The sequence below is a fragment of the Bradyrhizobium sp. 33ap4 genome (assembly GCF_032654765.1).
In the GTDB taxonomy this organism is placed as follows: Bacteria; Pseudomonadota; Alphaproteobacteria; order Rhizobiales; family Xanthobacteraceae; genus Bradyrhizobium; species Bradyrhizobium australafricanum.
In genome coordinates this window covers 169,809-219,377 of record NZ_JAUMTJ010000004.1, presented here as the reverse complement: position 1 = coordinate 219,377, position 49,569 = coordinate 169,809, and the positions used below count along the sequence as shown (strand labels likewise).

The following is a 49,569-nucleotide window of genomic DNA, read 5'->3' as shown; positions in this document are numbered from 1 at the left end:
CGTAGCCATGTCGTTCTGTGAGCCAAGGAGTTGAGTGTTATAGTTGTCTTCCTAAGACCGCTTGGCCTCCGACTTGTTCGCAGAATCGATCGTGTTCCTGACCATGTCGCTGCTCGGCGGCGTGGCCTCGCCGATTGGCTCGGTGATCGGTACGGGCCTCCTGATCCTGATCCCGGAATGGCTGCGCTTCCTCAAGAGCGTGCCGGGACTTTATCTGGCGATCTACGGCCTGTTCGTGATCCTGATCATTCGCTTCATGCCCGACGGTATCTGGGGTTTTGTGTCGGACGCATTCACGCGCTGGCGTGCGCACACCAAGGCGCCGCCGGCCGCGGCGGCCTTGCAGCTCAAGCCGGCGACGTCAGGCGGCGACATCGTGCTCGAAGTGACCGGGCTCTCGAAGCACTTTGGCGGCCTCAAGGCGGTCGACGGCGTCGATATCGCGGTGAAGCGCGGCAGCGTGCATGCGCTGATTGGGCCGAACGGCTCCGGCAAGACCACGACGCTGAACGTGCTGTCCGGGCTCTACAAGGCGACCGCGGGCAGGATCGTGCTCGACGGCACCGACATCACCAACATGGCGCCGCATCAGCGCACGGCGGCCGGCCTCGGACGCACCTTCCAGAACATCCGCCTGTTCCGCTCGATGACCGCGCTGGAGAATGTCGAGATCGGCGCCGAACGGCCCGGCAACACCATGATCGGGAAGGGCGAGGACGCGCTGACCGAGCGCGCGATGGAGGCGCTGACCTTCGTCGGGCTCGGTAACCGCGCCAACGAATTGATCTCGAGCTTCTCCTACGGCCACCAGCGCCTGATCGAGATCGCGCGGGCGCTGGCGTCGAACCCGACGCTGCTGCTGCTCGACGAGCCGGCGGCCGGTCTCAACTCGACCGAGAAGCTGGAGCTGCATGAGCTGCTGAAGCGCATCGCTGCCCAGGGCCTCACCATCCTGATCATCGATCACGACATGACGCTGGTGTCGGAGGCCGCCCAGCACATCACCGTGCTGAACTTCGGACGCCGCATCGCGGACGGCGAGTCGATGGCGGTGCTGCGCCATCCCGACGTCGTCTCCGCCTATCTCGGGAGCGAATGATGCCGCTGCTCGAAATCCGCAATCTCGTGGTCCGCTACGGCGAGATCGAAGCGCTGCGCGGCGTCACCATCGCCGTGGAGCAGGGCCAGGTGGTCACGCTGCTCGGCGCCAACGGCGCCGGCAAGTCGACCACGCTGCGCGCGATCTCAGGCCTCGCCAAGCCCGCCTCCGGCGACATTATGTTCGACGGCCACTCGATCGCGGGCCTCGGGCCCGAAGCGATCGTCCGGCTCGGCATCTCGCACGTGCCGGAAGGCCGCCGCGTGTTTCCGGGCCTCACCGTGAAAGAGAACATCATGCTCGGCGCATCGAACCGGAAGGTGCCGGCGTCGCAGATCTCGCGCGAGGCCGACGCGATGTTCGATCTGTTCCCGGACATCCGCGCCTTTTCCAACGCGCTCGGCTGGACGCTGTCCGGCGGCCAGCTGCAGATGGTCGCGGTGGCGCGCGGCCTGATGGCCAAGCCGCGGCTGCTGCTGCTCGACGAACCGTCGCTCGGGCTGGCGCCTGTGATCGTGCAGGCGGTGTTCCGCATCATTTCGCAGATCAGGAAGGACACCACGGTCTTGCTCGTCGAGCAAAATGCGCGCATGGGACTTTCGGTCGCCGATCATGGCTTTGTCCTGGAAACGGGGCGGATCGTGCTGGGCGGCAAGCCCGACGAATTGTGGGGCAATGAGGCTATCGCCGCGGCCTATCTCGGCGGCCACGCCAAAACCCACGCCTGACAACGTCCCGTGCTTTACTGAGCGAGCTGGTTTTTCATGGTCACCATCAAGGTCGATAACCTCATCAACTTCGTGTCCGAGGTGTTTTCCCATTCGGAGTCCTCTCCGGAAGAGGCGAAGCGCATCGCGACCTATCTGACGACCGCGAATCTTACAGGTCATGACAGCCACGGCGTGATCCGCGTGCCGGTTTATGTCAGGTGGAAGAAGATGGGCTCGATCGTGCCGAACCAGTCTCCCGAGGTGGTGGTCGACACGCCATCGCTCGCGGTGGTCGACGGCAAGTTCGGCTATGGCCAGACCGTCACGCCGGTTGCGGTCAGACTCGGCATCGAGAAGTGCAAGAAGGCGGGGCTCGCCGCGGTCGCGCTGCGCAACTCCGGTCATCTCGGCCGCGTCGGCGACTGGGCCGAGATGGCCGCCGCCGAAGGTCTTGTTTCAATTCATTTCGTGACCGCGGCCGGCTCGCTGCTGGTTGCGCCTTACGGCGGCGTCGAGAAGCGCCTGTCCACGGCGCCGTATTGCGTCGGCATTCCGCGTCAGGGCCAGGATCCGATCGTGCTCGATTTTGCGACCTCGGTTGTCGCCGAGGGCAAGTGCCTGGTGGCAAGCCGCGGCGGCAAGAAGCTGCCGATCGGCGCGCTCGTCGATGCCGACGGCACGCTGAGCGAGGATCCCCACGTGCTGTATGGGCCGTACACGCCGGACGGACCGCGCGACCACACCAAGGGAACTGGCGCGATCCGCGCCTTCGGCGATCACAAGGGCTCGGGTCTCGCCTTCATCTGCGAACTGCTGGGCGGCGCGCTGACCGGCACCGGCGCGACGTCGTCGGACCGGCGCTTCGCCAACGGCATGATGGCGTTCTACATCGACCCCAAGGTGATCGACACCAGCAATTTCTTCGATGGAGAAATCACCCGCTACACCGATTTCATCCGCGCCACCAAGCCGATCGCGGGCACGGATTCCGTGCTGGTTCCAGGCGATCCGGAGCGGAAAACCCGTGCCGATCGCACCAGGAATGGCATCCCCTTGCCTGACGACACGTGGGCGGCGATAGTGAATACCGCGCGCGAAGTCGGCGTCAGCGAAGTTTCTATCCAGCGGGCGACCAGCTGAAGGCTCGTCCCCCAATAAACCGCAAAGGGAAACGCGATCAATGGCAAACAAGGTCAAGCAAGTCTGGGCATCGGGCAAAGCGGTGGTGAACGCGTGGCTCGCGATCCCCTCGGGATTCTCGGCCGAAGTGATCGCGCAATGCGGCTTCGACAGCGTCACCGTCGACATGCAGCACGGTGTGCAGGATTATCAGTCGATGGTGCAGTGCTTTCAGTCGATGCACGCCCATCCGGTGACGCCGATGGTCCGCGTGCCCTGGAATGAGCCCGGCATCATCGGCAAGGTGCTGGACGGCGGCGCCTATGGCGTGATCTGCCCGATGGTCAACACACCGCAGGAAGCCAGAAACCTCGTCTCCTACGCCAAATATCCGCCGAAGGGCGTGCGCTCCAACGGCCCGATCCGCGCCGGCATGTACGGCTCGGCCGGCACCTATCAGCAGACCGCCAACGACGAGATCGTGCTGCTGCCGATGATGGAGACCAAGACCGCGGTCGAGAACATGGAAGCGATCCTCGATGTCGAAGGCATCGATGGCGTCTATATCGGCCCGTCCGATCTCGGCTTCTCCTACGGCCTGGTGCCGAAGCTCGATCGCGACGAGCCGGAGATCCTCAAGATCTACGAGAAGATCATCAAGGAATGCGGCAAGCGCGGCCTCAATCCGGGCATCCACTGCTCGGGCGCCGAAGGCGCGGTGCGCGCGATCAACATGGGCTTCAAGCTCGTGACGCTGTCGAACGAGGTCGGCCTGATGCAGGTCTACGCCAAGATGCAGGTCAACGCGACCCGCGAGAAGTCCGGCGGCAAGGCGTAAGCTCTGTCCGCGATGTTAGCTCTGCTCCCTCGCCCTGCTTTTGCGGGAAGAGGGTTGGGGTGAGGGGCTCTATCCGGCTAGCACCGTCTTTGTAATTGGCAACGTGCGTCGCCCCTCACCCGAATTGTCGCTGTGCGAGAATTCGACCTCTCCCCGTAAAGGACGGGGAGAGGTGACTAACTCCAAAGGAGAACTCCGATGGCCTCGGCACAAGTGATCCGCCTGCACGCCGACGACAGCGTCCTGATCGCGCGCGCGAGCCTGCCGCCGGGGCTTGAGGTGACTGAGGGCATCACGACGGTCGATCGGATCCCCGCGGGCCACAAGGTCGCGATCAAGCCGATCGCGCAAGGCGAGCCGATCCGGCGCTACGGCCAGATCATCGGCTTTGCGACCCAGCCGATCGCGCCCGGCCAGCACGTACATACGCAGAACTGCGGCATGGGTGATTTCGCCAAGGATTATGCCTATGGCGTCGACGTCAAGCCGGTGCCGAACTTCGATCTGCCGGCGACCTTCGAAGGCATCCGCCGCGCCGACGGCCGCGTCGCGACCCGCAACTATATCGGCATCCTCACCTCGGTGAATTGCAGCGCCCATGTCGCCGGCATCGTGGCCGACATGTTCAAGAAGAATCCGTTCACCGGCGACAATCCGCTCGCCGATTACCCGAGTGTCGACGGCGTCGTCGCGCTGACCCACAAGACCGGCTGCGGCATGACCCAGGACGAGCCCTTGGCGCTGCTCCGCCGCACGCTCGGCGGCTATGCGCGGCACGTCAATTTCTCCAACGTCATTGTGCTCGGCCTCGGCTGCGAGGTGAACCAGATCGGCGGCCTGATGCAGGAGCAGAAGCTCGCCGGTCGTCTGCGCGCGATGGACATCCAGGAGGTCGGCGGCACCCGCAAGACGGTGGAAGCCGGCGTTGCCTTCGTCAAGGAAGCGCTCGCCGACGCCAACAAGGTCAAGCGCGAGGCGGTGCCGGCGAGCGAGCTCACCGTGGCGCTGCAATGCGGCGGCTCGGATGGTTACTCCGGCGTATCCGCCAATCCGGCGCTCGGCGCGGCGAGCGATCTGCTGGTCCGTCACGGCGGCACCGTGATCCTCTCGGAGACGCCCGAGACCTATGGCGCGGAGCATCTGCTGACTCGCCGCGCCGTCAGCCGCGAGGTCGGCGAGAAGCTGGTCGGCCTGATGCGCTGGTGGGAGGAGTACACCCAGCGTGAGGGCGCCGAAATGAACGCCAATCCGAGCCCGGGCAACAAGGCCGGCGGTCTCACCACCATCCTTGAGAAGTCGCTGGGCGCGATGGCCAAGGCCGGCAGCACCAACCTCGTCGACGTCCTCAACTACGCCGAGCCCGTCACCAAGAAGGGCTTTGTGTTCATGGACACGCCGGGCTACGACCCGGTCGCCGCGACCGGGCAGGTCGCCGGCGGCGCCAACCTCGTCTGCTTCACCACCGGCCGCGGCAGCGTGTTCGGCTGCAAGCCGGCGCCGTCGATCAAGCTCGCGACCAACACGCCGATGTACAAGCGGATGGAAGACGACATGGACGTCAATTGCGGCACCATCCTCGACGGCGAGGAGAGCGTGCAGGAATGCGGCCAGCGCATCTTCGACCTCATCCTCAAGACCGCCTCGGGCCAGCCGACCAAGAGCGAGAGCTTTGACTTCGGCGGCGCTGAATTCGCGCCGTGGGTGCTGGGCGCGACGATGTAGTTTAGAGCCACGATCTAGCCTTTCACTCCGCCGTCGTCCCTGCGAAAGCTATGCGAAAGCTGGGACCCATAACCACCGGCCGTAGTGATGTGCGAGGCGTCTGCCATCGTCTTTCATCATTAGGACCACGCGGTCTGGGTCCCTGCTTTCGCATTGCTTTCGCAGGGACGACAAGGAAGTACGTTGGCGAATGAAGCTTCCCGGACTACGCTGCGCTCCATCCGGGCTACGGAGGGGACGGAGGAAGCATGCGCGCGCGTTGGTTGGGAATTGTTGGATGCATTGCATTTCTCGCCGCTTTGAGCCTCGGCGCCGCTTCGGCTGACGCCGCAACCATAGTCGCGCTTGGCGCGAGCAATACCTACGGCAAGGGCGTGGCGCGCAACCAGGCCTATCCCGCGCAGCTCGAAGCGATCTTGCGGGCGAAGGGATTGAGCGTCCGCATCGTGAACGCCGGCATCAACGGCGAGACCACGGAAGGGATGCTGCAACGCCTCGACCGCGCCGTCCCGAACGGGACCCGTGCGGTTATTTTGCAGCCAGGCGGCAATGACCGGCGCAAGGGCAGCCCTGACCGGACCGCGGATATCCAAAGTCGTCTCAGCGCCCGTGGCATCGCGGTGATCATGCTCCCTAACGGGATGCTGGGTGGACTCCCCCATCAGCCCGATGGTGTGCATTTGACCCCCGAGGGCTATCATATGCTCGCCGAGCAGCTTGCTTCGCAGGTATCCGGCGCAATCGGCCGCTAGCAATCGCGTAGCCCGGATGAAGCCAACGGGTCGCGCGAATGCGCGCCCGATGACAGGCTCCGCGCAATCCGGGACTCTTCCTGCGGATGAAGGCCCCGGATTTCGCTTTCGCTCCATCAGGGCTACGGATCGCGCCCTTACCTTGGGCACCCCGTGCCCGTTGTTAGTGCTTGATGTCGACCGGCAGCAGTGTTCTGCTCAAAAAAGCTGCTGGAGCCCTCGGTCCGTGTCGATATCAGTCGCACTGCATCACGTCACGCACTACAAATACGACCGGCCGATCGATCTCGGGCCTCAGACCATTCGGCTTCGGCCCGCGCCGCATACGCGCATGCCGATCACGAGCTATTCGCTCAAGGTCACGCCCGCCAATCACTTCGTGAACTGGCAGCAAGACCCGCAGGGCAACTGGCTGGCGCGCTACGTCTTTCCAGAGAAGACCACCGAGCTCAAGGTCGAGGTCGATTTCACCGCTGACATGACGGTGGTCAATCCGTTCGACTTCTTCGTAGAGCCCTTTGCCAACAGCTTTCCGTTCGAATATCCCGGCGATCTCAAGACCGAGCTCGCGCCCTATCTCGAGACCGATGAGGCCGAGCCGCTGCTCGCGGCTTACCTGAAGGAGATTCCGCGCCAGGCCGACAGCACCGTCAACTTCCTGGTCGAGCTGAACGCGCAGCTGCAAAAGAAGATCAGCTACGTCATCCGCATGGAGGCCGGCATCCAGACGCCGGAGGAGACCTTGGCCGCGGGCTCCGGCTCCTGCCGCGACTCGGCGTGGCTCTTGATCCAGACGCTGCGCCACCTCGGGCTCGCCGCGCGTTTCGTCTCCGGATATCTCATTCAGCTGCGGCCGGACATCGATCCGCTCGAGGGGCCGCGCGAGGTCGAGAGCGATTTCACCGACCTGCACGCCTGGGCCGAGGTCTATCTGCCGGGCGCGGGCTGGATCGGTTTCGACGTCACCTCCGGCATGCTGACGGGCGAGGGCCACATCCCGGTGTGCGCCACGCCACATTATCGCTCGGCCGCGCCGGTGACCGGTACCGCGGGCGTTGCCAATGTCGAGTTCGGCTTCGAGATGAGCGTCAAGCGCATCGGCGAGGCGCCGCGCATCACCAAACCATTCTCCGATGAATCCTGGGCGCGGCTCGACCAGCTCGGCGAGCAGGTCGATGCCGACCTGAGGAAAGACGATGTGCGCCTGACCATGGGCGGCGAGCCGACCTTCGTTTCTGTCGACGATCTGGAATCGCCGGAGTGGAATGTCGCCGCGGTCGGCCCGACCAAGCGCGCGCTCGCCGACGAATTGATCCGCAAGCTGCGCACGCGGTTCGCGCCGGGCGGCCTGCTGCATTACGGCCAGGGCAAATGGTATCCCGGCGAGAGCCTGCCGCGCTGGGCGTTCGGTCTCTACTGGCGCAAGGACGGCAAGCCGATCTGGAAGAATGCCGAGCTGATCGCCGGCATTGAGAATTCGCGCAGGGCCGAGATCGCGGAGGCCCAGCGTTTCGTCAAAGTAACAGCAACCAAGCTTGGTCTCGGCGTCGACTATGCCATGCCGGCTTATGAAGATCCCGCCTTCTGGCTGCAGCGTGAAGCCAGCCTGCCGGCCAATGTCAGCCCGGCGAATTCCAAGCTGACCGATCCGGAAGAGCGCGCCCGGATGGCGCGGGTGTTCGACGAGGGGTTGACCACGCCGAAAGGTTACGTGCTGCCGATCCAGCGCTGGAGCCCGCTCGGTGATCGCGTGCCGGCACGCTGGCGCAGCGAGCGCTGGAAGATCCGGCGTAGCCATCTGTTCCTGTCACCCGGCGACTCGCCGCTGGGCTTGCGGCTTCCGATCGCCTCGCTCGAATATGTGCCGCCGGACGATTATCCCTACGTCGTCGAACGCGATCCGATGGCGACGCGCGACGTGCTTTCCGACGAGCTGCAGCAAGCCTTGAAGGAGATTCCCGAGCCGCTGCCGGTGCGCACCGCGATGTCGATCGAGGTTCGCGACGGCGTGCTGTGCGCCTTCATGCCGCCGGTCGAGAAGGTCGAGGATTATCTCGACCTGATCGCAGCGATCGAAGCCGCGGCCGAAGAGTTGCAGCTGCAGGTGCACGTCGAGGGTTATGCACCGCCCTTCGATCCGCGCATCGAGGTGATCAAGGTGACGCCGGATCCCGGCGTGATCGAGATCAACGTGCAGCCGGCGCAGAGTTGGCGCGAGGCCGTCGACATCACGCTCGGCCTCTATGAGGACTCCGCCAAGACGCGGTTAGGGGCCAACCGTTTCCTGATCGACGGCCGCCACACGGGCACCGGCGGTGGCAACCACATCGTGGTCGGCGGCAGCAGGCCGGAGGATTCACCGTTCCTGCGCCGGCCCGATCTGTTGAAGAGCCTCGTGCTGTACTGGCAGCGGCATCCGTCGCTGTCCTACCTGTTTTCCGGCATGTTCATCGGCCCGACCAGCCAGGCGCCGCGCATCGACGAGGCGCGGCATGACGGGCTCTATGAGCTGGAGATTGCGCTGTCGCACGTGCCGCCGCCGGGCATGGATGCGCCGCTGTGGCTGGTCGATCGCCTGTTCCGGCATATCCTGGTCGACATCACCGGCAACACCCACCGCGCCGAGATCTGCATCGACAAGCTGTATTCGCCCGACGGCCCGACCGGCCGGCTTGGCCTGGTCGAATTCCGCGCGCTCGAAATGCCGCCCGACCCGCGGATGTCGCTGGCGCAGCAACTGTTGATCCGCGCGCTGATCGCAAAGCTGTGGCGTGAGCCGCAGCAGGGCAGGTTCGTGCGCTGGGGCACCGCGCTGCATGACCGGTTCATGCTACCGCATTTCCTCTGGGAGGATTTCCTCGGCGTGCTCGCCGAGCTCAAGCAATCCGGTTACGACGTCGAGCCGGAATGGTACCAGGCACAGCTCGAATTCCGCTTCCCCGCCTTCGGCCGCGTTCATCACGGCGGCGTCGGTCTCGAACTGCGGCAGGCGCTCGAGCCCTGGCATGTGCTGGGCGAGGAGGGCACCTCGGGCGGCACCGTGCGCTACGTCGATTCGTCGGTCGAGCGTCTCCAGGTGAAGGCGACCGGATTCGTCGATGGGCGCCATGTCATCACCTGCAACGGCAGACGGATGCCGATGACCGAGACCGGCCGTGCCGGCGAGGCGGTCGCTGGTGTCCGCTTCAAGGCCTGGCAGCCGGCCTCCGGCCTGCATCCGACCATTCCCGTGCATGCGCCGCTGACGTTTGACCTGATCGACACCTGGAACGGACGCTCGCTCGGCGGCTGCGTCTATCATGTCGCCCATCCCGGCGGCCGCAACTACGAGACCAAGCCGGTCAATTCCTACGAGGCCGAGGCGCGGCGGCTGGCGCGCTTCCAGGAGCACGGCCATACTCCCGGCAAGATCGAGACGCCGCCGGAGGAACGCACAATTGAGTTTCCCTTGACCCTCGACTTGCGGACGCCGCTCCTGCACTAATTGTGTCAAGGGGAAGTGGAATGTCCGCATCGGGTGGCAATAGTCCAGGCAGCAGTCAGGAGAGCAGGGCCCGTCCCGGTCAGCGCCGGATGGCGCAGTGGACCCGCGACTATGTCCGGCTGCCCGGCATTCCCGACGAGTATATTGCAGACAACGGCGCGCCGCGGCCGGTCTGGGCCCGCTTCTTCGACGCCTTTGCCGCGCTGTCGCCGGCCGATATCGAGCGCCGCTTCGCCTCCGCCGATCGCCATCTGCATGAGGCCGGCGTCACCTATCGCGCGCCGGGCGACACTTCCGACCGGATCTGGCCGCTCAGCCATCTGCCGCTGATCATCGACGCGGCGGACTGGCGCCAGCTCGCCGCCGGTGTCGCGCAACGCGCGCAGCTGCTGGAGATGGTGCTGGCCGACCTCTACGGCGAAGGCCGCCTCGTTGCGGACGGCGCCATCCCTGCCGCGGCGATCGCCGGCAGCAGCGAGTATCTGCGCGCGGTCAGCGGCATCAAGCCGCCGGGGGGCCGCTATCTGCATCTCTATGCCGCCGACATCGGCCGCGGGCCTGACGGCCGCTGGTGGGTGCTCGGCGATCGCACGCAGGCACCGTCGGGCGCGGGCTATGCGCTGGAAAACCGCCTGGTGCTGTCGCGCGCCTTTTCCAATCTCTACAAGTCGATGAATGTCGAGCGCGTCGCGCCGTTCTTCGAGGCGTTCCGCGATTCGCTGCGCGCCAGCGCCGATCGCGACGAGCCGCGGATCGGCCTGCTGACGCCCGGCGCGTTCAGCGAGACCTACTTCGAGCACGCCACGCTGGCGCGCTATCTCGGTTTCCTGCTGGTCGAGGGCGACGATCTCGCGGTCTCAGGCGATCGCGTCCACATCCGCACCGTCGCCGGGCTGAAGCGGCTCGACGTGCTGCTGCGCCGGGTCGATTCCAACATGCTCGATCCGCTCGAGCTCGACGCGTCCTCCTATCTCGGCGTGCCCGGGCTTGTCGAGGTTCTGCGCAAGGGCGGCGTCGTGGTCGCCAACATGCCGGGCTCCGGCGTGATGGAGGCGAGGGCGCTGCTCGGCTTCCTGCCCAATCTGTGCCGGCGCCTGCTCTCTGAAGACCTGATGATGCCGCACATCGCGACCTGGTGGTGCGGCCAGAAATCCGCCCGCGAAGAGGTGCTGTCGCGGCTCGACGAGTTCGCGATCGAAGGCGCCTATGGCCGCGGCGTTGCGGATTTTCCCGGCAACGGACCGGTGCTCCCGGGCGAATTGTCGGCAGCGGACCGCGACCGCCTGAAGGATGCCATCAGCCATCGCGGCATCGATTATGTCGGTCAGGAGCTCGTGCGGCTGTCGACCACGCCGGTATGGGAGAACGGTCGCATCGCGCCGCGTCCGTTCGTGTTGCGGGTGTTCGCGGCGGCGACGCCGAGCGGCTGGACTGTGCTGCCCGGCGGCTTCTGCCGGATTGCCGATCGGGCCGATGCGCGCGCGGTGTCGATGGGCGATGGCGCGGTGTCCGCCGATGTCTGGGTGGTCTCCGACAAGGCGGTTGAGACCTCGACCCTGCTGCCGGCGGTCGACACCGTCCGCATCCGCCGCATCGCCGGCGTGCTGCCGAGCCGCGCCGCCGACAATCTGTTCTGGCTCGGCCGCTATCTGGAGCGCGCCGAGGCCACCATCCGGCTGATCCGCGCGCTGTGCACGCCGTTGCGCGATCCTGCGCGCGCGAATTCGAACGGCTCGGCGCCGGCGATGCATTCGGCCGAGCGCATCCAGCGCATGCTGGTCGCCTGGGGCGCGGCCTCGCAGACCGCGCGCGCCAATCTCGCCAAGGTCGCGCTCGAAGCGCTGCAGAGCGAGGAGAAATTCGGCTCGGCGCTGTCGCTGGTGCGATCCGCGCAGCGCACGGCGACCTCGCTCCGCGAGCGGCTGTCGCCGGACGCTTGGCAGGTCATCACCGAGATGGCTGATCGGCTGGCCATCGAGGTTCATGACGATGACGGCGTCGTCAGCGCCGCCGAATTGACCTTGCAGGAGCTCGCAAGCTTCGCCGGCCTCGCGCAGGAAAACATGAACCGCGCCGCCGGCTGGCGTTTCCTCGAGATGGGCCGCCGCGCCGAGCGCGCCGTCAACACCACGCGCTTTGCCCGTCAGTTCGCCTATGACGAAGCCGGTGACGAGGACCTCGACGTTCTGCTCACGCTGGTCGACTGCCAGATCACTTATCGCTCGCGCTATCTGGTGCAGCCGCTGCTCGCACCGGTGCGCGATCTGGCGGTGCTCGACCCCTACAATCCGCGCTCGGTCGCATTCCAGGTCGCGGCGCTGAACGAGCATATTGCCGCGCTGCCGAGCCTGAAGGAGCATGGCCTGATCGAGCGGCCGCAGCGTCTTGCCGTCGCGGTCGAGGCAATGCTCACAACGGCTGAAGCCTCGAGCCTCGACGTCAAGACGCTGTTCGCGCTAGAGCAGGATCTGCTCAACCTCGCCGACGCGATCGGGCTGCATTATTTCCCGCACGGACCGAATGCCAGCCGGCCGGAGAAGCTCACGGGGCTGGCGTGATCTACGACATCCGTCACGTCACGACCTACAGCTACGAGACCCAGGTCAGCTTCGCGCGCTGCTCGCTGCGGCTGGAGCCGGTCACTGGCGATGGGCAGCAGCTGATCTCGCATTCGGTCGAGATCCGTCCGAGGCCCGCGGAACGCACCGCAAGGCGCGACTTCTTCGGCACGCTCACTGAAAGCGTCCTGATCGAGACCGCGCATCGCAGTCTGCGCATCGATGCCCGCTCGCGGGTCTCGGTGGCGCGACAGCCGCCGGCGTGCGACGCCGCCAGTCCGCCCTGGGAGGACGTGCGTGACAACGCGTTCGAGGCATTGAGCCTCGATGCGGCCTCGCCGGTCGGCTACGTCTTTGCCAGCGCACTGGTGCCGGTGCTACGGCCCGTGACGGCCTACGCTTCCGCGAGCTTTTTGCCCGGCGGCGGCATCCTCACCGGGGCGGCCGACCTGATGCGCCGCATCCGCAACGACTTCAAATACGATCCCAAGGCGACCGTGATCTCGACACCGCTTCGCGACGTGTTCGAGAAGCGCCACGGCGTGTGCCAGGACTTTGCCCATGTGATGATCGCGGGGCTGCGCGGCCTCGGCCTGCCCGCGGCCTATGTCAGCGGCTATTTGCGCACCATTCCGCCGCCGGGCCAGCCGCGGCTGCAGGGCGCCGACGCCACCCATGCCTGGGTCTCGGTCTGGTGCGGCAGCGCGCTCGGCTGGGTCGGGTTCGACCCGACCAACGATCTGATGGTCGGGAGCGACCACATCATTCTCGCCATCGGCCGCGACTTCGCCGACGTCTCGCCGGTCGATGGCGTCATCGTCGGCGCGCGCAAGCAAAAGCTCGCCGTTGCGGTTGACGTGCTGCCGGTGGAGTGAGCGAGACGGGCGGGCGGCGCGTTCGACCGCGCCAATGCGGTCGCGATCAGGCGACGTGCCGCTTGCCCGATTTATCCCACCCGATCGGGCTGACGATGACGCGGTCGCGGCCTTCACGCTTGGCTTGATAGAGCGCAAGGTCCGCGGCCTTGAGCAGATCGCGCGACGTGCGCTCGTGGTCCGGGACGAGGCAGGACAATCCGATGCTGACGGTCGGCAACTCAGGCTCGGATTCCCGCGCGGCCGCCAGCTTGGCGCGGATCCGTTCGGCAATTTCCAGGGCGCCCGCCTTGCCGATGCCGGGCAGCAACACCGAAAATTCCTCGCCGCCATAGCGGGCGCCGAGATCAGTTGCACGCTTGGCGCTGCCTGCGATGCACCGTCCCACGGTGGTGAGCACGGCGTCGCCGGCCTGATGCCCGTACGTGTCGTTGTAGATCTTGAAATGATCGACGTCGATCATCAGAAGCGAGACCGGCGCCTTTGCACGCATGCCACGGCGCCATTCGACGTCAAGGGTATCGTCGAGGCGGCGACGATTGGCGAGGCCCGTCAGTGCATCCGTGCTCGCGAGGTGCGCGAGCCGGTCTTCCGCGGCGGCCCGCCGTTTGAGAGCGGCCACCAGGTAGAACATCAGCACGATCGAGAAGCCGCAGAGCGCTGCCACCACGCTGCCGATCAGCCAGAGCTGCTGCCACCAGTCGGCATAGATGCCGTCGAGCGCAAGACCCTCGGCGATGAGCAGGCGATTGTGTCCGACCGCCTGGAAAACATAGAGCCGGCTGACATGATCGACGATCGATTTCGTGATGTAGGAGCCGGATTGTCGTGCCGGAAATTGCTTGAAGACCAGAGAGTCCTTGATGCTTTGCCCGATCTTGCTGATGTCGAACGGGGCGCGCATCAGTATGACGCCATCGCTGTTGAACAGCGCCATGCTGTCGCCGAAGCCGAAATTCAGCTTGCGAAACAGATTGTGGAAATAGCTGAGCCGCATGCTGCCCGCGACCACGCCGGCAAAGGAACCGTCGTCATTGTTGATGCGGCGGCTGAGGCTGATCAGATATTCGCCGTCAGAGGTAATCCACGGAGCGCTGATGAACAGCCCGCCGTCCGCTCGCGTCTGATGTGCCCGGAAGAAGTCTCGATCGGCGAAATTTGCGGCCCGCGGCGTCAACGTCCTGGAATCGAGCGTGACGTCCCCCGCCGCATTCAGCACAAGGATCGAGCCGAGATCCTTGGCCGTGGCGGCGCGGTCGAACAGCACGACTTGGCGAAGCTCCGGGCTGATCTTGCCGAGTTCCTGCAGCTTGACGCCGTCGGCGACCGCCTGGAGCGAGAGGTCGTAGAGGTCGATGTTGCGGTCGATCTCGCTGGCGATGGAGGCGACGAGGTTGGTCGCACCTTGCTTCGCATGCTGATAGTCCTTGCCCGCCATCTCCCAGAGGATGGATGCGCAGATCGCCGAAAAGCAGAGAACGAGGCCGATCCCGAGCGCAAGGAGCCGTTTGGTCGGCACTGCCTTCGGCTTTGGCAAAAGCCCGTTCATTGCTCGGTTCCACTTCCCCGCGCCCTCGCGCAGCGACGCTTTTCTATGGAGGCATCAAATTGAGAAATGCGACCCGAAGCGGAGGCAATTTGTGTCCGTGCGTTGGGAGAGTCTTAACCATCCGGATTGCCGGGGCCCTGTCGCAGGGCCCCGCCAGATCGCCGCTCAGGTTCCGGTCCGCTGCAGGCCGTCGGCCGCGTCGCTGCGCAGGTTGCGGAAGAACTGCTCGACCTCGCGCGACAGCGTCTCGGCAGTTGTGGTCAGATCGTTCGAGGCCGCGAGCACCGATTCCGCCGCCTTGCTGGTTTGGTCCATGTCATCGCGGAGCGAGCCGACATTAGTGACCAGGGTCTCGTTGCCCTGGGCGGCCATCTGGGCATTGGCGGAGATTTCGCGCGTCGCCGCGTCCTGCTGGCCGACCGCGCTCGCGATGTTCGCGGTGACGTTGCTGATCTCGCGCACCGCCTGACCGATCTCGCGCACGGCGGCCACGGAGTTGCGGGTCGAGGCCTGGATCAGGCCCACATTCTCGCTGATCTCGGCGGTTGCCTTCGCGGTCTGGCCGGCCAGCGCCTTGACCTCATGCGCGACGACGGCGAAGCCACGGCCGGCATCGCCGGCGCGGGCGGCTTCGATGGTGGCGTTGAGGGCGAGCAGGTTAGTCTGCTCGGCGATCGCCTGGATCAGGCTCAGCACCCCGTCGATGCGCTGGGTGGTGGCGGCAAGGCCCTCGATCTCGGTGATCGAGCGGTCGGTGCGCGCACCGGCCTGATCGACTGCGCCGGACGACTGCTTGACCTGGCGGCCGATCTCCTCGACCGAGGCGGAGAGTTCTTCGGCTGCGCCCGCCACCGCGGAGACGTTGCTCGAGGCCTGTTCGGTGGCGCCTGCCGCCGCCACCGCGCGGTCGCTGGCGTCCGACGCGACGGTTGCGATGGTCCGCGCGGTTTGACGCATCGTCGCGGCGTTGTCGTGCACCGCGCGGAGCACCTCGCCGATCGTGCCACGGAACGCTTCGACGAAGGTCTCGATATGCCGGCCGCGCGCGTCGCGCGCCTCGGAATCCTGTACGACCTGCGCGTTGAGGCTGCGATTGCGGTCCATCGCCTCCTGGAAGACCTTGATGGCGCGTGCCAGTGCGCCGATCTCGTCGCTGCGCCCGACATGCGGTACTTCGACATGGTCGGTGCCCTCGGCGACGCGCTTGATCGTCATGGTGATCTGCGACAGCGGCCGGGCCACCGAGCGGGCGATGATCAGCACGCCGAGTACCACCACAATCAAGGCCGCGGCGCCGAGGCCGGTCAGCACCAGCGCCATCGTGCGGTTGGTGTCGGTCTCCCGCGCCAGCTTCTTGCTGCGGTCGGCATAGACCTTGGAGAGCGCCTCGAGATCCTTGTTCAGTGCGGTGCGCACGTCGCGGTTGGCGTCGTTGTCGCCCCATTCCCGCCCGGCTGCGGCGCCGATCTCGATGCCGCGGCGTACCAGCTCTTTGCGGAAATCGATGAACTGCTCGATGCGCTTCTTGAACACCGCGAACTGGGCGGCGTCGTCGGCCTGCACCAGCGTTTCCCAGTTCTTGACCACGCCGAGAATGCGTTCGTTGAACGCCAGCAGCCCGTCGCCGTATTTCTTCACCGCTGCCGGATCGGTCGACATGTAGATGCCGCGGGATTCCATCACCACGGCGTAGACCAGTGAATTGACCCGCTCGACATTGAGTGCGGCACGGCTTGCGAGGTCGACGGCCTCGGTCAGCTCGGCATTACGCCGCGCATTGTATTCGGACAGGAAGGTGATGGCCGCGGTCAGCGCCGCAATCAGCGCAAACGTCGAGTACAGCCTGGCAGCAAGCGAGAATCGGGATGCCATTGGAGGCCGGGACATGGAGATGGGGGATGTGACGGGGGCGGGCATTGCGGGGCACTCCAAGAGGCCGGGGAGTACCTTCGGCCGATTAAAGCTTATGCAAAATTTTCATGGACAATTTCTTAAACGCGAGATTTGTGCAGCCGCAACCGTTAAAATCTGTAAATAATCCCAATGCCTTATGGGCCGCTTTGAGTCTGCCGGGTGCTCGCGGCTTGCGGTCGTGCCGAGGCTGCGCCGCCGTTACCGGCAAAGGCGCCAGCACGCGGGGCGAAGCCGATGGCACGCCTTTCGCAAAGAGGTGCTAGATTGCGCTGCCCCAGCCCGCGACGAACCCCTCATGCTCTATCGTCACACCATCGACGCCACCAATTACGCATTCGACGATCTGCGCATCCTGCTTGCCAAGGCCTCGCCGCCGCGTTCAGGCGACCGCCTAGCCGGCATCGCCGCCGACAGCGCGGAGGAGATGATCGCAGCGCGGCTTGCGCTGGCCAATGTTCCGCTCAAACAATTCCTCGATGAGCCTGTCATCCCCTATGAGGCTGACGAAGTCACCCGCCTGATCCTCGACAGCCACGACGTTGCCGGCTTTCTGCCGGTGTCGTCGCTCACCGTCGGCGGATTCCGCGACTGGCTGCTGTCGGATGCCGCCAGCGGGGAAGCGATCAAGAAGATCTCGCGCGGCATCACGCCAGAGATGGTTGCGGCGGTGTCGAAGCTGATGCGCAACCAGGATCTGATCCTGGTCGCGAAGAAATGCGAGGTGACGACCCGCTTCCGCAACACCATCGGGTTGCGCGGGCGAATGAGCACGCGGCTGCAGCCGAACCATCCTTTCGACGACCCCAAGGGCATCACCGCCTCGATTCTCGACGGGCTGCTGCTGGGAGCGGGCGATGCCTGCATCGGCATCAATCCGGCGAGCGACGACCCGAACGTCATCGGCACCCTGCTGCGGCTCCTGGACGACATCATCACGCGATTCGAGATTCCGACGCAGGGCTGCGTGCTGACCCATGTCACGACCACGCTCGGACTGATCGGGCAGGGGCTGCCGGTCGATCTCGTGTTCCAGTCGATCGCCGGCACCGAGGCGGCCAATCGCAGTTTCGGCGTCGACCTCTCGCTGCTGCGGGAAGCCCGGGAAGCGGGGCTGTCGCTGCGCCGCGGCACGGTCGGTGACAATGTGATGTATTTCGAGACCGGGCAGGGCTCAGCGCTGTCCGCCAATGCCCATCACCAGGTCGACCAGCAGACCTGCGAGGCGCGGGCCTATGCGGTGGCGCGTGCGTTCGATCCACTGCTCGTCAACAGCGTGGTCGGCTTCATCGGTCCTGAGTACCTCTATGACGGCAAGGAAATCATCCGCGCCGGGCTCGAGGACCACTTCTGCGGCAAGCTGCTCGGCCTGCCGCTCGGGATCGACGTCTGCTACACCAACCACGCCGAGGCGGATCAGGACGACATGGACAATCTCCTGACGCTGCTCGCGGCCGCCGGCGTGAACTTCATCATGGGCGTGCCGGGCGCGGATGACGTCATGCTGAACTATCAGTCGACATCGTTTCACGATGCGCTCTATGTCCGCGACTTGTTCGGCTTGAAGCGGGCTCCCGAATTCGACGACTGGCTCGCGCGCGTCGGCCTTGCCGGGCAGGACTTCCGCCTCGTGGCCGGTGCGGAGCGGCTGCCCGACCTCGCAACCAGGCTGCTGACCTGAGGGGGATAGCGAAATTCTGCAGAGCAACTATCTCGTCGTTATGACGTTAAGTAGTGCCACAATGTTGAAGAATTTCTGGCCCAGCGTTCCGCGCCGTGGTTAGATTTGCCGGTGCTTCGGGGTCGCTTGATGAGAGCTGAGGGCATAGAGACAGTACGACGTATCCTCTGCGTTTTTCCGCGCTATACGTCGTCGTTTGGGACCTTCGAGCACGCCTACCCCCTCACTGACGGCGTCAGGGCGTTCATGCCGCCGCAGGGCCTGCTGCTGATCGCCGCATACCTTCCCGAGAACTGGCCGGTCCGTTTCGTCGACGAGAATCTGCGTCCGGCGACGACGGAGGATTTCGAGTGGGCGGATGCCGTGTTCGTCAGCGGTATGCATATCCAGCGCCAGCAGATGAACGACATCTGCCATCGCGCGCATGACCATGACCTGGTGGTCGCGATCGGCGGCCCGTCGGTCAGTGCTTGCCCGGACTACTATCCCTCATTCGACTACCTCCACGTCGGCGAGCTCGGCGATGCGACCAATGAGCTGATCAAGCGTCTGGCTGATGATACCAGCCGTCCCGACGAGCAGGTGGTGCTTAAAACCATCGACCGGCTGCCGATGACGGAATTCCCGCTGCCGGCCTATGAGCTCGCCGAAACCAAGAAGTATTTCCTCGGCAGCATCCAGTTCTCCTCGGGCTGCCCCTATCAGTGCGAGTTCTGCGACATCCCCGGGCTCTATGGCCGCAATCCGCGCCTGAAGTCGCCCCAGCAGATCATCGCCGAGCTCGACAAGCTGCGCGCCTGTGGTGCCACCGACACCGTGTATTTCGTCGACGACAATTTCATCGGTAACCGTAAGGCCGCGAGCGAGCTGTTGCCGCACCTGATCGAGTGGCAGAAGCGGACCGGATATGTCACGCGCCTCGCTTGCGAGGCGACGCTCAACATCGCCAAGCGTCCCGAGATCCTGGAGAAGATGCGCGAAGCCTACTTCGTGACGATCTTCGTCGGCATCGAGACGCCCGATCCCGACGCGCTGAAGGCCATGCACAAGGATCAGAACATGATGGTTCCGATCCTCGAGGGCGTGCGCACCATCAACTCGTTCGGCATGGAGGTCGTCTCCGGCATCATCATGGGGCTCGATACCGACAAGCCCCAGACCGGCGACGCGTTGCTCTCCTTTGTCGAGGAGTCGCGGATTCCGCTGCTCACCATCAACCTGCTGCAGGCGCTGCCGAAGACGCCATTGTGGGATCGGCTCGAAAAAGCCGGGCGGCTGATCGATGACGAGGGCCGCGACTCCAATGTCGAGTTCCTGCTGCCCTACGAGGACGTGGTCAGTTCCTGGCGCAAATGCATGGAAGTTGCCTACGAGCCGAAGAAGCTGTTCGCGCGCTATTTGCATCAATGCAACTACACCTATGCCAATCGCATCAAGGTGCCGGTTAGCCCGGAGATGAAGAGCTGGGCCAACATCCGGCGCGGCCTGATCATGCTCCGCAACATCTTCTGGAAGGTCGGCGTGCTCGGCGACTACAAGCGCGTGTTCTGGAAGTTTGCGCTTGGCCGGCTCAAGCGCGGCGACATCGAGGGATTGATCTCGGCGACGTTGGTTGCGCATCATTTGATCACCTTTGCGCGTGCAGCCTCCAGCGGCCGGCAGAACGCCTCGAACTACTCGATTCGGCTGCGCGAGGCTTCCGTCCCCGCCGAATAACAGCATGACGACACCGCCGGCGCCCACGTCCCCTTCGCTTGCCGATCTGCGCGAGCTCACGCCGGCGCGCGTCGGCCTTGGCCGGTCCGGGGCCAGCCTGCCGACCGATGCGCTGCTGTCGTTCACGCTCGACCATGCCCGCGCCCGCGACGCCGTCCACGCCGCCTTCGATGTCAGCGGGATCGCGGCCGGTCTTGCCGGCCTCGGCATCACGCCGCTTGAGGTGTCGAGCCAGGCGCACAGCCGGCGCGACTATCTGCGGCGGCCCGATCTCGGGCGCATGCTGGATTCTGCGTCGCGGCGGTCGCTGGAGAACTGTGGCATCACCGCATGCCCCTGCGCCATCGTGATCGGCGACGGCCTGTCGCCGACGGCGGTCAATGTGCATGCCGTCGAATTGATCCGGCATCTCGTGCCGCGCCTTGCGGCCGACAAGATCGAGGCCGGCGCGGTGATCGCAGCGTCCGGGGCGCGGGTCGCGCTCGGTGACGAGATCGGCGCCATCGTCGGCGCGCGCATGCTGGTGATGCTGATCGGCGAACGGCCGGGCCTGTCCGCTCCCGACAGTCTCGGCGCCTATCTCACCTTCGCGCCGCGAATCGGTCTCACCGACGCCGACCGCAACTGCATCTCCAACATCCACCATGCCGGGCTGAGCTATGCGGAGGCCGCATTCAGGATTTCGTGGCTTGTGCGCGAGGGCCTGGCACGCCAGATCACAGGGGTCGCCTTGAAAGATGAAAGCGGCGGTGGATCGTCGAGGAATGCGCTACCAGGGTGTGACAAATCAGATACTTAATGGCGGGGATCGGCGGTTCCCTGTCGATTTGCCTCGCCCCTCGCGCTTGCGAGCAAAGGGTCGGGCAGGTAAAACCGGCGCCGGTCAATATTCGCGTGTTTTCAAGGACTAGCGCCGATCAGTTGCGCTCACCCGCCTCATTCGCGCCCCTAGACCCAAGCTAGACAGATTGAGCCGTTTTCAGAACTGGACAGGGCATGCTCGAAAAGAATTCCGAAAGTCAGGTCCACGTCGAGAAGATCGAAGAGCCGCGGTCGGGCCTCAGCATCGCGTTCGGGATCGAGCGTCTCGGCCTGATCCCGATGCGGGCGCCGATCCTGTCCTGCATCGTCCTCGTTCTGTTGCTGATCGGCGCCGTGTTCGGCGTGCACCGGATCAAGATCGACGACTCGCTGTCGCAGCTGTTCCGTTCCGAATCCAAGGACTACAAGCAGTATGAGGCGGTGACCAAGCGCTTCCCGGCGACCGAGTTCGACGTGCTCGTCGTGGTCGAAGGCAAGACGCTGCTCGAGCGCGACAATCTCGGCAAGCTGCGTGACATGGTCACGGATCTGCAACTCGTCGAGGGCGTGCGCGGCCTGGTGTCGCTGTTCTCCGCGCGCCAGGCGCCGGAGCGAGGCAAGCTGCCGGCGGCGTTGTTCCCGAACGAGCTGCCCGAGGGCGTGGCCTACGACAAATTCGTCGAGACCGTCAAAAGCAACGAGATCATCCGCGGCAAGCTGCTGTCGGAGGACGGAACGCTCGCGCTGATCGTGCTATCGCTCGAGCCCGAGGTGGTCGGCAGCAACAAGCTCAGCAAGGTGGTCGGCGACATCAGGAAGATTATGGCCGACGACCTCGGCGGCAGCGGGCTCAATGCGCAATTGTCCGGTGTGCCGGTCATGCAGCTCGAGATCCGCAACGCGGTCGAGCGCGACGGCCTGACCTACAACATCCTCGGCATTCTCGCCGGCTGCATCATCGCGATCATCTTCTTCCGCAAGATATCCTTCATGGTGGCGGCGGCATTCCCGCCGATGATTGCGATCCTGCTCGCGCTCGGCGGCCTCGGCTGGGCCAATTTCAATCTCAACATGTTCCTCAACGTGATGACGCCGCTCATCATGGTGATCAGCTTCTCCGACTCGATGCAGCTGACATTCGCGGCGCGCGACCGGCTGATCGCCGGGCAGGACAAGTTCACCGCGTTCAAGAATGCGGTGCTGGTGGTCGGCCCGGCCTGCGTGCTGACGCACGGCACGGCCGGAATTTCCTTCATCGCGCTGCAGTTTTCGGATTCCGACCTGATCCGCAAGTTCGGCGAGGCCGGGCTTGCGGCGACCATCATCGCGCTGATCGCGGTGCTGTCGCTGGTGCCGGTGTTCGGCGTCCTGTTCGTGCGCAACGAGAAGATCTTTGCGGTCAAGTTCCAGAGCGCGGATGCCGGCGTACAGGCGCTGCGCAATTTCTGCTACTGGATCGCGGTGCGCATGGTCGGCCGTCCCGGGCTGTTCAGCCTGCTTGCGCTGATCGTGGTCGGCGGCCTCGGCATCATCTACGCCAATCTCGAGCCGCGCTACCGGCTCGCCGATCAGGTGCCGGACAAGCGGCAGGCGGTGGCGGCGTCGAGCCGGCTCGACGCCAAGCTGACCGGCGCCAATCCGGTCGATGTGCTGATCGAATTCCCCAAGGGGCAATCGCTGTACTCGCCGGAGACCTTGAAGACGATTGCCGATGTCCATGCAATGGTCGAGGACTCTGCCGGCGTCGGCAACGTCTGGTCGCTGGAGACCTTGCGGCGCTGGCTCGCCGAAAAGGCCGGCAGCAATGATGTCGCGACGCTGAAGGAATATGTCGACCTGATCCCCGAACACCTGGTGCGCCGGTTCATCGACAAGAATCAGGATGCTGTCGTGGTGTCGGGCCGCGTCCCGGATGTGGACTCGAGCCAGTTGCTTCCGGTGGTGAACAAACTCGATCATTCGCTGGACAAGGTGCGCGCCGAGCATCCCGGCTACGAGATCGCGGTCACGGGTCTGTCGGTGATTGCCGCACGCAACAGCGCCAGCATGATCGAAAAGCTCAACCACGGCCTCACCATCGAATTCCTGCTGGTCGCGATCTTCATCGGGCTCGCATTCCGCTCGATCGTGGTGATGTTCTCCTGCATCCTGCCGGGCATCTTCCCGGTGGTGCTGTCGGGCACGGTGCTGTGGCTGCTCGGGGAGGGGCTGCAATTCGCCAGCGTCGTGGCACTTACCGTCTCGTTCGGCCTCGGCCTCAGCGCCACCATCCACTTCCTCAATCGCCTGCGGCTCGAGACCAAGCCGGGCGTCACGCCGGAACTTGCGGTGGAGCGCGCCACCGTCCTGGTCGGTCCTGCGCTGATCCTGACCACGGTGGTGCTGGCCTGCGGTCTCGTCGTCACCGTGTTCTCCGACCTGCCGTCGCTGCGCCTGTTCGGCTGGCTCAGCGCGTTCTCGATGGTCGCAGCCCTGGTCGCGGACCTCTTCATCCTGCGGCCGACCTCGATGTTCCTGATCAACCTGTCGCAAAAGCTCCGCGGCAGGGGCGGCCAGCCCGCGCCGATCGAAAAGGCCTGATCGACGAGCGATCAAAAAGCTGCAGCAAAAAGGCCCGGTTCCGAAGCGTTCGGAACCGGGCCTTTGTGTCTTGTGGGCGCAATCGGCCGGGAGCGTCAGCTCTTCGTCATCGTGATCGAGACGCCGCGGATCTCGCCCTTGGAGTCGATCTGCACGACCTGCTTGGAGCCGTTGGTCTGCAGGTTCAGGTTCGCGGCAAAGCCGGACGCCTCGACGAACACGTCGATCCGCCCGCCGCCGGCGGTGCCCTGCAGATTGCCGAAGATGTTGCGGCTCGCCTCGCTCCAGTTGCCGGAGATCCGGTCGCCTTGGCTGGTGACGTCGCTGGAGAGGTCGAACTTGTAGCTGTCGCTGGCGCAATGCAGGGACTGTTTCAGGCTCATGCCCGAGGGTGCGACCTTGTAATCCGCCTTGCAACGAATCCGTTCAGTCGTGCCGTTGGACAGCGCCACCGTGCCCGTTCCGGTCCACGAGCCGGCAAAACCGGCAAACGGCCCGCTGGCCTGGGCGTGGACGGCGGAGGCAGAGAGCATCAGTGCGGCGCCGACGCCCACAGCCCTGAGAGCCTGACCATAAAGGCTGGAACCAAACCGTTTCATCGTGAATTTTCCCATCAAAATCAACGCTTCCTACGCAAGAAAGCGTCTCGCCGCATCGAAGGTTTAGTGTCACCGAAGAATGTTAGGTTCAAACGACAGAAACGGCGCGCGGCGCCCATATTGTCATCGAACAGAATCAGAAACCGTCGGCTTCGTGACGGCATGTAGCTTTGCGCAACTGGTATCCGCAATAGCCGAACGCGACAAAGTGATGGCACAAATCGTCATTGCGAATCAATAACTTATGTAGGGGTTTACAGCGCCGCAAATTTAGCCGCATTTAGCGGTGCTTGTCGTCAATCCGTTGCCGCGTTACGTGGCGTCTGCAAATCCCCAAAATCCGTCCCGGCCATGCCGAAGCGCTTTTCGGGAACAGATTTTCTGCTGTCGGAAATGAAGGAATACGATGCGTAAATTTCTCTTGGCTCTTGCCCTGTTATCGATCCCGCTCTCCTCCAGCGCCTTCGCCCAGCAGCAGACGCGCGGGACACCCGATGAGCAGAAGGCCTGCACGCGCGACGTGCAGCGTCACTGCCGCGCCGTGATCGATCAGGGCGATTTCACCATTCTCGCCTGCCTGCAGCAGAACCGCAGCAAGATCAGCTCCGCCTGCGACCAGGTGCTGAAGACCCACGGCCAGTAAGGCCGGTTCGGGCCCCATGGATCGCCGCAAAGCCCGTGCTCGGCATGTGTGCCGGCCACGGGCTTCGTATGCTGGCGGTCACGGACAGCATTGGTTTTGGTGGCGTATTCCCCTATATGGGGCTCGCAAATCCCCCGCATGCGCTGACCTTTCGCGCCTGCGTCGTGCCATGACCAGTGTAGCCCAAATTTCCCATGACCACCGCGAGCGACCTGCGATCCGGAAAGACCCACCGCGACGAGAATTTCCCGGTCGCGTCGTGGATCATTCATCCGCGGCATCGTGCCCTGATCCTGGCCTTCTATAATTTCGTCCGCACCGCCGACGATATCGCCGATCACGCCACGCTGCCCGCCGAGGAGAAGCTGCGCTACCTCGACCTCATGGAGGCCGAGCTGCTTGGCAATGGCGACACCCAGAAGGAAGCGGTCAATCTGCGCCGCGCGTTCGCCGAGCGCAGCATGCCGCCGCGGCACGCGCTCGACGTGCTGGTGGCGTTCCGCCTCGACGTCACCAAGCTGCGTTACGAGAACTGGGACGATGTGATCGATTATTGCCGGTACTCGGCAATGCCGGTCGGGCGGTTCATGCTCGACGTGCACGGCGAGGATACCTCGACCTGGGCGGCGTCGGACGCGCTCTGCGTCGGGCTGCAGATCAACAACCATCTGCAGGACTGCGGCAAGGACTACCGCAACCTGAACCGTGTCTATTTGCCGCGCGATGCCCTGGCCGCCGCGGGCGCGACCGTCGAGATGCTCGGCGAGGCGAAATCGCAGCCGGCCCTGCTCAAATGCCTGCAGGCGCTCGCCGTGCGCACCGAGGCGCTGCTCGACCAGAGCAAGTCGCTCGCCGCCGAGGTGAAGGATTTCAGGCTGGGGCTCGAGATCTCCGTGATCCAGGCGTTCGCCGACAAGATCGTCAACATGCTGAAGGTGCGCGATCCGCTCAGCGAGCGCGTGCATCTGAGCCCGCTCGAACTGCTGCTGCAGAGCCTTGGCGGCGTGGCCGGCGAGACGGCGCGGCGTGCGACCGGACGGCGTGCGGTCTCCAAATCGGCGGCTGGCGCATGAGCGTGGAGGCGGCGGCCAACGCAAATTACGGAAGCACCGCGTCGGGCAGCTCGTTCTACGCCGCGATGCGCATTCTGCCGCGCGCGCAGCGCGAGGCGATGTTCCAGATCTACAGCTTCTGCCGGCAGGTCGACGACATCGCCGATTCCGACGGCCCGCGGCCGGAGCGGCTGGCCGCGCTGCAGCAGTGGCGCGACGATATCGACGCGCTCTATGCGGGGCATCCGCCGGAGCGGCTGAAGGACTATGTCGCCTCGGTGAAGACCTTCGGCCTGAAGCGCGAGGATTTTGTCGCGATCGTCGACGGCATGGAGATGGACGTGCCGCAGGACATCCGCGCGCCGGATCTCGCGACGCTCGATTTGTATTGCGATCGCGTCGCGAGCGCGGTCGGCCGGCTGTCGGTGCGCGTGTTCGGCCTGCCCGAGGACGACGGCATCCAGCTCGCCTATCACCTCGGCCGCGCGCTGCAGCTCACCAACATCCTGCGCGACATCGACGAGGATGCCGGCCTCGGCCGGCTCTATCTGCCGCGCGAATGGCTCTGGCACGCCGGCATCACCAATAACGATCCGGCCCGCGTCACCGCCGACCGCGCGCTGCCGAAGGTGTGCGCGCCGCTGGCCGAGCGGGCCAAGATGCATTTCCAGAAATCCGACGAGATCATGAAGCGCAATTCGCGCCGCGCCGTGCGCGCGCCGCGGATCATGTCGAAATACTACCGCGCGATTCTCGATCTTCTGATCGCGCGCGGCTTCACCGCGCCGCGCGCGCCGGTACGTGTGTCCAAGGCCGCCAAGATCGGCATCCTTCTTCGTTACGCGATCATCTGATGCAAAAGACCGTTCATATCATCGGCGCCGGCATTTCCGGCCTCTCCGCGGCCGTGCGCCTCGCCAATGGCGGCTACAAGGTGTTTGTCCATGAGGCGACGCAGCAGGCCGGCGGCCGCTGCCGCTCCTATTTCGACGCCGCCACCAGTCTCACCATCGACAATGGCAACCATCTGTTGCTGTCGGGGAATCGCCATGCGCTGAGCTACGCGCGCTCGATCGGCACCGAGGCCGGCCTCGTCGGGCCCCCGCGCGCGCAGTTTCCGTTCGTCGATCTTGCCAGCGGCCGGCGCTGGCAGCTCGACCTCGGCGATTCCCGCCTGCCGCTGTGGGTGTTCGACGAGGCGCGCCGCGTTCCGGATACGACCCTGCGCGACTATCTCGCCTTGGCACCGCTGGCCTGGGCCGGCACCGGTGCGCTGGTCGGCAACACCATTCCCTGCAAGGGCACGCTGTATGACCGCCTGGTGCAGCCGCTGCTGCTCGCCGCATTGAACGTCGATCCGCCGGAGGGCTCGGCCGGGCTCGCGGGCGCCATCGTGCGCGAGACGCTGCTCGCGGGCGGGCAGGCCTGCCGTCCGTTGATCGCGCGCGACGGCCTGAGCTCGGTCCTGATCGAGCCGGCCGTGAAGCTGCTGCAGGAGGGCGGCCACAGCGTCCAGTTCAGTCACGAATTGCGTGCGCTCGGCATGTCGGGTGATCGCATCAGTGAGCTCGATTTTGGCAATGGCGACAAGGTCGCGCTGGGAGCCGACGACGCCGTCGTGCTTGCGGTGCCGCCGCGGGCCGCGGCCGCGCTGCTGCCCGGCCTGAAAACCCCGACCAAATTCCGCGCCATCGTGAACGCGCATTTCCGCGTCGATCCGCCGCGCGACGCTGCGCCCATTCTCGGCGTGGTCGGCGGCCTCGTGGAGTGGCTGTTCGCGTTCCCGCAACGGCTGTCGGTGACGATCAGCAACGGCGACCGCCTAGTCGATATGCCGCGCGAGGAGCTCGCGCTGGCGATCTGGCAGGACATCTGCGAGGCCTCGGGCGTTTCCGGCGACCTGCCGCCCTGGCAGATCGTGCGTGAGCGCCGTGCCACATTTGAGGCGACGCCGGAACAGAATGCCCTGCGTCCGGGGCCCGCGACGGCGCAAAAAAACCTGTTCCTTGCCGGCGACTGGACTGCTACCGGGTTGCCGGCAACCATCGAGGGATCGGTGCGATCGGGGGATCGCGCCGCCGATCTGGTTCTGGCCAGACGTTAGATTCGACCTGTTGGCGCGTTTTCGAGCGAAGTGGCTACCGGTTCGCGTGAAGAAAACGCGACCAAACAGAAGGACAAGAACGTGATCCGAAGCAATCGGATCATGCTCTGGAGCGGCCGCGGCTTTCGATCAGCCGGCCCGCGATGAAGAGGATATCGAGCGAAATGCTTGCGAGAGATCACAGCGTTGCAGTCGACCCGGTCGCGCTGGAGAAGAGCATCTCCAAGGCAACCGAAGCGCTGCTCGGCTACCGTCAATCCGACGGGCACTGGGTGTTCGAGCTCGAGGCCGACAGCACCATTCCGGCCGAGTACATCCTGCTGCGTCACTACCTGGCCGAGCCGATCGATGCCGGGCTCGAGGCCAAGATCGGCAACTATCTGCGCCGCGTCCAGGGCGCCCATGGCGGCTGGCCGCTGGTGCATGACGGCCCGTTCGACATGAGCGCCAGCGTGAAGTCGTACTTCGCGCTGAAGATGATCGGCGATTCCGTCGACGCGCCGCACATGGCGCGGGCGCGCGAGGCGATCCGTTCGCGCGGCGGCGCTTCGGGCAGCAACGTGTTCACGCGATTCCTGCTCGCGCTCTATGGCGTCGTGACCTGGCGCGCGACGCCGGTGCTGCCGATCGAGATCATGCTGCTGCCGATGTGGTCGCCGTTCCACATCAACAAGATCTCCTACTGGGCGCGCACCACCATGGTGCCGCTGATGGTGCTTGCCGCGCTGAAGCCGCGTGCGAAGAATCCGAAGGGCGTCGGCATCGACGAACTGTTCCTGGAGGATCCGAAATCGGTCCGCATGGCGCCGAAGGCGCCGCATCAGAGCGCGAGCTGGTTCTATCTGTTCCGCTCGCTCGACGCCGTGCTGCGGGTAATCGAGCCGATGTTTCCGAAGAGCCTGCGCCAGCGCGCGATCGATGCCGCGCTCGCCTTCACCGAAGAGCGGCTGAACGGCGAAGACGGCATGGGCGCGATTTATCCGCCGATGGCCAACATCGTCATGATGTACGAGGCGCTCGGCAAGGACGAGAATTTCCCGCCGCGCGCCACCACCCGCCGCGGCATCGACAAGCTGCTCGTGATTAGCGAACACGAGGCCTATTGCCAGCCCTGCGTTTCGCCGGTGTGGGACACCGCGCTGGCCTGTCATGCGCTGCAGGAAGCGGGCGGCGACGACACCCTGGCCAAGGCCAGGCAGGGCCTCGACTGGCTGAAGCCGCGCCAGGTGCTGGACCTGAAGGGCGATTGGGCGGTCAAGGCGCCGGACGTCCGCCCGGGCGGCTGGGCGTTCCAGTACAACAACGACCATTATCCCGATCTCGACGACACCGCAGTGGTCGTGATGGCGATGGATCGCGTGCGGCGTCATACCGGAACCAGGGAATATGATGAGTCCATCGCGCGCGGCCGCGAGTGGATCGAGGGGCTGCAGAGCCGCGATGGCGGCTGGGCCGCATTCGACGTCAACAACCTCGAATATTACCTCAACAACATCCCGTTCTCCGATCATGGGGCATTGTTGGATCCGCCGACCGAGGATGTCACCGCGCGCTGCATCTCGATGCTGGGCCAGCTCGGCGAGACCGCCGAGAGCAACAAGGCGATGGCTGACGGCGTCGCTTATTTGCGCCGCACCCAGCTTGCCGAGGGCTCCTGGTACGGCCGCTGGGGCCTGAACTACATCTACGGCACCTGGTCGGTGCTCTCGGCGCTAAATGTCGCAGGGGTCGATCGCAACGACCCGATGATTCGGAAGGCGGTCGACTGGCTGGCGTCAGTCCAGAATCAGGACGGCGGCTGGGGCGAGGACGCCGTCAGTTACCGCCTGGATTACAAGGGTTATGAAGTTGCGCCTTCGACCTCCTCGCAAACGGCATGGGCTTTGCTTGGATTGATGGCGGCCGGAGAGGTCGAAAATCCCGCTGTTACGCGCGGGGTGGAGTACCTAAAGGCAACACAGACGGAAAAAGGGCTGTGGGACGAGCCGCGATACACAGCTACGGGGTTTCCGCGGGTATTTTACTTGCGATATCATGGCTACTCGAAGTTCTTTCCGCTCTGGGCGCTGGCGCGGTATCGAAATTTGAGAAGCACCAATAGCAGGGTGGTAGGGGTCGGGATGTGATTGTTGAGGCGGGGGCCGCCGAGACCGTGGGCAGTAGAATTGATCCTCGGCCGGTATTGATTGTGACTGGATTGGTGCAGGAGGCTCGCATCGCGGCAGGCCCCGGCATGATCGTAATCTGCAGTTCGAGCGATCCGCAGCAGCTGCGTGAGTTGCTGGCGACGCTGGATCCGAGCACCTTCCGTGGCGTGATTTCGTTCGGCGTGGCCGGCGGGCTCGATCCGTCGCTCAAGTCAGGCGACGTCGTGGTTGCGACCGAGGTGATGTCGGGCGATACCCGTTTCCTGGCCGCATCCGCGCTGAACGAAGAGATGATCGCCAGCGCCGCGCTGAAGCGCCGCAGGATCGTCCGCGGCAGTCTCGCCGGCGTGGAAGAGGTGATCGCGGCAAAGGCCTGCAAGGCCGCTCTGCGCTCGATGACGGGCGCAGCCGCGGTTGATATGGAGAGCCATATCGCGGCGGCCTATGCCGCCAAGGCCCGCATTCCGTTTGCCGCATTGCGCGTAATCAGCGATCCCGCGCACCGGGCGCTACCGGAACTTGCGAAATCCGCGGTGAAGCCGAACGGCGACATCGACCTGCGCAAGGTGCTGCGCGGCATCGCCCGCAATCCACGGACGCTGCGCGCGCTGGTGTCGACCGGAATTGACTTCAACCGCGCGCTGCGCTCGCTGCGCAGCTGCCGCGGCTTCCTGCTCGGCAACGAGGTGTTGATGCCGGTAGAAGACGTTCTGATCACAGCGAAGGCGGCCTGATCCGCTGCGCCGGGCAGGGACCGGGTTTCTCACCGCATCAAGCTCAACTCACAGGCCCGGTCGCATCGCGATCGGGCCTTTTGCTTTGATGCCCAAAGGTTTCGCTCGATGCCACGCTGTTCCGGTTCCACGCGGTCAGCGGGACTTGCGCGTCGGCTGTGCGGTGAGAGACCCCGCATATCCGTGTCCCTCGGGCCGGCGGGTCGCGCGGTCAGCCTATGACGACTTGCCAGCAGCGCGCCGGCGCCCCGGGAAGGGGCCCTGCGCGGACCGCGCTGGGTCAATGCTTGACCTCTACGGCTATTCATCCGAGAATGAACTATGATCCTTTATTCATGAATTAAGGTTCACTATGGCAATCGCTGCCGTTCGCCTCAACCAACTGGTCGAAACCAAAGCGCGTATTCTCGATGCCGCCAGGGAGGCCGTGGCGCTGAGTGGCTGGAAGGACGCCCAGATCGCCCTGATCGCCTCACGGGCCGGCGTGGCCACGGGCAGCGTGTATCGCTACTTCGACTCCAAGGCGGACCTGTACGCGCAGGTGCTCGCCCTGGTGTCCGAGCGCGAGGTGGCTGTCGTCGCCGCGATCGTCGAGGCGGAAGGCTCGGCGTCCCAGTGCCTGGTCGACGCGATCTACACTTTCGCGGTCCGGGCGATGCGCGGCCGCCGCCTGGCGTACGCGTTGATCGCCGAACCCTGTGAACCCGAGATCGACGCGGCGCGCCTGAAATACCGGGCGGCCCTGGCCGATCAGATCGCAAGGCTGGTTCGGCGCGGTATCGCCGGCGGTGAGTTCGTCGAGATCGACGCGAACGTCGCGGCATCCTGCGTGACCGGCGCCTTCATGGAGGCGCTGGTCGGTCCCCTTGCGCCCGAAGCGGCCCCCGATTCCGACGCGGCGAAGGCGATCGCACAGTCGATCGCAGGGCTTTCCGCGCGCATGCTGTTTCGCCACGCCACGCCTGAACTCATCCCTGTATCGCGAGTCTCCGCATGAACGCGCGCGTCCAGCCGGTTGCCGTCGCTGAAGCGAAAGCCGCTCCGTTTGCGACCCATGAAGTACGCAATCAGGCGCGGCCGGCGCTCGGCTTCAATGCGTTCGATGACGACCGCGCGCTGAGTGGCCTGATCGCGACGATCGCGCCGTGGGCGAAAGACAAGCTTTCCGCGCTCGGAGCTCATGCCGGCAGCGAATCCGTGCAGGAGGCGGCACGGCTGGCCAACGAGCACGAACCGAAGCTCCTGACCCATGACCGGTATGGCAACCGCAATGATTGGGTCGAATTTCATCCGGCCTGGCATCAATTGATGGCGCTGGCGTTCCGGAGCGAGGTGCATAGCCTCGCCTGGTCGACGCGCGAACCACACGGCCATCTGGCGCGTGCGGCGCTGAGCTATCTCTGGAACCAGATCGAGAACGGCGTCGGTTGCCCCACCGGGATGGCGTACGCCGCGATCGCCGGGTTCTCCGGCAAGCCGCAATTCAATTTGTGGCGGGAGCGAACGCTGGCGGCGGACTACGATCCGCGGCGGCTTCCGATCGAGGCCAAGCGCTCCGCGGTCATCGGTTACGCCATGACCGAAAAGCAGGGCGGCTCCGATCTGCGTGAGACCCAGACCACCGCGCGCTTTGTCGAGCGCGGCGCGCATGGCGAGATCTATGCGCTCACCGGCCACAAATGGTTCTTCTCGGTGCCGGTGGCCGACGGATTCTACACGCTGGCGCGCACCCAGTCCGGCGTCAGCTGCCTGTTCGTGCCGCGCCTGCTGCCCGATGGCAGTGCCAACCGCATCCACATTCAGCGTCTGAAGGACAAGTGCGGCAACCGGTCGAACGCGTCGAGCGAGATCGAGTACCACGATACGTGGTCGATCCTGGTTGGCGAAGAGGGCCGCGGCATCGCGGAAATCCTTTCGCATGCCCATCTGACGCGGCTGGATTTCGCGGTCGGCTCCGCCGGGCTGATGCGCCAGGCGCTGAGCCTCGCCCTCAACCACGCGCAAACGCGAACGGCGTTCGGCAAGCCGATGTCCGAGCTTCCGATGCAGCGCAACGTGCTCGCCGACCTCGCGCTCGAGAGCGAGGCGGCGATGCTCGGCGCGTTTCGGGTCGCGCGCGCGACCGACGGCCTGCAGACAAGCGAACACGAGCGATTGCTGGCGCGGGTCGCGACACCCGTGATGAAGTTCTGGAACTGCCAGCGCGCGCCGGCCTTCACCTATGAATGCCTGCAGGTGCATGGCGGCAACGGCTTCATCATGGAGAATCCGATGGCCCGGCTCTATCGCGAGGCGCCGTTGAATTCGATCTGGGAAGGTACCTCGAACATGATGTGCATGGACGTTTTGCGCGCCATACAACGCGATGCGAATTGCCGGGACGCATTCGTCGACGAGTTGCGTGCGAGCAGGGGCCTCAATCCGGTCTATGACCGAAGCACGGACGATCTCGCCGATCGCTTGCGTGCTCGATACCCGGACGACGGGCATGCGAGAGCACTCGTCACCCGCATGGCGCATGCGCTGCAGGCCGCCGAGATGCTGAAGCATGGCGACGCCGCGGCCGCCGAACTGTTCGTGAAATCCAGGCTTGGCGCGGACGGGATGCAGGTATTCGGCGGGCTTCCATCGACGGAAGGTCTTGGCGCCATCGTCGAACGTGCCTCCGTCATCCATCACTGAGGGTCCAAGTCATGCGTCAGACCGAAGTTTGTGCCGTCAGCGATGTCAGGGCCGTCGTCGGAGACGAGGAGTGGGCAACCCGCGTCGACCTTGCGGCGTGCTACCGCCTGGTCGCGCTCTACGGAATGACCGACCTGATCTACAACCACATCAGTGCACAGGTCCCGGGGCATCACGATCAGTATCTGATCAATCCCTATGGCATGCTGTACGAGGAGATCACCGCGTCGAGCCTCGTCAAGATCGACATCGAGGGCCGGACCCTGCTGCAGCCCGACCATGGCTACAACGTCAACGTGGCCGGCTTCTATCTGCATGCCCCGATCCATCGCGCGCGACCCGACGTGAAGTGCGTCCTGCATACCCACACCAGGGCAGGCACCGCCGTCAGCACGCTTGCCGAAGGGCTGTTGCCGCTGTCGCAGACGGCGATGCGGTTTCACGGTCGGATCGGCTATCACGATTTCGAGGGGCCGGCGATCGATCGGGAGGAATGCGACCGGGTCGTCGCTGATCTCGGTCGCAACAATTTGCTGGTGTTGCGCAATCATGGCCTCCTGGTGTGCGGCAACACGATTCCGCAGGCGTTCAACGCGATCTACTGGCTGGAGCAGGCCTGCCGGATCCAGGTCGACGCGCTCGGCTGTGGCCGGCCGCTGCATGCGCCGACCGAGATGGCGATCGGCAACACGGTGACCTGTTTTGCCGGCACCGAGATCACGCTGGACAATGAGCGCGACACCAATCCGGTGCTGAATGAAGCGGCGCAAAATCTGCAAGCCGGGTACGGCCTGCTGGAATGGCCGGCGCTACGGCGCAGGCTCGACCGCATCGACGGGAGCTACGCGCAATGAGCACGGCGCTGGCGGCGTTGCGGATCGGCTTCATCGGCGCCGGCCGCGTGGCGCAGACGCTCGCGCCGGCCTTCGCCTGCGCGGGGCTGAACGTCGCGGCGTTCTACAACCGCGGTGCCGATGCCGCGCAGCGGCTCGGATCCCGTATCCCGTCGGCGCGGCCGATGACGGATGCGCAGCAGGTCGTCGACCGCTGCGACATGGTTTTCCTGACCGTGAGCGACGACGCGATCCTGCCGGTCTGCCGCGACTTGCGCTGGGAGCCGCGTCACCGCGTGGTTCATTGCAGCGGCGCGACCGAACTGGCCGCGCTCGATCATGCGAAATCCGCAGGCGCCGCGACCGGCGGATTTCATCCGATGCAGATGTTTGCCAATCCCGACGTCGCGCTCGAGGGGTTGCGCGGATGCACCGTCGGCATCGAGGCAGAGGGCGACTTCAGGCGTGACCTGGAATTGCTTGCGACCCGCATCGGGTGTGAACCGCTCGCGCTGCCGGCCGGTGCGCGGGCGCTCTATCATGCGTCGGCCTATTACGTCGGTCCGTTCCTGATCGCGCTGCTCAAGGAGGGCGTCGAGCTCTGGAAGAGCTTTGGCGCCAGCGAGGCCGACGCGTTGCGCGCGATGATGCCGCTGCTGCGGGGGACGGTCGCGGCTGTTCTCGACGGTGGCCTCGCCAACGGCATGGGCGGCTGCGTGGCGCGCGGCGACGTCGGAACGATCCTCAAGCATCTCCGGGCGCTGGATGAGCGCTTTCCTCCCTCCGGCGCGCTGTATCGCGAGCTCGCCCTGCGCAACGTCCCGCTCGGGATCGAGCGCGGCACACTCAGTGCACCGCGCGCGGCAGAGATCGAGAGATTGCTTCTGCGCACGAGATCGGAAGAGCATGCGGCATCCTGATCCAAAGAAAAAAGCCCCGGTTCGCTGAACCGGGGCTTTCATGTTTCTGCTTTCGCTCACATCGCGCGTCAGGCGGCGGTCGAGGCCTTCGCTTGCTGCTTGGCGGCGGCGGCCGCAGCCTCGTCGCGGCGGATCTCCGAGAGCTTCTTCTGCACCTGCTCGGCGAAGATGTACTGCGCCGGACGCTGCTTCGACATGTCGATCTCGGGCGCCATCGGGCCCGATGTCCTGATGCCGCGCAGCGCAACCCACATCGCCTTCAGCGGATTGTTGATCGCGGCGGTCGCCGCGGTCGGCTCATAGCCGCAATGGGCCATACAGTCGGCGCACTTCTCGTACTTGCCGGTGCCGTAGGTGTCCCAGTCGGTGGTGTCCATCAGCTCCTTGAAGGTCTTGGCGTAGCCTTCACCGAGCAGATAGCAGGGCTTCTGCCAGCCGAAGATGTTGCGCGCCGGCATGCCCCAGGGCGTGCACTCGTATTCCTGGTTGCCGGCGAGGAAGTCGAGGAACAGGCCGGAATGCATGAAATTCCACTTCTTGCCCTTGCCGAGCGCAAAGACGTCGCGGAACAGCTTCTTGGTCTTGGTGCGGTTGAGGAAGTGCTCCTGGTCGGGCGCACGCTCATAGGCGTAACCCGGCGACATCGAGACGCCGACGCCGAGCTCGGTGGTGAAATCGAGGAACTTGGCGATCTCCTCGGCCGGATGACCATCAAAGATTGTGGCATTGACGTTGACCGTGAAGCCGCGCGCCTTCGCCGCCTTGATCGCCGAGACGGCGCGATCGAACACGCCCTTCTGCGACACCGCCTTGTCGTGATGATCCTTCAGGCCGTCGAGATGCACCGAGAAGAACAAATAGGGCGACGGCTCGAACAGATCGAGCTTCTTCTCGAGCAGCAGCGCATTGGTGCACAGCGAGACGAACTTCTTGCGGGCCACGAGGCCGCGCACGATCTCGCCGATTTCCTTGTGGATCAGCGGCTCGCCGCCGGGGATCGCCACCATCGGCGCGCCGCACTCATCGGCCGCATCCCAGCATTCCTGCGCCGTCATGCGGCGATTGAGGATCGCATCGGGATAGTCGATCTTGCCGCAGCCGACGCAGGCGAGGTTGCAACGGAACAAAGGTTCCAGCATCAGCACGAGCGGATAGCGTTTGCGGCCAAGCAGCTTCTGCTTGATCAGATAACCGCCGATCCGCATTTCCTTGAAGAACGGTATAGCCATTAGACGATTTCTTTCTGCACTTATCAAAGGGATGTGGGTTCAGATCAGCCCGCAGTCAGTTCGGCTGGCAGCCGGAATTCGATATTCTCTTCTCGGCCCGGAACGACCGAGACCGACACCGGTCCGATCCGCCGCAGAGCCTCGATCACATCGTCGACCAAAACTTCGGGCGCAGAAGCGCCCGCGGTAATGCCGACGGCCTTCGCATCCTTGAGCCAATCCGGATTGAGTTCGCTCCCATCGGCAATGAGATAACTCGCGACGCCGACCTCGGTGCCGATTTCACGAAGCCTGTTCGAGTTGGAACTGTTGGCGGCCCCCACCACCAAAATGACGTCAACCAGTTTGCTGAGGTCCCTTACCGCAGATTGGCGGTTCTGTGTCGCATAGCAGATATCCCTGATATCCGGGCCTTGAATATCTGTAAATTTTGCCTGAAGGGCCGCGATAATGTCCCTGGTGTCGTCCACGGACAGGGTGGTCTGGGTGATGTAGGCGACCGGCGTATCGCTCGGCAGCCTCAGTTCCGCCACGTCCTGGACACTCTGGACCAGCAGGACCGGCCCCGGAACCTGGCCCATGGTTCCCTCGACCTCGGGATGGCCGGCGTGCCCGATCAGGATCAGGGCGCGGCCCTTCGAGATATAGCGCTTGCCCTGGTTGTGGACCTTGGTGACGAGCGGGCAGGTGGCATTGAGCACCGGCAGATCGCGGGCTTCCGCCTCCTCCTCGACGCTCCTAGCAACGCCATGGGCACTGAAGACGGTCACCGCCTTGGCCGGCACTTCCGAGAGGTCCTCGACGAAGATCGCGCCCTTCTTCTTCAGGCTCTCGACGACGTGTTTGTTATGCACGATCTCGTGGCGGACATAGACCGGCGGCCCATACTTCTCGAGCGCGCGTTCGACGATCTCGATCGCGCGCACAACGCCCGCGCAAAAGCCGCGCGGCTGAGCAAGAAACACTTCCATCTGACGTCCGTTACGCAAATTGCACCAATCTCGTTCAATGCCCTGCGGCCTTTTCGGCAACGCACTCCACAGGTCGGACGTCGCAACGTCAGTTGCAATGTCCGAGCCATCACAGTTCCTGGACGGGATCTGCGCCCCAAGCGCATGGAAATACAGCGATTTGTGGCAAAAAGGTAGCGGTTCGATGGGGACGTGGTCACGGACGAGGGGTTAGAGGTAATATGGTGTGGATTTCGACCCCTGCGACCGTCCGTCTCCCTCACTTGTTCGTCACTTTATCGCCCACTGATGCGGTTTATACCGGCCATTCGTGGCCGTTCTTGTGGTTTGGAACCTCCTCGCCGTCCCGTCGAGGAAGATAACCAAAACAACATTAGATCGGTCCCGGGAACTCCGCTACAGAGCGGGCGTTTTCGGCCATGCTTCCCCGAGATTAGAAAGAAACGAAGTGCTGACAAATATTGTCGTCTCCGTTGTTAGAACCTGTACGCGTTTTGCCCTTCCGGTTGTGATTATCTCTGTCCTGTTGTCGATCGGCGCCGGCTTCTACACGGCCCGCAACTTCTCGATCAACACCGACATCAACAAGCTGATCTCGCCCGATCTCGATTGGCGCAAGCGCGACAACCAGTTCGAGGAAGCATTTGATCGCGAGCGGCTGATCCTGGCGGTGGTCGAGGCAGCGACGCCGGAGCTGACCAGCTCGGCCGCGAAGGCGCTCACCGCGAAGCTGCAGGCCGATAAGAAGAACTTCGAAGCGATCACCGCGCTCGGCTCCGGCGAATTCTTCGAGAAGAATGGCCTCTTGTTCCTGCCGACCGAAGAGGTCGGCAAGGTCGCGGGCCAGCTCGAATCGGCTGCACCGTTGATCGAGATCATGGCCGGCGATCCCTCGATACGCGGCCTGACCGGCGCGCTCGAGACCGGCCTTGCCGGCGTCAAGCGCGGGCAGGTCAAGCTCGACAATGCCGCGCCGCCCTTCAACCTGATCTCCGAGACGGTCGAGACCGTCCTCGCCAAGGGCAACGCGACCTTCTCGTGGCGCGAGCTCACCAGCGACAAGCCGCTGACCGATTCGGACAAGCGCGCCTTCATCGAGATCAAGCCGATCATCGACTATTCGGCGCTGGAGCCGGGCAAGGCCGCGACCGATGCGATCCGCCAGGCGGCGGCCGATCTGAAATTCCCGACTGAATATCACGCGCGCGTTCGCCTGACCGGACCGGTGCCGATCGCCAACGAGGAATACGCCACCGTGCAGGACGGCGCGATCACCAACGGCATCGGCACCGTGGTGATCGTGCTGGTCATCCTCTGGATGGCGCTGCATTCCGGCAAGATCATCTTCGCCGTGTTCGTGAACCTGTTCATCGGGCTTGCCATCACCACGGCGGTCGGCCTGATGATGGTCGGCTCGCTGAACCTGCTCTCGATTGCCTTCGCCGTGCTGTTCATCGGCCTCGGGGTCGACTTCGGCATCCAGTTCAGCGTCCGCTACCGCTCCGAGCGCTTCAAGAACGACAATCTGACGCTGGCGCTGGAAAACGCGGCGCGCCGCTCGGCGGTGCCGTTGTCGCTCGCCGCGATGGCGACCGCTGCCGGTTTCCTCTGCTTCCTGCCGACCGACTACAAGGGCATCTCGGAGCTCGGCAAGATCGCCGGCGCCGGCATGCTGGTGGCGTTCGTCACCAGCATCACGGTGCTGCCGGCGCTGCTCGATCTGCTCAATCCGCCCGGCGAGAAGGAGCCGGTCGGCTACGCCTTCCTGGCGCCGCTCGATAACTTCCTGGAGAAGCATCGCGTTCCGATCATCGTCGGCACGCTGCTGGTCACGGTCGCGGGCCTGCCGCTGCTCCATTACATGAAGTTCGACTTCAACCCGATCAATCTGCGCAATTCCAAGGTGGAATCGATCGCGACCTTCCTCGACCTGAGGAAGGATCCGAACACCGGCGCCAATGCCATCAATGTGATGACGCGCTCGGAAGCCGACGCCAAGAAGATCGAGGCCAAGCTCGAGAAGCTGCCGGAAGTGTCGCGCGTGATGTCGCTCGACAGCTTCGTGCCCGACGACCAGCCGGCCAAGCTGAAGCTGATCGCGCAGGCGGCCAAGACGCTCGGCCCCGCGCTCAACCCGGATTCGGTCGATCCGGCGCCGTCGGATCAGGAGAATGTCGAGTCGCTGAAGAGCTCGGTCGACGGCCTGCGCAAGACCGCGGGCGACGGCAAGGGGCCGGGTGCGCTGGCCGCGCGCCGGCTCGCCGACGCGCTGCAGAAGCTCGCCGATGCGAATGAGGCGACCCGCGACAAGGCGCAGGACGTATTCGTCGCGCCGATGAAGATCGTGTTCGATCAGCTCCGCAATACGCTGCAGGCCCAGACCGTCACGCTGCAGAACCTGCCGCCGGAACTCGTCGCCAGCTGGAAGACCAAGGACGGCCTGATGCGTGTCGAGGTGGAGCCGAAGGGCGATCCGAACGACAACGACAATCTGCGCCGCTTTGCCGACGCCGTGCTCGCCGCCGAGCCGACCGCGATCGGCGGACCGGTCTCGATCCTGAAGTCGGGCGACGTCATCGTGAAGGCGTTCATCCACGCCGGCATTCTGGCGCTGGTCACGATCAGCCTGCTGCTGTGGCTCACGCTGCGCCGCGTCGTCGACGTGCTGATGACGCTGGTGCCGCTCCTCGTCGCCGGCATCGTCACGCTGGAGATTTGCGTCTTGATCGGGCTGCCGCTCAACTTCGCCAACATCGTCGCGCTGCCGCTGCTGCTCGGCGTCGGCGTGGCGTTCAAGATCTACTATGTCACGGCGTGGCGCCAGGGCAGGACGAATCTGCTGCAGTCGAGCCTGACACGCGCGATCTTTTTCAGCGCGCTGACCACGGCGACCGCGTTCGGCAGCCTGTGGCTGTCGAGCCATCCCGGCACCGCCAGCATGGGCAAGCTGCTGGCGCTCTCGCTGGTCACCACGCTCGCGGCGGTGTTGCTGTTCCAGCCGGCGCTGATGGGCAAGCCGCGCGAGGTCAAGGAGGAGGACATCGCCAACGACGTCACCTGACGCGTTGGCGATTCGCTGTCGAACCGGCTTGGCGGCAGGCGCCGCCGAGCCGCGATGTCAGCGGACGGTGTTCCCGCAGGTTTCCGCTAATGCGTCGGTCGCGCGATGTCGGGGAGCAGGCAGATATCGCCCACGGCGTCAGCCTGCGCATTGGCATTGCCCGGGGCCTGCTTTTGCCCCGGCTTGGTGGCCGGCGCCACGGCACCGGTGGTTTTCTGCGGTGCTGTTGACTTGGGCTGGGTGCCCTTCGCCGCCGGGCTGCCGGCGGCGCTCACCGGAATCGGCGGACCGACGCGGGTCCAGGTCTCGCCGCCGCACAAGAAGCCGAGCACGCAGCCCTGGATCTCGAGCTGATCGGTGCCGACGGGCTTGATGGTCGAGCTGTAGAGCTGTCCGTCCTTGGCGTTGTAGACCTGACCTTCCCACGCATCCGCGCCGGCCTTCTTCTTCATGTCGATCAGGATCGGCATGCCGAGCGTCGGCCTGCTCTGCTTCGCAGGATCAGGATTGTTCTTATCCTTGCCGCCTGGGGTTTTTTCCCAAGACACCGCACCCCACATGTTGCCATTACACTGGGCGACGCGGATGGTGGCGACACCGTCAGCGACCTTCCAGTCGCCGGTCGGGTCCGCTGCAAGTGCCGGTGATAATACGGTGGCCAAAAATAAACCTGAAAAGGCTATTGTACGCGCGAAAGTTCTTGGGCAGTGCAACATGGTCCAAACCTGTGCTTGACTGGACGATCCGAGCGGGGGTCAAAACGCCGCTAGCGAGCGTTTTAAGTTGACGAGATGGCCATCAACCGACGTATGTAACGAATGGTAAGTTCCAATTTAGACGTTTCCGAGATTTTTGTGGAGCGCGAGGGGCAGCGCGGTGCCATGCACACGCGTCACCTCAACGAGCAGCTCGTTCGCGTTCTCAAGACCATCGGCTACGACGTCGGCTTCCAGAAGGGGCAAGGCCAATACCTCTTCGATCGTCAGGGGGCTCGTTACCTTGATCTATTGAGCGGATTTGGCGTTTTTGCGATTGGCCGCAATCATCCGGCCCTGCGCCAGGCGCTGAAGAGCGTGCTCGACGCCGATCTGCCCAATCTCGTGCAGCTCGATGTCTCGACGCTCGCCGGCGTGCTCGCTGAACGTCTTCTGGAACATGTTCCATATCTGGACAAGGTGTTTTTCGCCAATTCCGGCGCCGAAACCGTCGAAGCCGCGATCAAATTCGCGCGTGGCGCGACCGGCCGCCCCGGTATCGTCTATTGCGGGCATTCGTTCCACGGCCTGTCCTACGGCGCGCTGTCGCTGACGGATGATTCGAATTTCCGCGGCGGATTCGAGCCGCTGCTGCCGGGCTGCACTCCGATTCCCTTCAACGATCTCGAAGCGCTGGAGAAGGCGCTGTCGTCGCGCCAGGTCGGCGCCTTCATCGTCGAGCCGATCCAGGGCAAGGGCGTCAACATGCCCACCGACGAGTTCCTGCCCGGCGCGCTGGCGCTGTGCCGCAAATACGGCACGCTGTTCATCGCCGACGAGATCCAGACCGGCATCGGCCGCACCGGAAAATTCCTCGCGATCGAGCATTGGGGCATCGAGCCCGACATGGTGCTGCTGGCGAAGGCGCTGTCCGGCGGTCACGTGCCGATCGGCGCGCTGCTGACGCGCAAGAACATCTTCGACAAGATCTTCAACCAGATGGACCGCGCGGTCGTGCATGGCTCGACCTTCGCCAAGAACGATCTCGCGATGGCCGCCGGCATTGCCACGCTCGACGTCATCAAGGCCGAGAAGCTCGTCGAGAACGCCGCCAAGCGCGGCGCCGAGCTCCGTCTTGCGCTGACGCGCATGGTGCCTGGCTATGAACTGATGAAGGAAGTTCGCGGCAAAGGCCTGATGATCGGCGTCGAGTTCGGCCCGCCGAAATCGCTGCGGCTCAAGGCGTCGTGGAATCTGCTGGAGACCGCCAACAAGGGCCTGTTCTGCCAGCTGATCACGGTGCCGCTGTTCAAGGATCACAAGATCCTGACCCAGGTCGCGGGCCACGGCCTCCACACCATCAAACTGCTGCCGCCGCTCATGATCACCGAAGAGGACTGCACCTGGATCGAGAAGTCGTTCGACGACGTGATCGCCGGCAGCCACAAGGTGCCCGGCGCGATCTGGTCGCTCGGCAAGACGCTGGTCGACAACGCGGTGCGCAAGTCGGCGTAGTTTCGAACCTGTAGCCCGGATGGAGCGAAGCGAAATCCGGGATTCTCGCAACTGGCAAGACCGTTCCCGGATTGCGCTTCGCTCCATCCGGGCTACAAGATTTCACCCCTCCTTGTTGGCGCGCATTGCGCCCTCGAACTTGTCGCCGAACTCGGAGAGCTCGTCGGCGCCGAGATCGCTGACCGCCCAGTAGTTCAGGCCGCGGTCGCTCCAGCGGCGGATGTTGAAGCCCTGCAGTGTCGAGATCTTCGCCGCCTTGCGTTCGGTGTTCGCTGTCTGCGCCACGAACAGGTTGATGACGTGCTGGCGCCGCTTGTAGACCACGGCGCCGATCTCGCGGGCGTTGACGTAGTCGAGCCGGCCGCCGATCAGGGTAAAGCCCTGCGCGGTGAGATCGATCACCGGCGGCGAGACGTCAAGCTTGCCGTTGAACCAGGGCTTGACCGTATGCTGATCCGTCGAGATCACGTCGGTGAGGTGGCCGGCCTGCAGCGAACGCAGATGCGCCGACACCACCTCGTTCTCGATGCGCTGCTCGTCATCGTTGCGCAGCACGATCGCGACAAGGCCGGTCGCTGCCATCGCCGACACCGCGGAGCCCAGCGCGAAGCCGCGCAGCACCGAGCGCCGGGTCGGCGCCGCCTGCGCTTGCGGTTGCGGCAGTGACTTCTCGATCTTGCGGCGCAGCTCGAGCGGCGCCTTGTAGCGCAAATCGCTCTCGGCGATCGCCTGGCGGATCTCCTGATACTCCTTCATGAGCGCGGCACAATGCGCGCACCCCTCGACATGGACTTCCACTTCGCGCGCATGGCCGGCGTCGAGTTCGCCGTCGATCAGCGCGTGGATCAGCACTTCGGCTTCCTCGCAGGTCATTTCGCTTGCTCCTGTTCCGCAAGCCAGGCCGATCGCAGCATGGCTCGGGCACGCGCGAGGCGGGACATCACGGTGCCGACCGGCACGGCGGCGACATCGGCGATCTCGCGGTATGAAAGATTCTGGATTTCCCTGAGCACGAAGGTCTCGCGGAACGGCTCGGCAAGCGCCGCGACCAGCTTGCGCACGGTTTCGCCGTCGAAGCGGCGCAGCAGCTGCTTTTCCGGGGTCTCCGGGGCTTCATTCCACAGCGGGGTCTGCTCGCCGCCTTCGGGCAACTCCTCGACCGCGGTCGGGGCGGTCTTGCGCCTTGCATATTCGGCCCGGCAGACATTGCGCAGGATCGCGAACAGCCACGGCTTCATCGCAGGTCCGCGGTAGCTGTCGAAATGCTTGTAGGCGCGCAGATAGCATTCCTGCACCGCATCCTCGGCGTCGGCGGCGTCGCGCAGCAGATAGCGGGCCAGCGTATAGGCGTCGTCAAGGTACGGCAGCGCGGCCTCGCGGAAGCGCCGCGCCTTTTCGGGATCGTCTTGCGACGCGTTGACAACCATCGTGTCCTGTCCGGCATGTCGAGAGACGGCGCGTGCCCGGCCGGGGGCGGAGGGCCACCGGCCGGGCATGGTTGTGATTGTATGGGTTGTCACGTTACCCAACCTTGACACTGCCTGTCATGTGCGGATGCAGCGAGCAGAAATACTTGTACTCGCCGGGCTCCGTGAAGGTGAACGAGAAGGTGCCGTCGGTATCCATGGTCTTGGAGCGGAATTTGCCCGCGCACACCACGGTGTGCGGGATGTCGTCGCGGTTGGTCCAGGTCACTGTCGTGCCGGCCTTCACCTCGAGCTGGGGCGGGGTGAACGAGAAGTTGTCGATGTGAACCGCGGTATCTTCGGCGCGGGCCGCCGTGACCGGCAGCAGCATGGTCGCGACCACGGCGATCCCGAAGTCGCGTCGATTGATCGAACTCATCGGTCTTGTCCCTCAGCCTTGCAGCGGCGTGTCGATGATCGCCAGCGGCTGGCTGTTCTGCTTGAAGTTGATGCTGGCGACGCCGAGCATGCTGCGCAGCTTGGCATCCTCCACCTTCATCGGGCCGGGCGAGGGGGCGGAGCCCGGCGACGGCTGCGGGAAGGCGGTCGAACGCGCGGTGTGGAAGGTGACGTTGCCCTCGACCTTCTGCATTACCTGGTGGATGTGGCCGTTGAGCACCGTGACCGAGCCGAAGCCCTTGACGTATTCCAGCGCGCGGGCGCCGTCCTCGGTGCCCCAGCCCCATTGCGGATAGACCGTCCACAGCGGGATGTGGGCGAACAGCACGATCGGCGTCGACTTCGAGCGGCCCTTGAGGTCGTTCTCCAGCCATTCGAGCTGCTCGTTGCCGAGATTGCCGAGGCCGCCGCCCTTGAGGTCGACGACGTTGACGAGGCCGATGAAATGCACGCCGCCGGCATCGAACGAATAGTAGCCCGGACCCTTGGTGCCGCGGCCGTAGCGCTCCTTGTAGAGCTTGACCTCCTCGTCGATGAAGTCGTGCTCGCCCGGCACGTAGTGCACGTCGAGCTTGGCCTGCGAGATGATGCGATCGGCGTCATCGAATTCGGACGCCTTCGACAGATGCGTGATGTCGCCGGTGTGGATCATGAAGGACGGCTTGACCGGCATCGCCCGGACCTTGTTGATGGCCTCTTCCAGCGTGCCGATGGCGTTCGGGTTGGCCGGCTTGTCGAAGCCGACATGGCTGTCGCTGATCTGCATGAAGGTCATGCCGGGCGCAGCTTCCGCAGCCGCGGCCGAGCCGACGATGCCGAGCGAATGCGGCACGCCGCCGGTGACGGTCCACAGCACGCCGGTGCCGGCCCAGGTCATGCATTCCAGCACCTTGCGTCGGCTAACGCCTTTTTCCTCATCGCGATGGTCGTGATCGTGTCCGCTCATGGCAAGTCTCCCGTGGGCCCAGGGATTGGGTTTCCGGGGAGATGATCGGCGGGGCCGGGGCTTTATTCCCGACGCTTTGGCGGGGCCGAGGGCAGGGATGACGATTTCGTGAGGTACGACGCCGGTCTGCATGATCGGTGGGCGCAGGGGACCGCGCGACAGCTCGACGCAAGGGCAAGATGCGCAATTGAAGCGTTGCTGCTTGCGGCGTTATCGACCCGGCAAACCACTGATCGAGCGGAGGAAAACATGGCTGACGTCACCGGCGGCTGTCACTGCGGCGAGATCCGTTACGAGGTGACCGGCGAACCGGTCGTCCATGCTTTGTGTCACTGCACCGATTGCCGGCGCCACGCTGGCGCGCCGATGGTTGGCTGGGTCATGGTGGCCGAGGACATGGTCAAGGTGACCAAGGGGCAGCCCAGGATCTACCGATCCTCGGAGCACGGCCGGCGGCACTTCTGCGCGAACTGCGGCAGCGGACTTTTCTATACCAACGGCAACATGCTGCCCGGGTTCATCGACATCCAGAGCGGCACCTATGACGATCCCGACGCGGTGCCGGCCACGATGCATATCCAGGTCGCGGAGCGGCTGCGCTGGATGGAGGATGCACACGAGCTGCCGACCTTCGATCGCTTTCCGCCGCCGGAATGACCGCCGGTTGATGAACGCGGCGCTGCCTCTGGCGAAGCGGCGATGCGCGCCGCGACATGGAATCGCCCCGCAACGTAGACGCCTGCGCCCGTTTGGCTTTACTCGTCCTCGTCTTCCGGACCGCCGCGCTGCTCGATCGCATTTCGCACGCTACGCATGACAGCGAACGACACGAACGCCATCCTTCTCTTCTGATCATCGCTCAATGTCTTGTAGAGCGGCTCCCAGGCATCGGCGAGCTTCTTGAGGTCGGTCCCGCGCTGAATCAGCCGATCCGCCCTGCGCTGCATGAATTCGACCGGATTGCCTTCATGCATTCCGTCCATCGGTCCGTTTTCGTGCAATTCGGCAATGCGCTCCAACCGAGCCTGCCGATTTTTCGCTCTGGTGCGGATCGCATCCTCGATGGCCGGCCAGTACTTCTCCTGATCCGGAGTCAGCTGCAAGGCGGCCTTGACGATGCCGACGCGCATGTCGGTCAGGCTCTTCAGGTCGGCGGCGCTGGGTGGCGCAACGCCGACAGTCGGGGATGTCTCTGCTGCGATGGCGAGAGACGAGGTTGTCATCAAAAGTGCAATCGCTGCGGCGGCTGCGTTCCTCGTCATTGCAAACTCCTGAGCTGCTTTTCTTGGACGTCCCGAGAAGGAAAACATAGCCGGATCGGCTGCCGGTTGATCTAGGTCAAAGGGGCAGGGAGCCGGAGGCAGGAACGCTCTTCTGACCGTTCGCAAAATACCGAGCGACGTCGGCTGTTTGCGGGTTGAGCTAGATCAAGCGCGGGCGGTCCATGGTGTTCAGAAATTGCTGTCCAACTCCCACCGACCGGGCGGTCCCATGCACCTTCTGCTCAAGGAAATTCGACATAATCCACTGCTCTGGATGCTGGTCTTCGTACCGATCGTGCTGGCGGTCGAGACGGCAGCTCCGTCCGCCCACACCGCCCTGTTTGTGCTCGCCGTCCTGGCCATCGTGCCGTTGGCCGCCCTTCTCAGCCACGCGACTGAGAGCGTCGCAGAGAAAACCGGTGACGCAGTCGGAGGCCTGCTCAACGCAACTTTGGGCAATCTGACCGAGCTGATCATCGCGATCGCTGCGCTGCATGCCGGAGAGTACATGCTGGTCAAGGCATCGATCGCTGGTGCGATCGTCACCAATTCACTCTTCATGCTCGGCGCATCGTTCCTGCTCGGTGGGCTCCGCCATCACGTTCAGGAGTATAATCGGGCCGGCGGGAGGATGTACGCAGCGCTGCTGCTGATGGCCACGATTGCGTTGCTTGCGCCCTCGGCTGTTGCCGACCTCGATCCGGCGCGCGGCGATGCCATGGCGCTGGCTCTCAGTACGGGCCTCGCTGTGCTGCTGATATGCGCCTATGGGCTCGGCTTGCTGTTCTCGCTCAAGACACACAAGGAGCTGTTCGCAAGCGAGGAGCATGGCGAAACCGGCGGCGCCGGCTGGCCGATCGGACTTGCGTTAGGCACCCTTCTCGTCGTCACGGTGCTGGTTGCACTGGTCAGCGAAATATTCGTTAGCTCGGTGCAGAAAGCGGGCGAGACGCTGGGATTGAGCCCGGCGTTCGTCGGTTTCATCATCGTCGCGCTGGTCGGCGCCGCGGCAGAAATGGCGGTCGCGTTTTCTGCGGCGCGCAAGAACCGTCTCGATATGAGCGTCAGCATCGCGCTCGGCAGCGCGTCTCAAATCGCCTTGTTTGTCGCGCCGGCACTGGTGCTTCTGAGCTACGTCGTCGGTCCGAAGCCGATGGATTTGCAGTTCTGGCCGGGCGCCGTGACGATGGTCATGATCGCCTCCGTGACGTCCTGCTTCATCACCAACAGCGGACGGTCGGCATGGTTTATCGGCGCCTTGCTCGTGCTCATCTATGTGATTTTCGCCATGACCCTGTACATGGTGCCACCTGGATCGCACGGCCCGGTTTGATCAACGGCGAGCGTTGCCGGCACCAATCCGGACGAGGGCGCGTGTTCTTCGTCGCGTTCACGCGGACCCCTGATGGCTTTAGAGCGGTAGCTCGCTCTGACCGCGCGTCCAGTCGATGATGTCGATCTGGAGCCCCCGTTTCAGAATCTCGGCCTCAAGATTGCTGGCATGCCGCTTCCATTCGGCCGTCGACCGGACCCGGAATTTTGGATCTTCACCGTTTGCCTCGAACTCATCGTCGGCTTCGAGCGCGCCGCGAACAGCCTCGTACATCATCTTAAGGCTCGCGTCGGTGAAGGCGTCGTACTCCATCGAGCCGTCTCCTTGGAAAAGCAAAATGCAAGGGACCGCCACGATGGCGATCATGGCGTCTCTTTGCGATCGATCCATTCAAAATGGACATGCCGATGCCTGACCGAAGCTCGACAGCGAGCCGGTGCGGTGCAACCGCATGTCCATCCATTGCAGCTCAGCCGGATCAATACTGCGGGCAGACCATTTGCCCGTATTCATTGTAGTAGCAGCTTTGGTTGCCGTAGTAGCCATAGGCGCCATACGCGCCGGCTGCGGCTGCAGCGCCGACGGCGGCAGCACCATAACCCCAGCCCGGCCGATAGTAGCCTCTGCCGTAGCCGGGATAGCCGGCGACCGGGCGGCCAGGGCGCCCTGCAATCGGTCGACCGGGATAGCCCGGACGCCCTGCAATCGGTCGGCCACCTGGACGGCCGGCAACGCGATATCCTCCACCGTGAACTCTTCCGCCGCTTACATGCATGCCACCGCCACGCATCCCGCCGCCGTGAAAGCCGCCTCCGCCGCCGCGGAAGCCGCCTCCTCCTCCGCGACGGGCATAGGCGTCATCAGGAATCAGGCAGACAGCGACGAGAACCAGAGCCGCCAGAGCGGCGAGGATGCAACGAAGCATGGCGTGTCCTCCCTATGGGACAATTTGCGAACGGCGACACTGCGACAATTTCGCCTCGCGAGATTGACGTAGATCAACGGAATGCAGTAGGGCGCGCATTCCAAAAGGGTCAGGCAGCTGTCATCAACCCCAGGCGCAATCTGTACTTTGCTGCCGAAGCATCTTGCCTGGAATGCGAACGTGAGTTCCATGGCATTTGCTTTCGCCTCAGTCAGGCGACAGCCATCGTTTCTTTGCCGAGTTCACCTGGTGTTTTTACGTCCTGTCGGGGGCGGGTCGCTCGCACCCTCGTCGGATGGTCTCGGTGCTTGCTTGCTCGGGCGGCCGGGGCGCCGGCTAGTTCTTGACGGCATACAGAGGCGTTCTGAACGTCAGTTGATAGGCCGGTTTCGGCACCCACATGATTTCGGCTGTGACGCCAAACAGTCGGTTGTCATTATCGTCCACGCGGTCGAGATCGATCCGCACGATCGGTTGCGCAAAGGGCTGAATGGATGCGAGGTTCAGAAGCTGCGCGCCCTCGAAGGATTGCACGCCCACGCGGCCGGTAAATTTCCAATTGTTCGGCCATTGATAGTAGCCGCCGACATAGGCAATCGTGTTCGGGTTGATCCTTCCCAGCGCACCGTCGACGTCGGTTCGCGTGTATTGGAAACCG

General features: G+C 64.4%; 40 protein-coding genes and 1 pseudogene (1 of these 41 cut by a window edge). 27 read left to right on the top strand and 14 right to left on the bottom strand.

Annotation, left to right across the window (positions count from 1 at the left end; all coding sequences use genetic code 11):
• Positions 1-76: 76 nt before the first annotated feature.
• From Q2M23_RS04995 to Q2M23_RS04955, 9 genes and pseudogenes are all read left to right on the top strand, one after another.
• Positions 77-1,099, top strand: a pseudogene (locus Q2M23_RS04995) (ATP-binding cassette domain-containing protein); the annotation flags it as partial.
• On the top strand, positions 1,099-1,827 hold the full coding sequence (locus Q2M23_RS04990; RefSeq protein WP_057015754.1) for an ABC transporter ATP-binding protein: 729 nt from the start codon (positions 1,099-1,101) through the stop codon (positions 1,825-1,827). The pseudogene Q2M23_RS04995 and the gene Q2M23_RS04990, both read left to right, overlap by 1 nt.
• A 36-nt stretch (positions 1,828-1,863) precedes the next feature.
• Complete coding sequence (locus Q2M23_RS04985; protein ID WP_057015713.1) at positions 1,864-2,949, top strand: malate/lactate/ureidoglycolate dehydrogenase; 1,086 nt, start codon at positions 1,864-1,866, stop codon at positions 2,947-2,949.
• 40 nt (positions 2,950-2,989) lie between these two features.
• Positions 2,990-3,766, top strand: coding sequence for an HpcH/HpaI aldolase family protein (locus Q2M23_RS04980; protein WP_229189433.1), 777 nt, complete (start codon positions 2,990-2,992; stop codon positions 3,764-3,766).
• Between the two features lie 198 nt (positions 3,767-3,964).
• Positions 3,965-5,488 (top strand): altronate dehydratase family protein, encoded by a 1,524-nt coding sequence (locus Q2M23_RS04975; RefSeq protein WP_316394708.1) that lies wholly within the window; start codon positions 3,965-3,967, stop codon positions 5,486-5,488.
• Positions 5,489-5,736: 248 nt separating this feature from the next.
• Positions 5,737-6,240 (top strand): GDSL-type esterase/lipase family protein, encoded by a 504-nt coding sequence (locus tag Q2M23_RS04970; protein WP_316394705.1) that lies wholly within the window; start codon positions 5,737-5,739, stop codon positions 6,238-6,240.
• A gap of 226 nt (positions 6,241-6,466) precedes the next feature.
• On the top strand, positions 6,467-9,724 hold the full coding sequence (locus Q2M23_RS04965; RefSeq protein WP_316394703.1) for a transglutaminase family protein: 3,258 nt from the start codon (positions 6,467-6,469) through the stop codon (positions 9,722-9,724).
• Positions 9,725-9,744: 20 nt separating this feature from the next.
• Positions 9,745-12,282 carry a circularly permuted type 2 ATP-grasp protein gene (locus tag Q2M23_RS04960; protein WP_253587413.1) on the top strand — a complete coding sequence of 846 codons (2,538 nt, stop codon included), beginning with the start codon at positions 9,745-9,747 and terminating at the stop codon, positions 12,280-12,282.
• Positions 12,279-13,157 (top strand): transglutaminase family protein, encoded by an 879-nt coding sequence (locus tag Q2M23_RS04955; RefSeq protein ID WP_229189438.1) that lies wholly within the window; start codon positions 12,279-12,281, stop codon positions 13,155-13,157. Before Q2M23_RS04960 ends, Q2M23_RS04955 begins: the two co-directional genes overlap by 4 nt.
• Positions 13,158-13,203: 46 nt before the next feature.
• Here Q2M23_RS04955 and Q2M23_RS04950 read toward each other — a convergent pair whose 3' ends face one another.
• Both Q2M23_RS04950 and Q2M23_RS04945 read right to left on the bottom strand, forming a co-directional pair.
• Positions 13,204-14,706, bottom strand: a complete 1,503-nt coding sequence (locus Q2M23_RS04950; RefSeq protein WP_229189439.1) for a sensor domain-containing diguanylate cyclase — start codon at positions 14,704-14,706, stop codon at positions 13,204-13,206.
• Between the two features lie 165 nt (positions 14,707-14,871).
• A complete protein-coding gene (locus tag Q2M23_RS04945) occupies positions 14,872-16,578 on the bottom strand; it encodes a methyl-accepting chemotaxis protein (protein WP_316394694.1) in 1,707 nt (568 codons plus the stop codon).
• Between the two features lie 337 nt (positions 16,579-16,915).
• On the opposite strand from Q2M23_RS04945, the gene Q2M23_RS04940 reads away from it, so the two are divergent.
• The 4 genes from Q2M23_RS04940 to Q2M23_RS04925 all read left to right on the top strand — a co-directional run bounded on the left by Q2M23_RS04940 (position 16,916) and on the right by Q2M23_RS04925 (position 23,395).
• The gene (locus tag Q2M23_RS04940) at positions 16,916-18,298 is read left to right on the top strand and encodes an ethanolamine ammonia-lyase subunit EutB (protein WP_316394692.1); all 1,383 of its coding nucleotides are present in this window, start codon (positions 16,916-16,918) and stop codon (positions 18,296-18,298) included.
• 129 nt (positions 18,299-18,427) lie between these two features.
• Positions 18,428-20,014: a B12-binding domain-containing radical SAM protein gene (locus Q2M23_RS04935; protein ID WP_316394691.1), complete on the top strand. Its 1,587-nt coding sequence runs from the start codon at positions 18,428-18,430 to the stop codon at positions 20,012-20,014.
• Positions 20,015-20,018: 4 nt separating this feature from the next.
• Complete coding sequence (gene eutC / locus Q2M23_RS04930; RefSeq protein ID WP_316394689.1) at positions 20,019-20,813, top strand: ethanolamine ammonia-lyase subunit EutC; 795 nt, start codon at positions 20,019-20,021, stop codon at positions 20,811-20,813.
• 197 nt (positions 20,814-21,010) lie between these two features.
• Positions 21,011-23,395 (top strand): efflux RND transporter permease subunit, encoded by a 2,385-nt coding sequence (locus Q2M23_RS04925; protein WP_316394687.1) that lies wholly within the window; start codon positions 21,011-21,013, stop codon positions 23,393-23,395.
• Positions 23,396-23,490: 95 nt separating this feature from the next.
• Here the strand turns inward: Q2M23_RS04925 and Q2M23_RS04920 are convergent, their stop codons facing one another.
• Positions 23,491-23,994: a hypothetical protein gene (locus Q2M23_RS04920; RefSeq protein ID WP_028331723.1), complete on the bottom strand. Its 504-nt coding sequence runs from the start codon at positions 23,992-23,994 to the stop codon at positions 23,491-23,493.
• Positions 23,995-24,400: 406 nt separating this feature from the next.
• On the opposite strand from Q2M23_RS04920, the gene Q2M23_RS04915 reads away from it, so the two are divergent.
• The 10 genes from Q2M23_RS04915 to Q2M23_RS04870 all read left to right on the top strand — a co-directional run bounded on the left by Q2M23_RS04915 (position 24,401) and on the right by Q2M23_RS04870 (position 35,109).
• A complete protein-coding gene (locus tag Q2M23_RS04915) occupies positions 24,401-24,637 on the top strand; it encodes a hypothetical protein (protein ID WP_057015701.1) in 237 nt (78 codons plus the stop codon).
• Between the two features lie 194 nt (positions 24,638-24,831).
• A complete protein-coding gene (hpnC, locus tag Q2M23_RS04910; protein WP_316394682.1) occupies positions 24,832-25,710 on the top strand; it encodes a squalene synthase HpnC in 879 nt (292 codons plus the stop codon).
• Positions 25,707-26,543, top strand: coding sequence for a presqualene diphosphate synthase HpnD (hpnD, locus tag Q2M23_RS04905; RefSeq protein WP_076833035.1), 837 nt, complete (start codon positions 25,707-25,709; stop codon positions 26,541-26,543). The genes hpnC and hpnD overlap by 4 nt, the downstream gene beginning before the upstream one ends.
• Positions 26,543-27,793, top strand: coding sequence for a hydroxysqualene dehydroxylase HpnE (hpnE, locus tag Q2M23_RS04900; protein WP_253640304.1), 1,251 nt, complete (start codon positions 26,543-26,545; stop codon positions 27,791-27,793). The genes hpnD and hpnE overlap by 1 nt, the downstream gene beginning before the upstream one ends.
• 164 nt (positions 27,794-27,957) lie before the next feature.
• Positions 27,958-29,919, top strand: a complete 1,962-nt coding sequence (gene shc, locus Q2M23_RS04895; RefSeq protein WP_253640303.1) for a squalene--hopene cyclase — start codon at positions 27,958-27,960, stop codon at positions 29,917-29,919.
• Entirely contained in the window at positions 29,916-30,674 is a 759-nt protein-coding gene (locus tag Q2M23_RS04890; protein ID WP_076833044.1) for a phosphorylase, read from the top strand. The genes shc and Q2M23_RS04890 overlap by 4 nt, the downstream gene beginning before the upstream one ends.
• 352 nt (positions 30,675-31,026) lie before the next feature.
• The gene (locus tag Q2M23_RS04885; protein ID WP_057015695.1) at positions 31,027-31,671 is read left to right on the top strand and encodes a TetR/AcrR family transcriptional regulator; all 645 of its coding nucleotides are present in this window, start codon (positions 31,027-31,029) and stop codon (positions 31,669-31,671) included.
• Positions 31,668-33,356: an acyl-CoA dehydrogenase family protein gene (locus Q2M23_RS04880; RefSeq protein WP_316394674.1), complete on the top strand. Its 1,689-nt coding sequence runs from the start codon at positions 31,668-31,670 to the stop codon at positions 33,354-33,356. Before Q2M23_RS04885 ends, Q2M23_RS04880 begins: the two co-directional genes overlap by 4 nt.
• Positions 33,357-33,367: 11 nt before the next feature.
• Positions 33,368-34,210, top strand: a complete 843-nt coding sequence (locus Q2M23_RS04875) for a class II aldolase/adducin family protein (protein WP_253640301.1) — start codon at positions 33,368-33,370, stop codon at positions 34,208-34,210.
• Entirely contained in the window at positions 34,207-35,109 is a 903-nt protein-coding gene (locus Q2M23_RS04870) for a Rossmann-like and DUF2520 domain-containing protein (RefSeq protein ID WP_076833049.1), read from the top strand. Before Q2M23_RS04875 ends, Q2M23_RS04870 begins: the two co-directional genes overlap by 4 nt.
• Positions 35,110-35,177: 68 nt before the next feature.
• Here the strand turns inward: Q2M23_RS04870 and hpnH are convergent, their stop codons facing one another.
• Both hpnH and ispH read right to left on the bottom strand, forming a co-directional pair.
• Positions 35,178-36,338, bottom strand: coding sequence for an adenosyl-hopene transferase HpnH (gene hpnH / locus Q2M23_RS04865; RefSeq protein WP_028331712.1), 1,161 nt, complete (start codon positions 36,336-36,338; stop codon positions 35,178-35,180).
• 44 nt (positions 36,339-36,382) lie between these two features.
• Entirely contained in the window at positions 36,383-37,309 is a 927-nt protein-coding gene (gene ispH / locus Q2M23_RS04860) for a 4-hydroxy-3-methylbut-2-enyl diphosphate reductase (RefSeq protein ID WP_076833051.1), read from the bottom strand.
• A 448-nt stretch (positions 37,310-37,757) separates the two neighbouring features.
• Between ispH and Q2M23_RS04855 the strand changes: the two genes are divergently transcribed.
• Positions 37,758-40,370 carry an MMPL family transporter gene (locus tag Q2M23_RS04855; RefSeq protein WP_057015691.1) on the top strand — a complete coding sequence of 871 codons (2,613 nt, stop codon included), beginning with the start codon at positions 37,758-37,760 and terminating at the stop codon, positions 40,368-40,370.
• 86 nt (positions 40,371-40,456) lie between these two features.
• Here Q2M23_RS04855 and Q2M23_RS04850 read toward each other — a convergent pair whose 3' ends face one another.
• Complete coding sequence (locus Q2M23_RS04850; RefSeq protein WP_057015690.1) at positions 40,457-41,086, bottom strand: DUF2147 domain-containing protein; 630 nt, start codon at positions 41,084-41,086, stop codon at positions 40,457-40,459.
• Positions 41,087-41,188: 102 nt separating this feature from the next.
• Between Q2M23_RS04850 and hpnO the strand changes: the two genes are divergently transcribed.
• A complete protein-coding gene (gene hpnO / locus Q2M23_RS04845) occupies positions 41,189-42,580 on the top strand; it encodes an aminobacteriohopanetriol synthase HpnO (RefSeq protein WP_057015689.1) in 1,392 nt (463 codons plus the stop codon).
• A gap of 102 nt (positions 42,581-42,682) precedes the next feature.
• Here hpnO and Q2M23_RS04840 read toward each other — a convergent pair whose 3' ends face one another.
• The 4 genes from Q2M23_RS04840 to Q2M23_RS04825 form a co-directional block, all read right to left on the bottom strand.
• The gene (locus Q2M23_RS04840) at positions 42,683-43,453 is read right to left on the bottom strand and encodes an anti-sigma factor family protein (RefSeq protein ID WP_057015688.1); all 771 of its coding nucleotides are present in this window, start codon (positions 43,451-43,453) and stop codon (positions 42,683-42,685) included.
• Positions 43,450-44,007, bottom strand: a complete 558-nt coding sequence (locus Q2M23_RS04835) for a sigma-70 family RNA polymerase sigma factor (RefSeq protein WP_018270594.1) — start codon at positions 44,005-44,007, stop codon at positions 43,450-43,452. The genes Q2M23_RS04840 and Q2M23_RS04835 overlap by 4 nt, the downstream gene beginning before the upstream one ends.
• A 94-nt stretch (positions 44,008-44,101) precedes the next feature.
• Positions 44,102-44,425 (bottom strand): cupredoxin family copper-binding protein, encoded by a 324-nt coding sequence (locus Q2M23_RS04830; RefSeq protein ID WP_229190026.1) that lies wholly within the window; start codon positions 44,423-44,425, stop codon positions 44,102-44,104.
• A gap of 12 nt (positions 44,426-44,437) precedes the next feature.
• Positions 44,438-45,391 carry a metallophosphoesterase family protein gene (locus Q2M23_RS04825; RefSeq protein WP_253640299.1) on the bottom strand — a complete coding sequence of 318 codons (954 nt, stop codon included), beginning with the start codon at positions 45,389-45,391 and terminating at the stop codon, positions 44,438-44,440.
• A 249-nt stretch (positions 45,392-45,640) separates the two neighbouring features.
• Between Q2M23_RS04825 and Q2M23_RS04820 the strand changes: the two genes are divergently transcribed.
• Positions 45,641-46,048 carry a GFA family protein gene (locus Q2M23_RS04820; RefSeq protein WP_253609577.1) on the top strand — a complete coding sequence of 136 codons (408 nt, stop codon included), beginning with the start codon at positions 45,641-45,643 and terminating at the stop codon, positions 46,046-46,048.
• Positions 46,049-46,146: 98 nt separating this feature from the next.
• Here the strand turns inward: Q2M23_RS04820 and Q2M23_RS04815 are convergent, their stop codons facing one another.
• Positions 46,147-46,701 (bottom strand): Spy/CpxP family protein refolding chaperone, encoded by a 555-nt coding sequence (locus Q2M23_RS04815; RefSeq protein ID WP_233475477.1) that lies wholly within the window; start codon positions 46,699-46,701, stop codon positions 46,147-46,149.
• Between the two features lie 181 nt (positions 46,702-46,882).
• On the opposite strand from Q2M23_RS04815, the gene cax reads away from it, so the two are divergent.
• On the top strand, positions 46,883-47,986 hold the full coding sequence (cax, locus tag Q2M23_RS04810; protein WP_316394653.1) for a calcium/proton exchanger: 1,104 nt from the start codon (positions 46,883-46,885) through the stop codon (positions 47,984-47,986).
• Between the two features lie 78 nt (positions 47,987-48,064).
• On the opposite strand, the gene Q2M23_RS04805 is transcribed toward cax, so the two are convergent.
• From Q2M23_RS04805 to Q2M23_RS04795, 3 genes are all read right to left on the bottom strand, one after another.
• Entirely contained in the window at positions 48,065-48,352 is a 288-nt protein-coding gene (locus tag Q2M23_RS04805) for a hypothetical protein (protein WP_244558960.1), read from the bottom strand.
• A 112-nt stretch (positions 48,353-48,464) separates the two neighbouring features.
• Entirely contained in the window at positions 48,465-48,911 is a 447-nt protein-coding gene (locus tag Q2M23_RS04800) for a hypothetical protein (protein WP_316394649.1), read from the bottom strand.
• A gap of 336 nt (positions 48,912-49,247) precedes the next feature.
• Positions 49,248-49,569: the 3' end of a hypothetical protein gene (locus Q2M23_RS04795; protein ID WP_316394647.1), read on the bottom strand. It continues 476 nt past the right edge of the window; only the last 322 of its 798 coding nucleotides appear in the window; its start codon lies beyond the right edge, outside the window — the gene reads right to left on this strand; the stop codon is at positions 49,248-49,250.

Bases quoted from the DNA above. Each gene is read 5' to 3' on its own strand.
- hpnD (WP_076833035.1), top strand. From the start codon at position 25,707: ATGAGCGTGGAGGCGGCGGCCAACGCAAATTACGGAAGCACCGCGTCG.
- Q2M23_RS04920 (WP_028331723.1), bottom strand. From the start codon at position 23,994: ATGAAACGGTTTGGTTCCAGCCTTTATGGTCAGGCTCTCAGGGCTGTG.
- cax (WP_316394653.1), top strand. From the start codon at position 46,883: ATGCACCTTCTGCTCAAGGAAATTCGACATAATCCACTGCTCTGGATG.
- Q2M23_RS04815 (WP_233475477.1), bottom strand. From the start codon at position 46,701: ATGTTTTCCTTCTCGGGACGTCCAAGAAAAGCAGCTCAGGAGTTTGCA.
- Q2M23_RS04880 (WP_316394674.1), top strand. From the start codon at position 31,668: ATGAACGCGCGCGTCCAGCCGGTTGCCGTCGCTGAAGCGAAAGCCGCT.
- Q2M23_RS04925 (WP_316394687.1), top strand. From the start codon at position 21,011: ATGCTCGAAAAGAATTCCGAAAGTCAGGTCCACGTCGAGAAGATCGAA.
- hpnC (WP_316394682.1), top strand. From the start codon at position 24,832: ATGACCACCGCGAGCGACCTGCGATCCGGAAAGACCCACCGCGACGAG.
- Q2M23_RS04985 (WP_057015713.1), top strand. From the start codon at position 1,864: ATGGTCACCATCAAGGTCGATAACCTCATCAACTTCGTGTCCGAGGTG.
- ispH (WP_076833051.1), bottom strand. From the start codon at position 37,309: ATGGAAGTGTTTCTTGCTCAGCCGCGCGGCTTTTGCGCGGGCGTTGTG.
- Q2M23_RS04825 (WP_253640299.1), bottom strand. From the start codon at position 45,391: ATGAGCGGACACGATCACGACCATCGCGATGAGGAAAAAGGCGTTAGC.
- eutC (WP_316394689.1), top strand. From the start codon at position 20,019: ATGACGACACCGCCGGCGCCCACGTCCCCTTCGCTTGCCGATCTGCGC.
- Q2M23_RS04915 (WP_057015701.1), top strand. From the start codon at position 24,401: ATGCGTAAATTTCTCTTGGCTCTTGCCCTGTTATCGATCCCGCTCTCC.
- Q2M23_RS04945 (WP_316394694.1), bottom strand. From the start codon at position 16,578: ATGGCATCCCGATTCTCGCTTGCTGCCAGGCTGTACTCGACGTTTGCG.
- hpnH (WP_028331712.1), bottom strand. From the start codon at position 36,338: ATGGCTATACCGTTCTTCAAGGAAATGCGGATCGGCGGTTATCTGATC.
- Q2M23_RS04820 (WP_253609577.1), top strand. From the start codon at position 45,641: ATGGCTGACGTCACCGGCGGCTGTCACTGCGGCGAGATCCGTTACGAG.
- hpnO (WP_057015689.1), top strand. From the start codon at position 41,189: ATGGTAAGTTCCAATTTAGACGTTTCCGAGATTTTTGTGGAGCGCGAG.
- Q2M23_RS04835 (WP_018270594.1), bottom strand. From the start codon at position 44,007: ATGGTTGTCAACGCGTCGCAAGACGATCCCGAAAAGGCGCGGCGCTTC.
- Q2M23_RS04885 (WP_057015695.1), top strand. From the start codon at position 31,027: ATGGCAATCGCTGCCGTTCGCCTCAACCAACTGGTCGAAACCAAAGCG.
- Q2M23_RS04970 (WP_316394705.1), top strand. From the start codon at position 5,737: ATGCGCGCGCGTTGGTTGGGAATTGTTGGATGCATTGCATTTCTCGCC.
- Q2M23_RS04800 (WP_316394649.1), bottom strand. From the start codon at position 48,911: ATGCTTCGTTGCATCCTCGCCGCTCTGGCGGCTCTGGTTCTCGTCGCT.
- Q2M23_RS04950 (WP_229189439.1), bottom strand. From the start codon at position 14,706: ATGAACGGGCTTTTGCCAAAGCCGAAGGCAGTGCCGACCAAACGGCTC.
- Q2M23_RS04980 (WP_229189433.1), top strand. From the start codon at position 2,990: ATGGCAAACAAGGTCAAGCAAGTCTGGGCATCGGGCAAAGCGGTGGTG.
- Q2M23_RS04935 (WP_316394691.1), top strand. From the start codon at position 18,428: ATGAGAGCTGAGGGCATAGAGACAGTACGACGTATCCTCTGCGTTTTT.
- Q2M23_RS04830 (WP_229190026.1), bottom strand. From the start codon at position 44,425: ATGAGTTCGATCAATCGACGCGACTTCGGGATCGCCGTGGTCGCGACC.
- Q2M23_RS04975 (WP_316394708.1), top strand. From the start codon at position 3,965: ATGGCCTCGGCACAAGTGATCCGCCTGCACGCCGACGACAGCGTCCTG.
- Q2M23_RS04840 (WP_057015688.1), bottom strand. From the start codon at position 43,453: ATGACCTGCGAGGAAGCCGAAGTGCTGATCCACGCGCTGATCGACGGC.
- Q2M23_RS04990 (WP_057015754.1), top strand. From the start codon at position 1,099: ATGCCGCTGCTCGAAATCCGCAATCTCGTGGTCCGCTACGGCGAGATC.
- Q2M23_RS04960 (WP_253587413.1), top strand. From the start codon at position 9,745: ATGTCCGCATCGGGTGGCAATAGTCCAGGCAGCAGTCAGGAGAGCAGG.
- hpnE (WP_253640304.1), top strand. From the start codon at position 26,543: ATGCAAAAGACCGTTCATATCATCGGCGCCGGCATTTCCGGCCTCTCC.
- Q2M23_RS04850 (WP_057015690.1), bottom strand. From the start codon at position 41,086: ATGTTGCACTGCCCAAGAACTTTCGCGCGTACAATAGCCTTTTCAGGT.
- shc (WP_253640303.1), top strand. From the start codon at position 27,958: ATGCTTGCGAGAGATCACAGCGTTGCAGTCGACCCGGTCGCGCTGGAG.
- Q2M23_RS04940 (WP_316394692.1), top strand. From the start codon at position 16,916: ATGCTCTATCGTCACACCATCGACGCCACCAATTACGCATTCGACGAT.
- Q2M23_RS04870 (WP_076833049.1), top strand. From the start codon at position 34,207: ATGAGCACGGCGCTGGCGGCGTTGCGGATCGGCTTCATCGGCGCCGGC.
- Q2M23_RS04875 (WP_253640301.1), top strand. From the start codon at position 33,368: ATGCGTCAGACCGAAGTTTGTGCCGTCAGCGATGTCAGGGCCGTCGTC.
- Q2M23_RS04805 (WP_244558960.1), bottom strand. From the start codon at position 48,352: ATGATCGCCATCGTGGCGGTCCCTTGCATTTTGCTTTTCCAAGGAGAC.